Consider the following 55221-nt stretch of genomic DNA (forward strand, 5'->3'; position numbering starts at 1 on the left):
GGGAGAGTAGGACGCCGCCGAACTATTATTAACGGGAAACCCCCGCACCCATGTGGTGCGGGGGTTTTCTGCATTCCAGGCCCCCGCAAGGGGGCCTTTTCTGCGTTCAGGGGCAATTACGCCCCGGGTGGTAGCCGGACTGCACCCGGGGCGACGGTAGCCGGAGCCGGACCCGTCACCACCGTCACGTCGGCCGCGTCAATTTAGTGTCGTACGCCAGAATTACCGCCTGCACCCGGTCCCTGGCCCCCGTCTTCGCGAGAATGCGCCCCACATGCGTCTTCACCGTCGACTCCGCGAGGTGCAGTCGCCCCGCGATCTCCGCATTCGTCCAGCCCTGCCCGATGACCGTCAGGATTTCGAGCTCCCGGTCCGTCAGCGAGGAAAGGCGCGGGTCCCGGGAAGGGGCGGCGTCCTCGCCGGTGCGCGTGGGCAAGTGATCGGCGAACGCGTCCAGGAGGCGGCGGGTCAGGCTCGGGGCCACGACCGCGTCTCCCGTGGCGACAGCGCGGATGCCGGAGAGGAGTTCCTCCGGCAGGGCGTCCTTGATGAGAAACCCCGAGGCCCCCGCACGTAGGCCCGCGTACGCGTATTCGTCCAGGTCGAACGTGGTGAGGATCAGGACCCGTGTGCGGTCGCCGGCCGCCACGATGCGGCGCGTGGCCTCGATGCCGTCAAGGCCGGGCATGCGGATGTCCATCAGAGCGACGTCGGGGTGGAGTTCGGCCGTCATACGGACCGCCTCGCTGCCGTTGCCGGCCTCGCCCACCACCCTCATGTCGTCCTGGCTCTCCAGGAGCATGCGGAAGCCGAAGCGTTGCATCGGCTGGTCGTCGACGATGAGCACGGTGGTCACTGAGCGGATTCCTTGGGGAGGGTGGTCACTGAGCGGATTCCTCGGGGAGATGGAGTTCTACCTGCCAGCCGCCCGGCGGGTGCCGCAGCGGACCTGCCTCAAGTGTCCCGTCGTAGAGGGCCGTTCGCTCGCGCATTCCCGTGAGACCGCGACCGGACGATCCATGGGGGCTGCCCCCGGCGCCCGTGTCCGTCACCGTCACCCGCACCCCGTCATCCCCGTAAACGGCCTCCACGTGAGCCGTCGCCTCCGGGCCTCCGTGCTTGAGGGTGTTCGTGAGGGCCTCCTGGACCACGCGGTAGACCGTGAGCTGGCGTCCTGCCGGGAGGGAGTCCGGTCGGCCCCGGACCGTGCTGCGTACCGGAAGACCCGCGGCCCGTACCCCGGCGATGAGTTGGTCCAGGTCGGTGAGGGCGGGCTGGGGAGCGAGAGCGGCGGCCTCCGGTGCCTCCTCCCGCAGGACCTCCAGGAGGCGGCGCAGTTCCGTCAGGGCCTGGCGGCTGGTGGTGCCGATGGCGGTGAGGGCCTGGGCGGCGCGTTCGGGGGACTTGGCGGCGGCGTACGAACCGCCGTCCGCCAGGGTCGTGATGACGGAGAGATTGTGGCCGATGATGTCGTGCATCTCGCGGGCTATGCGCGTGCGTTCGGCGTTGGTGGCGAGCTGCGCCTGCTGGTCGCGTTCGACTTCGAGCTGCTTGGCGCGCTGCACAAGGGATGCCATGTACTCCTGGCGGGTGCGGACCGCGATGCCGAGGAGGGCGACGATCGCGAAGCTCATCAGCGTCGGAACGATCTGCTGGTCCCAACTGCCCTGCGGATAGCGGAAGCGGCTGACGAGGAGCGGTACGACGGTCAGGCCGTACGCCCAGGCCAGCGCGCGCGGCGGAAGCCGTACCGCGATGTTGAAGACCACGATGAGCAGGGTGAGCGAGCCCTGTAGGACGGCCCCCGTCCAGTTGTTGGCGAGCCCCGCCAGGAACATGAGCGCGTACACCGCGAGCGGATGGCTGCGGCGCCACAGGAGCGGCACGGTGACGGCCGCCGTGATCGCGTACAGGACCCAGGCGGAGACGTCCGTGTTGGGGGCGATGTTCCGCCAGCCCTCGCCCACCAGGTCGACCAGCCCGGCGCACACGAAGAAGCCGGTCAGGAGGGCGTCCCAGACCAGTGGGCGGCGCCGGTCGAAGGAGCGCACCCACTGGACGCCGCGTTCGACGTACCGGGTCAGCGGCTGGGCGCCCGCGGACCAGTCCTGGTGCGACTCCTGGTGCGCCTCCTGTTGCGACTCCTGGTGCGGGGTGCCCTGGCCGCTGCTGGTGCCGCTTCCGTCTCCGCTGCCGGTCACGGCTTCATCCTCGTACGGGAGTCGCTCATACGTCCTGTCGCTTCAGCAGATACGCCGCCGCTGCCAGGGATGCCACCGCCCACGCGCACAGCGTCAGCAGCCCGGCGCCCGGTGAGAGGTCTCCGGATGCGGTGTGTACGGCCGCGAGGGACTCGGAGGCCGGCAGCGGGAAGTAGCCGAGCGCGTCCTGCACGGTGTCGTTCGGGATCATCAGGGCGAGCTGCGGCAGGAGGATCAGGCCGCCGACGTACGCGCCGATCGCGCCCGGAACGCTGCGCAGGGCCGAGCCGAGGCCGAGCACGATGACGCCGATGAGGACGGTTCCGGCGGCCGAGCCAGCCACGGCGCGTGCGATGCCGGGGTCGCCGAGCGACGCCGCCAGGTCCGTGCCGCCGAGGAACAGCTGGGCCAGCGGGAACGTGAGGAAGTCGGTGATCAGGAGCGTCCCGAGCGCGACCGTGCCGAACACGGCGGTCTTCGCCCAGAGCACCGGCAGGCGGCGCGGCACCGCGGCCATCGTGGCCCGCACCATGCCCGTCGAGTACTCGCCCGCGGTGATGAGGATGCCAAGGACCGCGATCGCGACCTGGCCGATCTGGGTACCGAGCAGGGCGTACGTGACCGGGTCGATGTTGTCACCGGGGCTTGGCGTGTAGGTGGCGGCGACGATCATGCCAAGGACGACGGTGAAGACGCCCGCCACGCCGAGCATGATCCAGGTGGAGCGGAGCGTCCACAGCTTGTGCCACTCGGAGCGGAGGATTCCGCGGGAGGTCAGGCGGTAGGGGGAGGCCGGGCGGTAGGGGGAGGCCGGGCGGTAGGGGGAGGTCGGGCGGTCGGACGACGTGAGTGGGGTGGGCGTGGTGCTCATGCCGCTGCTCCTTCCGGCGTTGTGGGCGTTGTCGGCGTTGTCGGCGTTGTGGCGGCGGAGACCGACGCCGCGTACTCGACCGAGCCGCGTGTCAGATCCATGAACGCCTGCTCCAAGGAGGCCGTGTGCGGGGTGAGTTCGAAGACGGGGATGCCGTGCAGCGCCGCCGTGCGGCCGATGTGTTCGCCGTCCGTGCCGCGTACGTCGAGGACGCCCGGCGCGTCACTCGTGATCTGTACGCCCGGTGCGGCGAGCAGCTCGCCGAGCAGGCCCGCCTCGGGGGTGACGACCTTGACGGAGCCTGTGCCCGACTCACGTACGAACGTCTCCACCGTCGTGTCCGCGAGGAGTTTGCCGCGGCCGATGATGATCAGGTGCTCGGCGGTCAGCGCCATCTCGCTCATGAGGTGCGAGGAGACGAAGACCGTACGGCCTTCCGCGGCAAGGGACTTGAGGAGGTTGCGGATCCACAGGACGCCCTCGGGGTCGAGGCCGTTGACCGGCTCGTCGAGGATGATCGTGGCCGGGTCGCCGAGGAGCGCGGCCGCGATGCCCAGGCGCTGGCCCATGCCGAGCGAGAAGCCCTTCACGCGTTTGCGGGCGACTTCGTGGATGCCCACGAGGTCCAGGACCGCCTCGACGCGGTGGCGTGGGATGCCGTGGGTGTGGGCGAGCGCCATGAGGTGGTGGAAGGCGGTGCGGCCGGGATGGACGGACCGGGCCTCAAGGAGTGCGCCCACCTCGTGCAGGGGTGCGGTGTGCGTCGCGTACGTGCGGCCGCCGACCGTGGACCGGCCGCGGGTCGGGGCGTCGAGGCCGAGCAGCATCCGCATGGTGGTGGACTTGCCCGCGCCGTTGGGGCCGAGGAAGCCGGTGACCGTCCCGGGGCGGACGGTGAAGCTCAGGTCTTCCACCACGGTCTTGTCGCCGTAGCGCTTGGTGAGTTCGTATGCCCGAATCATGCTTCTGATGCTGGCGCTCGCGGGGGCGCGTGGCGTCGGACCAGGGGCGGGACGTGGGCGGCGGCGGGTAGTACCGCGGTAGGACGCGGAAGGACGGGGACCCTGAGGGGTGGCCTGGCCCGGGTCAGGGTGCGGCTGGTCCTAGCCGGGGAGTTCGGCGTGGGGCCAGCGGGTGCGGGCCTGTTCGCGGGAGCGCAGGAGGGCGAGGGTGGGCAGGCCGCGGTCGGCTCCTGTGGACAGGAGCTCCGGGAGCTGGGGGAGCGGGGCCACGGCGGCCACGTCGTCGAGGACCAGCGTCATTGGTGGGTCGAGCCGACCGGAGGATGACCGTTCGGCCATGCGCCGGCCGTGCTCGACCACGCTTGAGGCGAGTGCCGTGAGGAGGGGCATCGCGCCCGGCCCCTTGGGCGATTTGGGGTCCTCGATGGCTTCACCCACCACAAACAGCGTGCCCCCTTCATCGATGAAGGAATCCAGAGTGAGGGCATCGGTTCTGTTGGGGGTGCAGGATTCTCGTACGTTCAGAGTGAAAAGGGCGGAGAGAGCGCGTGCCGTCAACTCCTGGGCGATGTCACGGCGTTCCGGGTACGCGGTGAGCGCCGCCTCCAGCTCCCCCGCTGATCCCGATGCCGCCTTCTGGTGGGTGCGAAGGATGCGGACCGCGTCCTGTACGCCCGTTCCCTGGGCCCAGCGGTGTACGTGCTTGACGGGGCGGCCGTCCACCGCTGCCGCGTGGAGGAAGCTGCGGAGGAGGGTTTCCGCGGTCTCGGCGACGGTGCTGTCCAGTTTGGCGCTCGGCCTTATGGCGGCAAGGAGGGCGGTGGCCCGTTCGGCCGCCACTGCCTTGTCCTCGCAGTTGGCGGTTGGGGACCAGTGCATTCTCGCGGGGGTGTCGCAGAGGTGTGAGGGGTCGTAGACCAGGACGGGGCCGAGCTTCGCCCGGGCGTCCTTCGTCTCCTCCCACAGAGTGGGGTCGGAGGTGAGGACGAGCGCTGCGCCCTCCGCGTCTCGGATCGCTTCCGCCGCGAGGGGTCTGCGGGTCTCCTGGGGGCCGAGTACCAGGGGCGTACGGGGCGTGGGGACCGTCAGTTTGTCGGTACTCGGGGTCTCGGTGCGGTGCCCCTCGTCGGGGCCCGCGCTCGTGCCGTCCGCAACCGGCGCTGTGGGCCGCGCCCACTCTTCCCCGGGCTCCCCCGCTGTGGGCCGCGCCCACTCTTCCCCAGGCTCCCCGCTTCGCTCGACCGGGGGAGGCCCCGCTCGCCCCGCGGGACGCCGCCCGCCCGCAGCAGGAGCGGCGGACTCGACGGGTACCGCCTCCACCGGAGCGTGTGTCTGCGGCGCGGGTGAGGGGCGTGGCGCGCGTCTCGCCCTGCGTACCGCCCGCCATCTCGTCACCGTCCCCATGACGAAGATCGTCAGGACGACAAGGACCATCAGCTGGCCGATCAGCAGGCCCCAGAACAGGCCGTAGCCCGTGAGTTGGGCCGCCGGGGTCGCCGGCCACGCGCCCGCGATGTCGTGTGGCTGCTGTACCAGGTGCCGCATCGCCACCGGCGTATTGCCGAAGCTGACGTTCTTGGGCCAGGAGCCGTGCGAGAACGTGCCCGCGAGGCCCGTCGCCGACCAGACGAGGACCGTCAGGCCGAGCACGAAGGCGAGGCCGCCGACCAGCACACCGTCGGGGATTCCCCGCTCACGTGACGCGCGGCGCCCGCCCTGGTCGCGGTACTCGGGCTCAGCCTCCCGGTAGCCCATCCCTCACGCCACCCCGTATCGCGACGACGGCGATGATGGATCGTTCATCTGCTGTTCCATGTACGCCGCTCGCTCCTCCGCCTCCAACTCGGCTGCCCGCAGCGCGTCGTCGGCGAGGAGTTGGTCCGCCGACGACTCCGTCATGGCGCGGTCGGTGAAGACCAGGGGGCGTTCGGTCTCCGTGATCAGGTGTTTGACCACCTGGACGTTGCCGTTCACGTCCCACACGGCGATACCGGGCGTGAGGGTCGGGATGATCTCCACCGCCCAGCGTGGCAGGCCGAGGACCCGTCCTGTCGCTCTCGCCTCGTCGGCCTTCTGGGCGTAGATCGTCCTTGTCGACGCCATCTTCAGGATCGCGGCGGCTTCCTTGGCCGCCGCCCCGTCCACCACGTCGCTCAGGTGGTGGACCACCGCCACGAACGAGAGCCCGAGCCGCCGCCCGAACTTCAGCAGCCGCTGGAAGAGCTGGGCCACGAAGGGGGAGTTGATGATGTGCCACGCCTCCTCCACCAGGAAGATGCGCTTCTTGCGGTCCGGGCGGATCCAGGTGTGTTCGAGCCAGACGCCCACGATCGCCATCAGGATCGGCATCGCGATGGAGTTCCGGTCGATGTGCGAGAGGTCGAAGACGATGAGCGGGGAGTCGAGGTCGATGCCGACCGTCGTCGGGCCGTCGAACATGCCCCGCAGGTCACCGTCGACCAGACGGTCGAGGACGAGCGCGACGTCCAGACCCCACGCCCGTACGTCGTCTATGGCGACGTTCATCGCTTCCGCCGACTCGGGCTCCGGGTGGCGCAGTTGCTCCACGATGTCCGTCAGGACCGGCTGGCGCTCCACGATCGTCTCGTTCACGTACGCGTGGGCGACCTTGAGCGCGAAGCCCGAGCGCTCGTCGAGCCCGTGCCCCATCGCGACTTCGATGATGGTCCGCAGGAGCGCCAGCTGACCGGTCGTGGTGATCGCGGGGTCCAGCGGATTGAGGCGGATGCCCATGTCCAGGGCGGCCGTCGGGTCGAGCCGGATGGGGGTCAGGCCCAGCTCCTGGGCGATGAGGTTCCACTCGCCCACGCCGTCCTCGCCCTGCGCGTCAAGGACGACGACCTGCCGGTCCTTGAACCTCAGCTGCCGCAGGACGTACGTCTTCTCAAGGGCCGACTTGCCGTTGCCCGACTCTCCGAGCACCAGCCAGTGCGGGGCCGGGAGCTGCTGCCCGTACAGCTGGAAAGGGTCGTAGATGTACCCCTTGCCGGAGTACACCTCGCGCCCGATGATCACGCCCGAGTCGCCGAGGCCGGGTGCGGCCGTCGGCAGATAGACCGCCTGGGCCTGCCCCGTCGACGTACGGACCGGGAGTCTGGTCGTCTCCACCTTCCCGAACAGGAAGGACGTGAAGGCGTCCGTGAGGATGGTCAGCGGATCCCGCATGGTGACAGCCCTCGCCTCTAGCGTCGGATGCCGGTCGCGAACGGCAGCGTGTTGACGAAGGACCTGTGGTGCTCGCGGTCGCACCACTCCAGCTTCAGGTACGACTTCCCGGCCGAGGCCCGGATGGTGCGCTTGTCGCGGGCGAGGGCTTCGGGGGAACGGGACGAGACGGTGATGTAGCCGACGAGATTGACCCCGGCCGCGCCGCTCGCCAGGTCCTCGCCGCGCTGGTCCAGACGTGAGTTCGATGCGATGTCGCGGGGGTCGACCGTGCGGTTCAGCTTGGCCTGGCGGCTCGCCTCGGCCTCGTCGTTCGTCTTCTCCGTCAGCATGCGCTCGATGGCGACCTCGGTGGGTTCGAGGTCCATGGTCACCGCGACCGTGCGGATCACGTCCGGGGTGTGGACGAGCAGCGGGGCGAGGAAGTTGACGCCGACGGGCGTCATCGGCCACTCCTTCACCCAGGCCGTGGCGTGGCACCAGGGGGCGCGGGTGGAGGACTCGCGGGTCTTGGCCTGGAGGTAGGTGGGCTCCATGGCGTCGAGCTCGGCGGGCCAGGCGTTGCGCTTCGTCATCGCCTGGATGTGGTCGATGGGGTGGTCCGGGTCGTACATGGAGTGCACGAGCGAGGAGAGCCGCCCCTGCCCGAGCGGCTGCCGTACGCGGATGTCCGCTTCCTGGAGACGCGAGCAGATGTCGGTCAGCTCGCGTGCCATGACGACCGCGAGCCCCGCGTCCCTGTCGAGCTTCCGGCCGCCGTGCGGACGGCTGGCGCGGGCCATCGCCTGGGCCTCGGCGGCCAGATCGCGCGAGTAGTGCATGCAGGCCACGAGATACGCGCGGTGCTGCTCGCTGCTGGTGGAGACCATCGACTGGAGCTGTTCGTACGACTGCTGCAGCCAGGGCAGTGCCCGGTCGTCGCCCCTGATGCTGACGTCCTTGGCGTGGGCGTCGGGGTCGGCGGGGAGCGTGCGCGCGAGCATCTGGAGCCGCGTCACGAAGCCGTCTCCGTTCGCGACGTGCTTGAGCAGCGTCCCGAACCGGTCGACGAGCGCCTCCTGGTCCTCGGAGTCGCGGAGGCCGACGCCGGGGCCCTCGATCTCGATGGCGGCGGTGACCGTACGCCGGTCGGCGTGCAGCAGCACGGCGATCTCATCGGGACCGAAGGGCGCGGCCAGCCAGCTGATGCGGCCGATCCCGGGGGGCGGGCCGACCTCGACCTCCCTGCCGTCGAAGCGGATACCCGCCTCGGGGGTGGCGGAGCGGTAGGCCGTGCCGCGCTTGAGGGAGCGCTTGAAGCTGCGGTTGATCTCGAACCACTTGTAGAACGTGCGGCCCTTGTAGGGGACGTAGACCGCGGCGATCGCCAGCATGGGGAAGCCCATGAGCAGCACGATGCGCAGGGAGAGGACAGGGACGAGGAGTCCGCACATCATCCCCAGGAAGGCTCCCGCGATGATCATCGCGATCTCGCCGGTCTCCCGGTTCTTGCCGACGATCGCGTTCGGCCGCGCGCGGCCGATCAGATATGTGCGGCGGGGCGCGATCGGTTGCGACACGTGGGACTGAGTCGTCAACGCCCTTCACCTCCCGTGCGTTTGGAACTGCCAGTGGAACCGTTTCCTGAGCCGCCCGGGCCGCGGTTGCGCGCGTGCGGTGTGCTGGTCGCGCTGCCCCGGGGCGGGGGCGCGGCGGAGGGGACAGATCCGCCGCCGCTCGATGAGCCGCCCGAGCCGCCCCCGCCGCCACGGGAGCTGTGGGCTGCGACGCCGCCGCTCACGGGGTTGGCGGGCCGCGGCTGGCTGTTGCCGCCTCCGCCGCCGCCACGGGAGCTGTGGGTCTTGATGCCCTGGGAGACGAGGGACGCGGGGGACGAGATGACGGCCGCGGCGCGGTTCTCCGCACCCTGGGAGATGCGGTTGTTCCGGGAGCCCGCGATCTCGTCGCCGAAGCCGGGGACGAAGCGGTAGATCATGGCGCTCGCGAAGATGGCGAGCAGGATGATCGAGAGCCCGGAGACGACCGCCGAGAAGGAGTCGGGCCCGTCACCGGCGGAGAGCGCGCCGGCCAGGCCGAGCACGATGACGATGATGGGTTTCACCAGGATCACCGCGATCATGATCCCCGCCCAGCGGCGGACGTGCGTCCACAGGTTCTTGTCGACGAGACCCGCGTACACGACGGTGCCGAGCAGCGCGCCCACGTAGAGCAGCGCGGCTCTGATGACGAGCTCTAGCCAGAGGACGCCGGCCGCGAGGATCGACACGAGCGAGACGACGATCAGCATGATCGGCCCGCCGCCGATGTCGTCGCCCTTCTTGAGCGCCGCCGAGAACGTCCCGAAGAACGTGTCCGTCTGACCGCCGGTCGCTTTCGCGATGACGTCACTCACGCCGTCGGCCGCCGAGACGACCGTGTAGAGGATCAGCGGCGTGAAGGCGGAGGCGAGGACCGTCAGCCACAGGAACCCGATGGCTTCGGAGAGCGCCGTGGTGAGGGGGACGCCTCGCACCGCGCGCTTGGCGACGGCGAGGAGCCAGAGGAGCAGGGTCAGGATGGTGGACGCGGCGAAGACGACCGCGTACTGCTTGAGGAAGCTGGGGTTCGTGAAGTCGACGGCGGCGGTCTTCTTCACGGCTTCGGACAGCTTGTCGACGGTCCAGGACGCGGCTTCCGCGCAGCCCTTCGCCAGGGAGGAGAGGGGGTCGGCGGTGGAGTCCAGGGGCGGGTCGGTGGGGTACTTGCCGCCGCCGTCGCTGCTGCCTCCGCTGCCTTTTTCGCAGTACTTTTTGGCGGGGCCGCGGATGAGATCGCAGGGGTCGTCGGGCTCGGGCGCGGCGAAGGCATGCGTCGCGAAGAGGACCACCGCGGTCTGCACAGTGGTGACTGCGGCGGCGAGCGTGAGGGTGCGGCGGCGATTGCTAGCGGGCATAAGTGAACCCTCCGTACTCCTCCACAGCCTTCGCCATGTCGTCTGCTGTCGAAGCCCGTTGGTCGCGCCCGACGGGGACGGGGCCGTCCTTCTGCTTGAAGTCGGCGACCTTCCAGTCGCCGCCGATCCACCGGAGCTCGTAGGTATTCGTGTACCAGCTCTCGGAGACGGGGTTCTTGGTGCTCTCTCCGGCGAGGCCGAATAGCGACGAGTACCAGATCTCCACGGTCGCTGAGTTGCCGCTCAGCTTCTTGGTCGTGGTGCCCACGGGGATGATGCGCGAGACGAAGGTCGTGCCCTTCGGCGCGCTGCCGTCGGGGTTCAGCCCGATGCCGGTCAGGAACGCCTTGCCGGAGTACACCTTGTCCAACGTGGGCTGGCGATCGGCGGCCGCTGCCGGGGTGTAGACGGTATTGACGATGCTGTGGCGAAGGGCGGGCTTGAACATGTCCGCCGAGCCGAGTGCCACCGCATAGTTCGCGGTAGCGGACTGCGCACCCTGCTCACTCTTCGCGTACCCGGACGGAATCCCCGACGTCTTACCGTCGACCGGCCGCGCCCCGGACGCGGCCGTCGGGTCCGCCCCCGCCTTCTTGCCGTCCCCGCCGCGCCCGGCAGACTCCTCACCGCCGCCGCCACCACGATTCGCGAAGGCGATAGCCGCGATGAGCACGACCACCACACCGACCACCGTCACGAGGCTCCGTGACGAAGAACGGCTGGATCTGCGCCCTCCGCCATAGACATCCTGGCCGCCCCCCTCGCCCTCGGGGAGCCGCGTCCGGGTCTCGCCCGAGCCGCCGTAGAGGCTGTCGTTCCGCTCGTCGTCGAGACTCATGCCGAGTACGCCCCCTCAACCTTTCGGTGAACCGCCACGTACGACGGTAGCCGTGCTGGTCCCCGCGCGGGCGCGGTGTGGTGACTCGACATCAGGGAGTTGCAACCTCAGCCGGTGGGCGCGACGGATGGGTGGGTCGGAGGGGACAGAGAGAGGAAGCGGCGAGGGGTCAGACCGCCATGCCGTACACGATGGTGAAGACCGTGCCGAGCGATCCGATGATGAAGACGCCGGTCAGGCCCGCGATGATCAGGCCCTTGCCCTGCTCGGCGCTGAAGGTGTCGCGCAGCGCCGTCGCGCCGATGCGCTGCTTCGCCGCGCCCCAGATCGCAATGCCGAGACAGAGGAGGATGGCGATCGCCATCACGACCTCGATCATCACCCGTGCCTCGTTGCCCAGACTCCCGAATGGGCCCCAGTCGGGGGCGATCCCGCCGATGATGGTGGTGATGTCGCCTTTTTCGGCTGCCAAAAGCATGTGTAACTCACCGCCCCTAGTGGGTTGTTCCGTCGCCTCTGCCTACCGCAGCGCAGAGGACAGCTCATTCTCGCCGACAAATGGGCCAGTGCATGTCGACTTGGCGTCATTCGTTGGCTGAAACGTATGGTCACTCTATGTATCACGGTGAGTGACGCCGGGCAATGACGGCCCGGCGAGCCCTCTGACCAGGTCTCATTCTGACCTGACCCCATGATGGACACTCACATCATGGGTCATGGAGGCCTGTCGAGGCCATCCAGGCTGTCCAGGCCGCCGGGACCGTCCCAGCCGTCCCAGCCGTCCTAGCCGTTCAGGCCGTTCAGTCCGTCCAGGCCGTCGAGGTCACCGAGGCCGCCGCCCGTCACGACGTACGAGCAGTCCGTGTAGCGGTAGCCGGGCTGGATCTTGCTGCCCTCGGTGTTGTTGCGGACGCCTCCCACGGCGCTCGCGTCGCGCTTGTAGAGGAAGTGATAGTCGCCCGGGGGCAGGTGGAGCGTCTTGTTCGGATACCCCTTGCCCGCCAGGCAGGCCTTCTTGCCCTGGGCCCGGTTCGTGTACGTCCTGCAGCCGCCGCATGCCGAGAGTTTGAGGGTGCCGGTGGTCGGGCCGGTGTAGAGGACTTCGAGCGGGCCGGGGCCGCCGTTCTCGATGACGTACGTGAGCTTCGCGCCGCCGGGCGACTTGGCGGGCGGCAGGCTGCGGCCCGCCGCCGGGCGGGATTCGGCGATCTCTGCGGCGATGGCGATGTCCTTCGCGCGGTCGCGCTTGCCGTTGCTCTTGTAGGTCCCGGCGAAGTCGTTGAGCGTCTTGGCCGCTTCCTTGAACTTCCCGTCCCTGAACTCGTCCACGCCGCACGCGTACGCCCCCGACTCCACCGCGTTCGCGGCGTCACCGGAGAGTCCGTCGCCCGCGCTGTCGGGGAGGGCCTTGGCGGTGGTGCCGATGCTGCGCAGCTCCTCGGTGGCCTTGCAGGGGTCGGAGCCCTTCAGACCCGATGAGCGAGATGTGATGGCCTCGCGGATGGCGGGCTCGACCTTCCCGGCCTGGTCGGAGTCGGGGAACGTACGCAGGAGCTCGCCGAATTCGTCTCCGCCGGCGGTGGAACCGGCGCCGAGTCCTTGGTTTCCGCACTCGTAGAGGGAGGTGGCCAGGCGGTCGTCGGGCCAGGTGGCGAGCGTGCCGAGGCGGTCCTTGCCGAGGGAGCCGGGGAGGGTGCGCAGGTACTGAAGGGGCGCCAGCGCGGCGCAGTACTCGTGCGCGTCATAGGGGGCGGCGACGGACTTGTAGTACGTGCTGAGGCTGTCCGGTACGCGCTTGGCGGCCTTTGATCCGGGGTGATCGTCGCCGAGGTCGCGGTAGATGGCGAGGGCGGTGCGGTAGTCGTCCTCGGCCGCGTCGAAGTCCCTGCCGTCGGCGGCCGTGACGATCTTGTCGGCCTTGTCGAGCCGGTCGAGCAGCATCTCCTCGACGGCTTCGTCACGCGCGGCGTCGTACGCGATGACGCCGCCGGCGGGAACGGCGAGCAGGACGAGTCCGATCCCGAAGACGAGCGGCGTGCGCAGCGGCCAGTTCTGGGAGGTACGGAGGGCGCGGCGGGCGCCGTCGGCCGCTGCGAGGAGCAGGAAGGCCACGAACCCGATGAGTACGCCGCCGGGGACGCCGTCGACCTCGGCGGGGAGCGCGAGGAGGAGGAGCGCGGCCGTCGCGGCCCAGCAGAGGGCGGCAAGGAGCCACTGCTTCAGGAGTACGTAGCCGAGTCCGAGGCCGGTGAGATTGAGGATCCCGGCGGAGAGGGCGCGCAGGGCGTCGGGGGCGGGTTGGGGTGCGGGTGGGGCGTAAGGGAGTGGGGGTGCTGTGGGTGGGGGCAGGGGTGGGGCGTAGGGGGCGGGTGGTGCCGAGGGGGGTGGTGCCGAGGGGGGTCGTGGCGGTGCGATCGGGGGAGGCGGCCCGAACTGGACGCTGTGGGGGGCTTGGGGCGCCTCGGGCGGGGGAGGGGCGTCGGGGGCTGGGCCTGGGGCTGCCTCGGGGGCTGCCTCGGGCGTGGGTCTCTGGCTTTCGCCGTCCCCGCCCCCGTCCCTGTCCCCGCCCCCGCCCCCGCCCCCGCCCCCGCCCCTACCTCTATCCCTGTCCCCGCCAGGAACCGTGTCTCTGGGCCCGTCGTCAGGCGTGGTGTTCTCGTCCCCGGATTGCATGTTCGGCTCCCCCCAGCCGTTACAACGCGGCGCGTTGATTTGCGCCCAATTCCCCTACGATCAGGGAATGTTGGACACCCGTCAACAGGACGGGCACCCCTCAGTCGCGGCGTCTGAGCGCCTTCGCGCGGGTGTATGACCGCCCGGTCAGGAGCACTCCGACGGCGAGCACCGCGGTGTAGGCGACCAGAACGACATCGAAGCCGCCGGGGAGCCAGCCGAGGAGGCCGGTGCAGTCGTGGTCGATGAGCACTCGAATGAGGCCCTGCGCGGAGAGACACATCGGGACTGCGCCGAGAACCTGCGGGATGTCAGCGACGAGCACCGCCTGGAGGAACTCGTCGCCGGTTTCATCGCCACGGCCCAGGCGAACGGGCAGACGGGCCCCGGCCTGGACGCCCGGCGCGAGGCGGACCTGCTGGTGGCCGTGGCGGTCGGGCTCGGCGGGGATGTGCTGCACGAGCGGCGCGCTCTGGACGACGTACGAGGCGCGCTCGGCTACCACCTGACCAAGCTCTTCAGCCCGACCGGTCCGGCCCAGCCGTAGCCTTGTCGGCTGCTCTGTTGATCGCTTCGGCTTCGAGCAGCGGGTTCTCGAAGCTGACGTTCTCGGCGATCTGGTGAAGCAGGCTTCGGTACTCCGCACGTCGGCTCACGGCGGTGGTGCCCAGCGTAAGGACCACCAGGCGTTTGCCGTCCGGGTGCGGGAGGTGGGCGAAGATCTGGAGAATCGGCTCCTGGGGGAGGCCGGACTCGGCATTCGGGGCGCGTACGAGCTCGCTGAATGACGCCGGTCCGCAGGGCAGTTCGAGGTATTCGATGTCCGTGTGCCCCTCGGCCCCTGCGACGGCCCGGGCGGCGGTGACGGCGGGCGCTGCGGTGGCGATGTCTCGCCAGGACAGGGTGAAGAGGGAGAACAGGTGCGTGGCGATGCTCTCGTCGCTTTTGCTGTCGGATACGTCGTCGCGGTGGAGGCCGATTGAGCAATGGGTAGTGCCAACCTCGACCAGGGCGGCCAACAATTGCTGGCTGAAAGCAATTTGGGTCAGAAACAGCTGGCGTGCGACGTCAGTCGGAGCGGCATCGAGGATCGGATCGATGGCGGTGCGCAACTCGTCCGCTCCGGGGGAGTCGGGCGGATTCAGCAGTGCGCCGATGGGGATCGAGGTGAAGCCCGCTGGGACGGCGAACCAGACATCGCCGCCGGGTTCATTGACGGATTCATCGAGAATAAACTCGGGCGTGCTCAACTGGGTGTCTCCATCTGGCGGCGTTTATCAGCGGTTTGGGGTGACTCCGGCGCGCCGACCACGTTCGAGGTCCTCGGACGTGACCCCCCATTCCGTGAGGCGGCTGCCATCGCCCTTCCCTAGACCTTGGTCGAGAATCTGAAACCGACGGGGCATCTGCCCACTCGGAGTGGGCGCGGCGACGATGCCGATCATGCGTGGATCACCGGCGAACCAGATGGTCTCGATCTGTGCCTTCAGCTGAGGCTTGCCGCGGGGTGCCAGCCGCCGGGTCCACCAGTTCAAGCGGTAGTGCTGGGTGAAGACCAGCGGGAGTTGCTGCTTCGGGTTGGCAGGATTGGGAAGCTCGAACCACCCGTGCTGGGGCCCCACAACCTCTGGGTAGTCCGCTAGGCCACGAGGGACATCGCGTAGCACCTGCCATGGGAAGGTACGCATGATGCGCCGCATCCTCAGTGCCGCAGGAAAGTAGCGCAGTTGAATGTAAGCCCGGTAAAAGCCGTAGATGAAGTACGGCATGAAGATCCACACGACCCAGTTGGGCGTCTCGGTGGAGATCCCGAGTAGTGCGATCCACCCGCCGATCCACCCGATCAGCCCGGCCACGTTCAAGGACATGTGCAGCATCCAGGCGCGACGCGTAGGTGGGTGGTCCCACGCAGTGGGGAATTCAGCAAGGTTCACTTGGACACTCTCTCAGCATGGAAAAGGTCAGAAGGCGGCGCGCAGGAGCCCCGGGAGCGCAGGCAAGTCGACACCGAGCCGTGTGCCATCGATGCCGGTGCCCACCTGTCCCTTGATCTCGTCATCGGATACCAGGCCGTAGCCGGCCGTCACCAGGCCGATGCCGGCTGAACCCTTGCCGATGGAGTCGATCACTACGGCCGGGTTGCTTGTACCTCGAAATACGCGTTCAAGCATAGGATTTGCCACGCCACCCATACCTCGTGCGCTCTCCGCTGTCTTGCTGCCGAAGAGTGACAATTTCTGCCCGAGGCTGAGTGCCGTGCCCCCTGTTCTCACCGATCGCGCGGCTCCGAGACCTCCCTTTACAGCAGCTCCGAGCCCCGGAACCACTCCTAGGCCGTCGGCTCCCACTGAAACCAGATTACTGAAGAAATCGGCATCGAATTCACCCTTGGTGAAGCCATCCTTGAGCGATTCCCGCACCTCCGGATCCGAGAGCCGAGTCGCGAGTGCCCCTGCGCTGAGAACCGCTGCCCCCACCAGAAGAAGAGGCAGCGCAATGGGCCCGGTAAAGATCAGGGCAGCCAGCGCAAGAACCCCAGCAATGGCGCTGAGGATATCCGGAAGATTATCCTTGATCCAGCTCCAGGTGTCCTCGAGCCAACCAGGCTCGTGCGGCGCCAGTTTGTCCGTCGCGTCACGAATCTTTCCCGCGCGATAATTGGACCGCACACTGTGCTCGTGTTCCAGGCTCCGCGCCCTGCCCAGGATCCGGTCGAGTTCCGCTTGCGCGTCCTCGACCTTGCCGTTGGCCAGCTTCAAGGACTTCTTCGCGTCCCCCTGTTTGTCGCCCTTCTTGTCCAGGTCGGGATCAGCGCCGGCGGTGTCGGCGTGCCCCTGCGCCGCCTTCAACACCTCCCGGGCCTCCTTGGCCTTCCCGTCCAGAGCTTTAGCCCGACGCTGGTAATCGTCCAGGTCGCCTTCCCAGCGCTCCAACTGTGTCGCGGCCTTTTCGATGGAGCGTGCGGCGTTCTTCAGGTTGAGAGCCAGCGGCCCGTCTTTGACGGCCTCGCGAAAGGCTACTGCCGCATCGCCTTCCCAGTAGCTGCCGTCCATCAGCTTGGTGACGACCTTGCGGGTGTCGCGGAGGACAGTGACGCAGTTGTCCAGCTTCTTACGCAGCTCTTTTACGGTGTCGCAGTCCCCGGGGGCCGGATCGAAACCGAGATCCGGATAAGTGGAGGAGGCGTCCGTCACTTTGGCACCTCCACGATGTCGTCATTGTTCTTCCCGGGTTTCTCCAACGCCTTCAGAAGTGCATTCTCGACTTCCATGAAGGCGTCTTTGCTCTGCTCGATGATCTTGCTGAGATCCTCGGCCTGCTCACCGATCTGCTCCGCCCCGTACTTCCAGTCCCCTTGGAACTCCTCGCACGCCTTGTCGAGTTCCTCCGTCCCGAGGCCGCCAACGGTCGCACCGGCCAGAGCGCTCCGAAGGCCCTTCAGGGAGGTGACCGATCCATCGAGCAGCTTCATGAATCCTTCGAGCTCGACTGCGTCGAGCCTCAGCCTCTCGGCCATCCCTACCCCCCCGGGGTCTAGTCGCGCGATGTGATCACTGATGGAAACGGTTGTTCGATGGGACGACCGTTGCCGTGAGGTGACTGACGCTATCTATGGGGTGCGTAGTTTCGCTAGTGCGAAGTTTGCGTCATAGGTGCGGGAATATGTATGTTCCGGGCATAGCGGGGCGTTGATCGATTCTCGTAAGAGGAATAGGAGAAAGGGACAGTCATCGCTTGCGGCTCCACCTCCAGCTCCTCGGCCTTCCGGGGTACGTCGACGGGCCGATGCGGCATAGGGCTCCGGCCCGATCTCCTTTGTGGCAGGGCTAGTTAGCGTCCTGGCCATGCGAATCGGATTGATCGGAACTGGAAATGTCGCCCGCGCGCTGGCTGCCGGTTGGCAGGCCGCGGGGCATGACGTCGAGCTGGGGTCGCGTTCACCGAAAGAGCGGGGAGGCGCGGAGGAGCTGACGGGGTTCACCGTCGTCGGTCTCGCCGAGGCTGCCGCGCGTGGCGAGGTATTGGTCAACGCCACGCCCGGTACGGCTTCGATGGGCGTGCTGAACGAGATCGGCGCGGGTGCCCTAGCGGGGAAGGTGCTGGTCGACATCGGTGTCGGCTTCACGGAGGGGATGGAGCTCTCCCATCCCAACTACAGCCTCAGCGAGGAGATTCAGGCGGCGTTTCCCGAGACGCCGGTGGTCAAGACGCTCGCCACTGTCGACTCGGTCGTGATGAAGGACCCGGGGAGCCTGGAGGAGATGGGCACGATCTTCCTCTCCGGTGACGACGCCGCCGCCAAGCGGACGGTGCGGCAGCTGCTCGGCGATCTGGGATGGCCGGATGCCTCCCAGCTCGACCTGGGAGGCATCGGGACCGCGCGCGGTCAGGAGCATTTCGCGCTGCTGTTCATGGGGGTGGCGGAGGCGATCGGGTCGTACGGGTTCGGCATCAAGGTGGTGCGTCCGCGTACCCGTACCGTTTGAGCAGGTGACGGGGGCCGTCGGTGACCGGGAGCGTGCCCGCGGGCCAGTCGATCGAGGGTGGGCATGACCGGCCAGGACGTCACCGGCCAGGACATCAGCAGCCAGGACATCACCAGCGGGGCATGGCCGCCCGGTACGTCGGGTTGACCGTGCGCATGTAACCGGTGTCGTCGCGGTTGCGCAGTCCGCACTTCAAGTACTGCTCGTGGAGAGTCCGCAGGGCGTCGTCGTCGAGCGTGACGCCGAGGCCGGGGGTGCTGGGCGGGACGACCGCGCCGTCCTTGAACTCCAGGGCGCCGGGCTCGATGACGTCCTCGGTCTTCCAGGGCCAGTGGGTGTCGCAGGCGTACGTGAGATTGGGGGTGGCGGCAGCGAGGTGGGTCATGGCCGCGAGGCTGATGCCCAGGTGCGAGTTGGAGTGCATGGACAGGCCCATGCCGAACGTGTCGCAGATCCCGGAGAGCAGCTTGGAGCGACGCAGACCACCCCAGTAGTGGTGGTCGGAGAGCACGACCTGGACAGCGTCGACCGCGACCGAGGGCTTCAGCTCGTCGAAGGCGACGACGCACATGTTCGTCGCCAGCGGCATGCCGACCTCGCGGGCCACTGCGGCCATGCCCTCGATTCCCGGGGTCGGGTCCTCCAGATACTCCAGCACCCCGTCCAGCGCCCGGCCCACCTTGACGGAGGTCGGGACCGACCACACCGCGTTGGGGTCGAGGCGCAACGGGTGCGTGGGAAACGCCGCCCGCAAGGCCCTGATCGCCTCGACCTCCTCCTCGGGCGGCAGCACTCCGCCCTTTAGCTTGATCGCGGTGAACCCGTACTCGTCGATCATCTTCCGGGCCTGGCGCACCAGGCCATCCGGGTCCAGGGCGGCGCCCCATTCGTCCGGTTCGGCGCCGGGGTGAGCGGCCCACTTGTAGAACAGGTAGGCGCTGAACGGCACCGCGTCCCGCACGGCACCACCGAGCAGGTCGGAGACCGGGCGTCCGGCGGCCTGCCCCTGGATGTCCAACAGGGCCACCTCGAACGGGGAGAAGACCCGGTCGACGGTGCTGCTTGTGGTGATCATCCCGGTGAGGCCCGACCCGCCGTCGCCGCCGGTCCGGTTGATGAGGTCGGTGATACGCCGGTGCATCTCCTCGGTGGCGTAGACGTCGAGCCCGACGAGTTCCTTCGCGGCGGCGTTCAGCCGGTCCAGGTGCTTCGCGTCGGCGTAGGTCTCGCCGAGTCCCGTCAGGCCGCCGTCGGTGTGCACCTGTACGACGGCGCGCAGGGCGTACGGCTCGTGGACCCCGACCGAGTTGAGCAGCGGCGGGTCGCGGAAGGCGACAGGGGTGACGACTATCGAGGAGACGCGCAGGCGCTCGGTATTCATGGTCAGGGCCTCCCGGCCGGTTCGGGACCGCGTTGAAGGAACAGCACTCCGTCCAGCATCAAGGCCTGTTCATAGGTCTGATCAGTGTTCATGCTGCTGAGTATTGATCAAGTTAGGACCGGCCGGAACTCCCGTCAACCGTCCGCCCGTCCGCCCAGCTCGCCCAGTTCGCCCGACCCTCACCTGGCCACCAAAAGACCAGACCAACTGCGCCCGAGGCCTCCTCTCGCGGTCACGCCGCGGTCACGTCGCGATCATGTCGCGAGAAATCGTTGACCGGTCGGACGTGCTTTCGTAACGTGATCGCGGACGTGAAGCCAGTTCGCATACATGAACATGAACATCTCTTGGTGCCCCCGTTCCCGGCACCGGGATCGCACCTGCGCCTGCGCGCATTCCGTGAAGGCGCGCCCGCCGCACGGCCGACGGCGTGAGCCCGGCGACGGACGACGCCCTTCCAACCACCGTGGGAGACGAAGATGGTCCCGCAGCTTTTCTCGAGGAAATCGAAGAGTCCGCACAGCGAGGCAGATCCGGAAAGCCGTGCCGTCAGTAAGTTCCTGCGCCGCATGCTGCCTCTTCTGGTGCTGATGCTCCTCGTCAACCAGATGGACCGGACGAACGTCGGGTTCGTGCAGGACGACCTGCGTGTCGACGTCGGCACGAGCGCCGCGGCGTACGGCCTCGGAGCCGGTCTGTTCTTCATCGGCTACGCGATCTTCGAGATCCCCAGCAACATGCTGATGGAACGCTTCGGCGCCCGGACCTGGCTGACCCGCATCATGGTCAGCTGGGGCACCGTGATCCTGGCGATGTGCTTCATCAACGGCACCACCAGCTTCTACATCCTGCGCTTCCTCCTCGGCGCGGCCGAGGCCGGATTCTTCCCCGGCGTCCTCTACTACTTCACCCAATGGCTGCCGAACTCCAGCCGGGGCCGGGCCAGCGCCATCTTCCTGGGCGGCTCCGCCACCGCGTACATCGTGACCGGCCCGATCAGCGGTGCGCTCCTTGAGATGCACGGCATCGGCGGCATCGCCGGCTGGCGCTGGATGTTCGCACTGGAGGGCGTCTTCTCCATCGTCGTCGGCATCGTCGCCGGTTTCTTCCTGGTCTCCCGCATCCGCGAGGCCCGCTGGCTGACCGACGAGGAGAAGGACGCGCTGAGCGCGGCCGTCGAACGCGACCAGGCGTCCCGGAACCGCGAACCGAAGGTGTCCCGGCTCAAGTTGCTGGTCCACCCGCAGGTTGCACTGCTGACGGTCGTCTTCTTCGCCATGGCGCTCACCGGCTACGCGATCACCTTCTGGCTGCCGAGCCTGGTCGCCGACATCGGCGGGCTCTCTCCCTTCCAGATAGGCCTGCTGTCCGCCATCCCCTGGATCTGCGCGGTCGTGGCGATGTACTCGATGGGCAGCGTCACCGACCGGGCGCAGGACCGCCGCCCCTATCTGGCGTCCGCGCTGGTCCTGTCGGCCCTCGGCACGTACCTCGCCACGCTCGGCTCCCCCTGGTTCGGGCTGCTGGCCATCACTCTTGCCGCGGTCGGCGGCAAATGCGCGGCCACACTGTTCTGGCCGATGGCCCAGTCCGGGCTCGACCTCAGGGTCGCCGCGGCGGGGCTGGCCCTGGTGAACTCCCTGGGCAACCTGGGCGGCTTCGTCTCCCCCACGCTCTTCGGCTACCTCAAGGAGCACACCGGCAGCACGACCGGTGGCCTGCTCACCCTGTCCGCCGCCTCGTTGATCGCCGCCGTCGGCGTCTTCTTCATCCGCCGCCCGACCAGCGGGCCGGTCCGGCCCGCTGACGCGGACGCTCCCGCCTCCAGCGAGGGTGCGGCGCCCCGGACCGCCTGAAGCGGCGCTGTCACTCGACGCCCTCCACGAAGTGGTCGAACTCGCCCGCCTGGACGCCGAGTACGAACGCGTCCCACTTCTTCTCGGTCGTCGTCACGACGTTCTCGGGGTCGCTGGTCTCCCGGAGGTACACGGCGTCCCCCGGGCCGTGCGCGATCTCGATCCAGGGGCCCGGCCCTTCCTCCCCTTCGGGGGCGGCGCGGATCCAGTCCAGGTTCGGGGGGATGCCGGGGGTGGGGGTGGAGGCGGGGGTGTCGGTCACTGGGAGGGTCCTTCGTGGGATTTTTTTGGGATGGGTGGGGTGGAGGTGGGTCTCTTGTGGGGCTTTGCCCGTATTTAGGGTGGGGGTTGGGGGTGCGGATTGCAGAGAAGTCCCGTGGCTATCCGTGGGTGGGGGGGCGCGTGGGCTGGTGCGGGTTGGGGACCTGCGGGGCTTTCCCCAACCCCGCCCCTTCCCGGCTGCATCTATTAGCGGCTCCGCCGCGGAGAGGCTCCGCCCCAGACCCCGGTCCTCAAGCGCCGGACGGGCTGACAGGGGCGAGGGCGCGGATGAGGGCGGCGAAGGCTGTGGGTCGTGCGGTGAGTATCGCTGCGGTGGGGTCGGCGCTCTCGGTTAGGTGGACAGTCGGCCCGGTGGGGCTCGCGGCGACGTGTACGCAGGAGTTGCCCTGGGCGCAGTAGGACGACTTCTGCCAAGTGAGCTCGGGCATCTGGGTTCCTTTACAGGTCTCGGATGATGCTGTGGACAAAGTCGCGGGACTGCGCGGCTGGCAGCGCTGTGGCTTCCATGCGGTCGAGCAGTACGCGGTACTTGTTGAGTTGAGCCTCGGCGTCGAGGAACACGGGGCCGTGTGACTGGTCGAGATTCACTGTGTCGAGCTGAGGCACCGGGCCTGCCGAGTAGTAGATCGACTGTCCTGAGCCGGGGAACGTACCAGCGGCGAACGGGATGACGTGGATGGTGATGTGCTCCCGCTCGCTCATGTCGATGAGGTGCTTGAGCTGATCCTTGGTCACGGCGGGGCCACCGAACTGCATCCGGAGAGCGGCCTCGTGGACGATCACCTGGTTCGGCGTTGGCGCGCCGCGGAAGAGCACGGCTTGCCTCTTGATCCGGTACGAGATGCGGTGCTCGATGTCCGGGGGCGACAGCTCGGGTACGTCCTGGCGGAAGATCTCGCGGGCGTAGTCCGTGGTTTGGAAAAGGCCGGGGATATGCACGGTCACGGCGGTTCGCAGCAGCGTGGCGTGGTGTTCGATCTCGGCCAGGTCGAGCAACCCGACAGGGAGGATCTCGCGGTACTCCTCCCACCATCCGCGTGTCCGTTCAGCGGTCATGCCGACCAGCGCTTCGATCAGGGCCTTGTCTGAACAGTCGTAGTGACAGGCCAGAGTGCGCACCCGAGCCGAACTCATGCCGAGCCGACCGGACTCCATGTTGCTGACCTGGTTCTGCTTCACGCCAAGCAGCTTCCCCGCCTCCGTTGACGTGAGGCCAGCACGCTCACGGAGCTTGCGAAGCTCGCTGCCCAGCCGGAGTTGACGTCCCGTCGGGTTGGTTCTCACGGGCGTGCTCGCCTCTCCTCTGTCCAGTCACCCACACGAGTGGTTGTGTAGGGCTTTGCAGGTTTTCGATTAACACCTTAACAAGGTGCAGCTACCTTATGAGTGGCGCCGACACCCTGAAGCACCCCGCTCGACGGAGCGGCAACGTCACTGGGTAGCCCCAGCAACTCCCTGCTCTGAACGGAGACTTCCATGCTGCCCACAACCGTATCCCCGCCCTGGAGCTACACCCTCCAACTCCCGCACGACCCCCGCGCCCCCGGCATCGCCCGCGCCACCCTCCGTGCCGTGCTCGCCGCCTACGGGATCGCCGACCTCGCTCCCACCGCGGAGCCTCTCGCCGCGGAGATGCTCAACAACGCCCACTGCCATACCGAAGGCCCCTACGCCCTCCGCCTCCGCCACTCCTCCCCGAAGGGGATCCGCGTCGCCGTATGGGACTCCAATCCGCGGATCCCGCCTGGATTCGGGCGGCCCGGCAGTCCGGCAGTCCGGCCGTCCCGCCGCCGACGGATGCCGAGAGTGGGCGTGGGTTGCATCTTGTGCGGGCTTGCGCCGACTCCTGGGGTGCCTACCCCCTCCGTGCCGCCCGGGACGGGAAGCTGCTCTGGGCCGAGGTCGGCGGTGATCCCCCTAAGGCACAGGTCCCACCTCTACACTGAGGCGCGGTGGACTCCCGCGGGGTGAGGGGTGGTTGACGGTGCGTAAGACGTGGCTGGTCGCGGCCGTCGGCGCCAGCGGGGCGATGAGCTTCATCGCCCTGCTCGTCGTGGGGACGTACATGGCCGCCGGGAGCATGGAGGGCGGCGGCGGGGGCGGGAGTGTGGCGCTCGCCAAGGGCGCTGTCCCCAGTAGCTATCAGCCCCTCGTGCAGAAGTGGGGCAACCTGTGCAAGGCCATCAATCCCGCCCTGCTCGCCGCGCAGCTGTACCAGGAGAGCGGGTTCAACCCGAACGCCAAGAGCCCGGCCAAGGCCCAGGGGATAGCGCAATTCATCCCGGGGACCTGGGCCACGCACGGGGTCGACGGCAACGGCGACGGTGATCGCGACGTCTGGGACCCGGAGGACGCCATCCCGTCCGCCGCTTCGTACGACTGCAAACTCGCCAGCTATGTGAAGGACGCCCCGGGAAGCCCGACGAAGAACATGCTCGCCGCGTACAACGCGGGGGCGTACGCCGTCATCAAGTACGGCGGCGTACCGCCTTACAGCGAGACCCAGAATTACGTGAAGACCATCACGGACCTGGAGAAGAGCTTCGCCCGGCCCACCAGCAGGGTGCAGCCCTCGCAGCAGGCGGCGGGAGCCATCTACTACGCGCAGAAGAAGCTCGGCACGCTGTATCTGTGGGGCGGCAATGGAACCGCCGAGCAAGGCGGACGGTTCGACTGTTCCGGCCTTACGCTCGCCGCCTATCGCAGCGTGGATATCGATCTGCCGCGCGTCGCGAACGACCAGTACAACGCCGGACCACATCCCAAACGGGACGAACTGCTCCCGGGCGACCTGGTGTTCTTCTCCGACGACCTCACCAATTCCCGCGCCATCCGGCACGTCGGGATCTACGTCGGCGGGGGCTACATGATTAACGCCCCGCGAGCCGGTGCGGTGATCCGGTTCGACCCGATCGATACGCCTGATTACTTCGGCGCGACCCGTGTCACCGAGGACGGCGCGAATGCCGTGCCCGACAAGCCGTCGGCCGCCTGAGGGATAGAGGGGCGGAGGGGCGGAGGGGCAGCGGGCCGAGGGGCTGAAGGTCCCTGGAGGGTTCCGAAATGGGGGCCTCGTGTAGGTGTGTGCGGGGCGTGATGTGGCTTGAACTCTCTGTCAGTACACTTCTCTGAGCTGCGACGATGTATCTCTCTTCGATAACGTCTGCGTGATCATTCGGTAGAGAGTGGAACGTAGTGCGGGGGACTACGCGTTCCCTTGACTGTGTAGGGGCGCGACCACCCAGTAGTAGCGAGCGGCATTGATCACGCGGCAAGCAGCACTGACCACGGGGGTTGATGGAAGGGCGCACGGCAAGGTGCGTCCGAGGCGAGGAGACAAGGGGCCGCAGCACCATGGCTGGACTCGACACAACCGGGTCGAACCCCGACGTCAGCCTGCTCTACGACATCAACGGCCTGGCTGAGGATTCGCCGGACTGGCTGGCAAAGTCGGTGGCATTCGTCGGTGAGTACGGGCTGTTGCTCGCGCTTGTTCTGCTCGTCGTCTGGTGTTGGTGGGGGCAGCGAAAGCGCGGGGCGCTCGATGAGGCCGCCTCCTCTGTCGCCGCTGTTGTCTGGGCGCCGTTGGCGGCCGGGATCGCCGTCCTGGTGAATGTGCCGATCCGCGGATTTGTCGAGCGACGTCATCCTTTCAAGGACCATGACGGCCTTGAGCTCCTTGCGCACGGAAAGACCGACTTCTCGTTCGTGAGCGATCACGCGACGCTCGCGATGGCTCTTGGCGTCGGGCTTTTCGTGGCCAACCGGAAGTTCGGCCTTGTCGGCATAGCTCTCGCCCTGCTCGAAGGCTTCTGCCGGGTCTTTATGGGCGTGCACTATCCGACGGACGTCGTCGGTGGATTCGCGCTCGGAACGGCTGTCGTGTTGCTTCTTTCGCCGCTGGCCATGGCTCTGCTCACGCCTGTCGCGAAGGCTGTTGGGCGGACTGGGCGGGGCGGCTGGCTGGTGTGGGCGAAGCCTCGGGGAGAGGCCGTGGCGGAGTTTCCCCAGCCCTCCGCGTCGGCCTCCGGTCCGGATGAGCGGGATCTCGCGGCGTAGCGGCCGTTCCCGTCCCCCTTCCCCTTCCCCTTCCCCTTCCCCTTCCCCTTCCCGTTCCCGTTCCCGTGTCCGCCTCCGCTCGGCGCCGCTTCAGTAGCCACCAGCCTGTGCCGGCCGCTGCCGCGGTCACTCCTGCGGAGGCGGCCGTGAGGGGGCCTGCGGCCGGGTGGGCGGGTTCCGTGGTGGCGGCTTGGGCCGCGGGGGCCGCCAGGGTCAGGAGGACGGCTGTGGCTGCTGCGGCCTTGGCTATTCGCGGGGTCATGCATCCAGAGCAGCGGGGTCCCGGGGAGTGGGCCACCTGAGGGCGTGTCGGGTGCGCTGTTCGGGTTGCGGGGACGGCCGTACGGGGTACAGGCCTGTCCGCCCCCAGACCCCGAACAAGATGTCCTCAAACGCCGGACGGGCTGGATTTCCAGCCCGTCCGGCGTTTGAGGACGAACTCGGCGGAGCCGGTGAATCAACGGCGTTCAAGGCTCCGGCTGCCGGTCACAGTGCCTGGGGGAAGTCGAAGAAGCGGTTCGGGTCGTACTGCTTCTTCAGGGTCTTCAGGCGGGCCGCCGCCGAACCGTAGTAGGCCTTGCGCCAGTCGCTCAGGGTCGGGTCCGCGTAGTTCTGGTACGCCGCGCCCGACGCGTATCGGGCCATTGCCCCATGGGCGGTTTTGAGCCAGGCCTGGGCCGGCTTGCCGGAGGTGCCCGGGCGCCAGGAGGCGATGTACTGCGCCAGCATCCGCGAGCGGCGGTGGACGAAGGCCGTGGCCGTCGGGTCGACCCGGTTGATCGCGCCGCCGAGCGCGGTCAGCGCGATGCTGCCCCCGCTCGCGCCGGTCACGTTCTCCACCTGGGAGAGGAGCGCGCGGATGCCCGCCGCCGAGAGGGAGCGGTCGAAGAAGTCCGAACTCGCCGCGTACGTCTCGCGGTTCAGCGCGCCCTGCGTGCTCCGCCCCGGCGTCGCGCCCGGCAGATGGCACTGGGCGTCCGACGCGAAGGACGAGCAGCCCGCGTAGACCTCCATCGACTCCTCGTACGAGCGCCGCTTGAGGGAGACACTGCGCGCCGGGGCGCCGATCTTGTCGGCCAGGCGGTCCACCGCGTTCTGCAGTTCGCCGTACGTGCCGAGGGAGAAGCACGCGATGGACACCGTGGGCGTGCCGCCCGGCGTGTTCGCCAGGTGCGCGGACGACCAGATCTCGTCCGGCTGGTCGGGGCCCCACGCCTGCCACGCCTTGATGACCGCCGCCGCCTTCGACCAGGGCCAGGTCATGTACGCCGAGACGCCCTGCGGGGCCGCGTGCGTGCGAAAGCTCAGCTCCGTCACCACGCCGAAGTTCCCGTTCCCGGCGCCGCGCAGCGCCCAGAAGAGGTCCTTGTTCTCGCTCCTGCTCGCCGTCAGCTGCTTGCCGTCCGCCGTGATGAGCGTCGCCGACGTCAGGCTGTCGCAGGTCAGGCCGTACGCCCGTGACACCACTCCGTGGCCGCCACCCAGTGTGAGTCCCGATATGCCTACCGTCGGGCAGGAGCCCGCGGGGATCGTCACGCCCTTCGCGGCGAGCGCGCGGTACACGTCGATCAGCTTCGCGCCCGCGCCGACCGTGGCCGTCGAACCACTGGCGCGTGTCTTGTTCAGCTTCGACACGTCGACTATCAGGCGGCCCGTGCCGGACGACCAACCCCCGTAGGAGTGGCCGCCGTTGCGTATGGAGACCGGGACGTCGTGCGCGCGGGCGTAGGCCAGGGTCGTACGGATGTCGTCGGGGTTGGCGACGTATGCGACCGCCGTCGGCTTCAGCTTGTCGTAGCGGGTGTTGTAGAGCTGCCGGGCCGCCGCCCACTGTGCCTCGCCCGGCTTGACCAGGGTGCCGTCCAGGTCCTTGGCGAGGGCGGTGAGGTTCGACGCGGCGGACGCGGCGGCGCTCGACGTGCGCAGGGGAGTGCCGGAGCGCGAGCCGGCCGCGCCGCGGGAGGTGACGTCACCGCCGCCGCCCCCGCCGGAGCTGCTGCAACCCGCTGCCGCGAAGGCCGTAGCCGCCGTCGCCGCCGCCGTGGTGCTGATGAACGTACGTCGTTCCATGACCCGCCTCCCGTTGCTTCCCACGGAGTACGAGACGGCGTACGGGGCCCGTGGGTTCCGGTGAGCAGGCAGGGGAGTTGGCGGGAAGCGGCCGGGAAGCGGCCGGGGAGCGGCCGGGGAGCAGCCGGGGAGGCTACGCGCCCGACAGGTGGGACTCTGCGTCCGTCCGGGCCTTGCTGCGCGCTCTGCGGGCCGGGCCGCGCCAGCCGCAGCTGCACCGGGCTGCGCAGAAGCGGCCCTGCTCGACCGTCGTCGTGCGGTGCGGTTCGTCCTGTTGCTCCTGGGCCACGACTCCACCGTACCCACGCCGGGTGAACGCCCTTGCGCGTGACGGGTCAACGTACCGGTCGTTACACGGAACGACAGGGGGCTACAGACCTCGCGGGAAAGCTTGGGGGTAGTCGGGCGATGGGTCAGCAGCAAAGGCGCACAGGCGGAGCGGTCCTCACGGCCGCGGCGGTGAGTCTCATGGCCGTCGCCACGGGATGTTCGGGGGGTGGCGCCGTCGCTGACGACGGGCGTGCCGCCGACGCCGTCGACGTGGTGCGGGAATCCGCCGACGCCCTTGCCCGAGCGGGGACTTCCAAGGCGCGTACGTCCATGGAGATGGCCAGCGGGGGCACCCGCGTGACCATCCGTGGGCAGGGATCGTACGACTTCAGGCGGCAGGTGGGGCGGTTCGTGGTCGTTCTTCCGAAAGATCCCGCCGGGGACGACGAGCACCGCCCCATCACCGAGCTGATGGCGAGCGGCGCGCTCTACATGAAGAACCGCGGCGCCGGGGTCCCCGCGGACAAGTGGGTACGGATCGACACGGCGGCGCTCTCGGACGGCAACCTGGTCACGGGCGGGGCCACCGATCCGCTCGCCGCCGCGGAGTTGCTGCGGGGCGTGCATAAGGCGTCGTACGTCGGGGAGACGACGGTGGCGGGCGTGAAGGTGCGGCACTACCGCGGGGTCGCGGACCTGCCGAGCGCCGCGAAGTCCGCTTCCGAGGGGCAGCGGCCGGCCCTGAGGGCGGCGGCGAAAGGGTTCAGCAAGGGCCGTGTGCCGTTCGACGCGTACGTCGACGAGGAAGGGCGGCTGCGGAAGCTGCGGCAGCAGTTCAGTGTCGCGAACGCGGCGGTCGCGTCGACCACGCTGCTCTTCGACTTCGGGGTGCGGGTGGACGTGCGGCTGCCCGCGAGCGAGGACATCTTCGCGGGGAAGATCGCGGAGAAGTAAGGACTCGGCTGGTCGACCCGGCTGGTCGACTCGGCTAGTCGACCCGGCTAGTCGTACCGGTGGCGGAAATGGTCCGTCCGTGCCATGCGCGGTGCGTAGGCCGCTCCCTACTCTAGGAAGTCGGTACCGGCAGGAAGCAAGGTCAGGAAGAGGTGATGAACGTGGCTCTGGTGCGCGGTACGACCGTTCAGGACCACGTTGCCCTTGCCGAGATCGAGCTGTGCGGTGAACTCATCATCGCGGCGTCCGCCGCCGGTGAGGATCGGCTGAGTGCCGACCGCATTGACGAGGTCCTGAAAGTCTCCACCGATGTGGGGCAGCGGGGCGATAACCGGGACTAGTCCCGGAGTGAACCCCGGTCCGCCGGGGTGGGGAAGTGGCCCGGGCCCTGCCGCGTCCCTTCACTTCACTTCACTTCATCTCACTTCGCTTCGAGACCAGGTGCCCGGCTCAAGACCAGGTGCCCGGCTCAAGACCAGGTGCGCGGCTCAAGCTCAGGTGCACGGCTCAAGCTCCGCGGCTCAAGCTCAGGTGCGCATCATGCGCGCGATCGCCTTCGTCGCTTCCTCGACCTTCGCGTCGATCTCGTCGCCGCCCTTGACCGCCGCGTCCGCCACGCAGTGGCGCAGGTGCTCCTCAAGGAGTTGGAGGGCGAAGGACTGCAGGGCCTTGGTGCCCGCCGAGACCTGGGTGAGTATGTCGATGCAGTAGACGTCTTCCTCGACCATCCGCTGCAGGCCACGGACCTGCCCCTCGATGCGCCGCAGCCGTTTGAGGTGCTCGTCCTTCTGCTTGTGGTAGCCGTGGACGCCCTGCTCGTGGCCGCCCTGCTCGTGGCCGCCGGGCTCGGAGGGCGTCTCGGTGTTCATGGCCACACCGGCCGCATCGGTGGTCGTCATCGAGTCCTCCTGCTTGGACAGTCACTCTGCTGGGCAGTCATAGAAAAGCCACTGGCTGAACTGGCATGAACTGGTTTTCTATACCCCTAGTGGGTATAGAATACTCGATTGCTCGGGGGGCGTGCTGATCACTGTGCCTGATGGGCGACACTGGGGTCTGGCCGGTTAGCCGTGGCCGGATGATGCGCCTAGCATCAGCCTGACCGAATCCAAAGCACCCCGAGGACCCCACGTGCGCTTTCGTCTGACCCCCAGGGAGACGAGCTTCTACGACATGTTCGCCGCTTCCGCGGACAACATTGTCACGGGCTCGAAGCTCCTGATGGAACTGCTCGGGGCTGACGCCTCCGCCCGAGCCGAGATCGCAGAGCGTATGCGGGCCGCGGAGCACGCTGGAGATGACGCGACACACGCGATCTTCCACCAGCTGAACTCCTCCTTCATCACGCCGTTCGACCGCGAGGACATCTACAAGCTCGCGTCGTGCCTGGACGACATCATGGACTTCATGGAGGAGGCCGTCGACCTGGTCGTTCTCTACCAGGTCGAGGAACTCCCCAAGGGAGTCGAGCAGCAGATCGAGGTCCTGTCGCGAGCCGCCGAGCTCACGGCGGAGGCCATGCCGAATCTGCGGACGATGGACAACCTCACCGAGTTCTGGATCGAGGTCAACCGTCTGGAGAACCAGGCCGACCAGATTCACCGCAAGCTCCTCGCCCAGCTCTTCAACGGCAAGTACGACGCCATAGAGGTGCTGAAGCTCAAGCAGATCGTCGACGTGCTTGAAGAGGCGGCCGACGCGTTCGAGCACGTCGCCAACACGGTGGAGACCATCGCGGTCAAGGAGTCCTGAGGCCTCTCCATGGACACCTTTGCTTTGATCGTGACCATTGGCGTCGCGCTCGGATTTACGTACACGAATGGCTTTCACGACTCTGCGAACGCCATCGCCACTTCCGTCTCCACCCGTGCGCTGACGCCCCGTGCGGCACTCGCGATGGCCGCCGTCATGAACCTCGCGGGCGCCTTCATGGGCAGTGGGGTCGCCAAGACGGTCAGTAAGGGTCTGATCGAGACGCCCGAAGGCAACAAGGGAATGTGGATCCTCTTTGCCGCCCTGGTGGGCGCCATTGTCTGGAACCTCATCACCTGGTACTTCGGGCTTCCTTCCTCCTCCTCCCACGCGCTTTTCGGTGGAATGGTCGGAGCCGCGCTCGCCGGTGGAATCGGGGTGATCTGGTCCGGAGTCCTCGACAAGGTCGTGATTCCGATGTTCCTTTCGCCCGTGGTCGGCCTCGTCGTCGGTTATCTGGTGATGTGCGCGATCATGTGGATGTTCCGGAAGTCCAACCCGCACAAGGCCAAGCGTGGATTCCGTATCGCACAGACGGTGTCCGCGGCCGGTATGGCGCTCGGGCACGGTCTGCAGGACGCGCAGAAGACCATGGGCATCGTGGTGATGGCCCTGGTCATCTCCGATGTGCAGAGCGCCGACGCGCCGATTCCGATCTGGGTCAAGATCTCCTGTGCGCTGATGCTCTCGCTCGGTACCTACGCGGGTGGCTGGCGCATCATGCGTACGCTCGGCCGCAAGATCATCGAGCTGGACCCGCCGCAGGGATTCGCCGCCGAGACCACCGGCGCGGGCATCATGTTCACCACCGCGTTCATGTTCCACGCGCCGATCTCCACCACCCACGTGATCACTTCCGCGATCATGGGTGTGGGCGCCACGAAGCGCGTGAACGCGGTGCGCTGGGGTGTCGCGAAGAACATCATCCTGGGGTGGTTCATCACGATGCCCGCGGCTGCGATCGTCGCCGCTGTCAGTTTCTGGATCGTGAACCTGGCGTTCTTGTAAGTCTTCGGCTGCGAGCAGTTTGTGGCTGGTCGCGCAGTTCCCCGCGCCCCTTCGGGGCACGGCCCGAACACAGGAAAGGCCCGCCCCCGGGAGCCAGGGGCGGGCCTTTCTTTGTTGCCCTCGCGGTGGCACCGCCATGCAGCACCGCAAGGAGTCAGGAGAGCCGGAGTACGGCCTAGCCGAAGCGGCCCGAGATGTAGTCCTCGGTCGCCTGCACGGACGGGTTGGAGAAGATCCGCTCCGTGTCGTCGATCTCGACGAGCTTGCCGGGCTGGCCGACCGCCGAGAGGTTGAAGAACGCCGTACGGTCCGAGACGCGCGCCGCCTGCTGCATGTTGTGCGTCACGATGACGATCGTGAAGCGCTCCTTCAGCTCGCCTATCAGGTCCTCGATGGCGAGCGTGGAGATCGGGTCCAGGGCCGAGCAGGGCTCGTCCATCAGGAGCACCTGGGGCTCGACCGCGATGGCCCGCGCGATGCACAGACGCTGCTGCTGGCCGCCGGAGAGGCCGGAGCCGGGCTTGTTCAGGCGGTCCTTGACCTCGTTCCAGAGGTTGGCGCCCTTGAGGGACTTCTCGACGATCGCGTTCAGCTCGCTCTTCTTGTACGAGCCGTTGAGCCGCAGGCCCGCCGCCACGTTGTCGAAGATCGACATCGTCGGGAACGGGTTGGGGCGCTGGAACACCATGCCGATCGTGCGGCGCACGGCGACCGGGTCGACGCCGGGACCGTAGAGGTCCTCGTCGTCCAGAAGCACCTTGCCCTCGACGCGGCCACCCGTGGTGACCTCGTGCATCCGGTTGAGGGTGCGCAGGAAGGTGGACTTGCCGCAGCCGGAGGGGCCGATGAAGGCCGTCACGGAGCGGGGCTCCACGGTCATCGAGATGTCCTCGATGGCCTTGTGGGAGCTGTAGTACGCGGTCAGGCCCGATACGTCGATTCGCTTGGCCATGGAAATCACTGCTTTCGAAGGGGTACGAGAGGGTCGCTGATGGCCGCGGTCAGCGGCCCGTCTTGGGGGCCTTCCAGCGGGCTACGCCGCGGGCCGCCAGGTTGAGGATCATGATGAAGCCGATGAGGGCGAGGGCCGCCGCCCAGGCGCGGTCGTAACCGGCCTGGTTGCCCGCCGCGTACTGCTGGTAGATGTACAGCGGCAGCGAGGCCTGCGAGCCTTCGAACGGGTTCGTGTTGATCATGGGGTTGACCCAGACCAGGAGCAGGACCGGTGCGGTCTCGCCCGCGATACGGGCGACCGCGAGCATGACGCCGGTCGTGATGCCGCCGATCGCGGTGGGCAGGACCACCTTGAGGATGGTCCGCCACTTCGGGATGCCGAGGGCCAGTGAGGCCTCCCGCAGCTCGTTCGGGACGAGCTTGAGCATCTCCTCGGTGGAGCGCACGATCACCGGCATCATCAGGATGGCGAGCGCCATGGCGCCGGCCCAGCCGGAGAAGTCGAAGCCCAGGATCAGGATCCAGAAGCTGAGGACGAACAGGCCCGCGACGATCGACGGGATGCCCGTCATGACGTCCACGAAGAACGTGACGACCTTGGAGAGCTTCCCGCGTCCGTACTCGACGAGGTAGATCGCGGTGAGCAGGCCGATCGGCACGGCGATGACGGAGGCCAGGAGCACCTGCTCCAGGCTGCCGATGATCGCGTGGTAGATGCCGCCGCCGGGCTCGTCGTCCGCGACCACGCCCATGGAGTGGGTCAGGAAGTAGCCGTTGAAGACGGTCGAGCCGCGCTGCACGGTCTCGTAGATCAGCGAGGCCAGCGGGACGACGGCCAGGAGGAACATCACCCACACCATCGAGGTGGCGAGGCGGTCCTTGGCCTGGCGTCCGCCCTCGACGGCGACCGCGGCGGCGTACGAGACGACGATGAAGAGGATGGCCGCGATGAGGCCCCACTGGATGCGGCTGTCCAGGCCCGCGCCCATCCCGATGCCGATGCCGACGGCGGCGGAGCCGAGTGCGACGACGGCCGGTGTCCAGCGCGGGAGCCGTGCGCCCTGCAGGCTCGTGGGCTTGACGATGGTGGCGCTCATGCGTTGGCCCCCGAGTACTCCTTGCGGCGCGCGATGATCATGCGGGCCGCGCCGTTGACCAGCAGCGTGATGATGAAGAGGACCAGGCCGGATGCGATGAGCGCGTCACGGCCGTACTCGGTGGCCTCGTTGAACTTGCTCGCGATGTTCTGCGCGAAGGTGCCGCCGCCGGGGTCGAGCACGGACGCGCTGATGAGGAAGGTCGGGGAGAGCACGGTGGCGACGGCGATGGTCTCGCCGAGCGCGCGGCCAAGGCCGAGCATCGAGGCGGAGATGACGCCGGAGCGGGCGAAGGGGAGCACCGACATGCGGATGGTCTCCCAGCGCGTGGCGCCGAGCGCGAGCGCGGCCTCCTCGTGCATCTTCGGGACCTGGAGGAAGACCTCACGGCTGACGTTCGTGATGATCGGCAGGATCATGATGGCGAGCAGGATGCCGACCGTCATCAGGGAGCGCGGGGCGCCGCCCTGGTACTCGAAGACGCCGGTCCAGCCGAAGTAGTCGTCGAGCCAGCTGTAGAGGCCGGTCAGATTGGGCGCGACCACGAGGGCGCCCCAGAGGCCGTAGACGATCGACGGCACGGCGGCCAGGAGGTCGATCACGAAGGCGATGGGGGTCGCCAGCTTGCGCGGCGCGTAGTGCGAGATGAACAGCGCGATGCCGATGGCCACGGGGACGGCGATCACGAGGGCGATCACCGAGCTCACCACGGTGCCGAAGACCAGGACCGCGATGCCGAAGTACGGCTTGCCGCCGGTGGTGCCACCGGCCGGGTCCCACTCGAAGGTGGTGAGGAAGTTGCCCGTGTTGTCCGAGAGGGCGAGGGTCGCGCGGTAGGTCAGGAAGGCCGCGATGGCGGCCATGATCACGAGCAGCGCGATGCCGGAGCCGCGCGAGAGACCGAGGAAGATCCGGTCGCCGGGGCGGGTGGCGCTGCGGCGCGGACGCTTGGGTGTGATGCCCGACGGCTGTACGTCGTTGCGTCGGGGGGGTGGGGGTGCGGTCGTACTGCTTGGTATATCCATAAGATTCTCCGGTCTGCGGAGCCGATCACCGCTTCTTCAGCGGGCGTTGCTCCTGGCGGCGGTGCACCGGACGGTGCGGCCGGCCCTGGTTCACGGGGCCGGCCGCACTCGGTTCAGCTAGCTCAGGCCCGCGACGGTCTTGCGGACCTTGGTGATGATCTCGGCCGGGATCGGCGCGTAGTCGTTCTCCTTGAGGACGTTCTGGCCGTCCTCGCTGGCGATGTAGGTCAGGAAGGACTTGGTCGCGGCCAGGGACTCGGCCTTGTTGCCCTTCTCGCAGAGGACCTCGTACGTCACCAGGGTGATCGGGTAGGCGCCCTCGGCGGTGGGCTTGTAGTTCAGCTCCAGGGCGAGGTCGTTGCCCTTGCCGACGACCTTGGCCTCGGAGATCGCCTTGGAGGCGTTGTCGACGGTGGCCTTCACCGGCTCCTTGGCGTCGGTCTTCAGGTCGACGGTGTTGATGCCGTCGGCGGCGTAGGAGAGCTCGAAGTAGGAGATGGCGCCCTCGGTCTGCTTGACCTGGCCCGCGACACCGGAGGAGCCGTTGGCGGACTGGCCGCCCTTGGCCTCCCAGGACTTGCCGGGCTCGTGCGACCAGGCGGACGGGGCCGCGCCCTTGAGGTACTTGGTGAAGTTGTCCGTGGTGCCGGACTCGTCCGAGCGGTGGAACGCCTGGATCTTGGTGCTGGGCAGCTTGGCGTCGGGGTTCAGCTTCTCGATCGCCTTGTCGTCCCAGGTCTTGATCTTGTCGTCGAAGATCTTCGCGAGGGTCTCGGCGTCCAGGACGAGGTTGTCCACTCCGGGCACGTTGTAGCCGACGGCGATCGGGCCGCCGACCATCGGCAGGTCGATGGCCTGGCTGTTCTTGCAGACCTTCTTCGACGCCGCGATCTCCTCGGGCTTCAGCGCCGAGTCGGAGCCCGCGAAGGCGGTCTGGCCCTGCATGAACGCGGTGATGCCGGCGCCGGAACCCGTCGGGTTGTAGTTCAGCTGAACGTCCTTGCAGGTGGTCGAGTAGACCTTCCGCCAGGCGTCGATCGCGTTCTTCTGCGCGGACGAACCGGAGGCCGCGAGCTGGCCCTTGGCGTCATCACACTTGATATTGGCGTTGGCGCTCGTCTTCTCGCCGCTGCCGCCGCTGCCGCCGCTCGTGTCGTCGGAGCCGCACGCCGTGAGGGCCAGGGCGCCGGAGACGGCGATGGCGCCGAGGGAGAGGGCGCGGAGCCGGTTCTTGCGCTGAAGCTTCACTTTCGGGTCTTCCTTCCGGGAGCCGCCGGCCCTTTGCTGGCGGCGTGCGAGGTCTTCGTCGTGCGGTTCTGCGGTCCTGCGGTTCTGCCGTGCTGCGGTTCTGCGGTCTTACGTTGTGTTGTAAGGCTGAAATTAGGCAGGGCAGGTGAAGCGGCCGATGGGCATGAGTGAACGGGGGGTGAACCTCGGCGGTCGGCCTGGTTAGGCGATGCGCTACTGAAAGTAGCCGATCGTTTACGCCGGGTTGAGGACGCCGAGAAGGGCGTCGACAAGCTCCTGGTCACGGCGTTGGGTGAGGCGGTTGCGGGCCGCCGCCGGCGAGAGCCAGAGGATGCGGTCGACCTCGTTGTTGGGTGAGAAGCGGCCGTCGGCCACCTCCGCCGCCCAGTAGCTGACCTCTTTGGGGCGGCCTTGGGCGATATAGCGGACCGTGGGGAGGCGGGTGCCGGGGATGCAGCGGTGGCCCGTCTCCTCCTCGACCTCGCGCAGGGCGCCGTCCAGGGGCGTCTCGGCCCGCTTCAGCTTGCCTTTCGGATGCGACCAGTCGTCGTACTTCGGCCTGTGGACCAGGCAGATCTCCAGCTCGCCGTCGTACGGGGAGCGGCGCCACAGGACGCAGCCCGCGGCCCGTACGACATCTCCGTCGCCGTTCGTCATGGGGTACTCACCGTTTCCGTCTCGCGGAGCCAGGCCTGGTGGAACGCGAAACGGGCCGCTTCCACCTCATGACGCTGGTCGGCGTGCAGGACGCCGAGTGCGTACGCCGTCGCCGGGGCGATGCGCGGGGTGCGGGCGGCCGACGCCGCCGCCGACGCGGCGTCCGCCGCCTCGCGGTGGCGGTCGAGGGCGTGGCCCGCGTCCACGAGGCGGAGGTCGTCGCCGGGGCTGCCGGTGAGGACCTCCTGGGCGTACCTGTGCAGGCGCAGGAGGGCGCGGGTCTTGAGCCAGGGAGCGTCCTGGGCCTCGGGCGCGGCGTCGGCCTCGGCGGCGAGACCGTACGTCAGGGCTTCCGCGTTGTACGGATGGCCCGCCTGTCCGAGGGGGAGCGCGGCGATCGCCTCCGCGAGGTCGCCCTCGGCCCTTGCCGCCAGTGGTTTCAGGTCCTCCTGCGCCCGGACGAGCGGCACCTCGCTGGCCAGTACGGCCACGTTGTCCGCGACCGCGTGGAAGCGGGAGGAGCCGAAGGCCTGGAGGGCCGCTGAGTGGGCCCGCGTGCGGGCGAGGGTGAGCTGGCGCTCCAGCAGCGCCGCTGCTTTGGCCGCGCCCACCGTCAGGCCTCTTGGAGCGCCGCCCTGTTCACCCGCACCCTGCGCTGTGGGCTGTGCCGACCCGTTCCGCCTCGCGGAACGCCTGCCCACAGGGGGAGCGATGTCGACGCGGTCCGTGGGTGCCGGAACCGTCGGCGTGCCCGACAGGCGGTGCAGCGCGTCAAGGAGCCGCTCAAGGCGGGCCGCGTACGCGTGCTCGTGGGCCAATGTGCCGGAGAGCCAGCCCAGTTCGGGTCGCAGCCCGGACGCCCATTCCTGGTCGAGGAGCGGGCGGAACGTGTGCAGGGTGCCGCCGATGCGGCGGGCCGCGCGGCGCAGGGCCCTGGCCGCCTCCAGGGACTCCTCCGCGCCCTGCGCGTCCGTCGTCGACTCGCGGTGCAGCCGCAGCGAGCGCAGGAACTCCGTGGCCTGGCCCTGAAGATAGGCCGACAGGACGTCGCCTGTCGTCGTCTCATGGTTTAGCTGTGCCACGCCGGCGCCTCCGGGCGTCAATGAGCGTCTCCTGTACGTTCCGCAGGGGCTGGCCCTCCGGATCCAGCGCGTGCCGGGTCCAGTTGCCGTCAGCGCCCAGGTGCCAGGAGGCGGTGTTGTCCGACATGCCGGTCTCCAGGAGCCGGTTCAGCGTCGCCCGGTGTGCCGGGTCGGTGACCCTCACCAGTGCTTCGATACGTCGGTCGAGGTTGCGGTGCATCATGTCGGCGCTGCCGATCCACACCTCGGGCTCGCCCGCGTTGCCGAAGGCGAAGACGCGGGAGTGCTCCAGGAAGCGGCCGAGCACGGAACGGACCCGGATCGTCTCCGAGAGCCCCGCGACACCTGGCCGCACCGCGCAGATCCCGCGCACCCACACGTCCACCGGCACACCCGCCTGCGAGGCGCGGTAGAGCGTGTCCACGACGGCCTCGTCGACCATCGAGTTGCACTTGATGCGCACATAGGAGGGGCGGCCCGCGCGGTGGTGCTGGATCTCCTTGTCGATGCGTGAGATGAGCCCGTCACGCAGGGACTTGGGGGCGACGAGGAGACGGCGGTAGGTCTCGCGGCGCGAGTAGCCGGAGAGCCGGTTGAAGAGGTCGGACAGGTCGGCGCCCACCTCCTGCTTGGCGGTGAGCAGCCCCAGGTCCTCGTAGAGCCTGGCCGTCTTGGGGTGGTAGTTGCCCGTACCCACGTGCGAGTAGCGGACCAGGGTGTCGCCCTCCTGGCGGACGACGAGCGACAGCTTGCAGTGCGTCTTCAGGCCGACGAGGCCGTAGACGACATGGCAGCCCGCCTCCTCCAGCTTGCGCGCCCACTTGATGTTCGCCTGCTCGTCGAAGCGCGCCTTGATCTCGACGAGTACGAGCACCTGCTTGCCCGACTCGGCGGCGTCGATCAGCGCGTCGACTATCGGGGAGTCGCCCGACGTCCGGTACAGCGTCTGCTTGATCGCCAGGACGTTCGGGTCGGCGGCCGCCTGCTCCAGGAAGGCCTGCACGGACGTGGAGAACGAGTCGTACGGGTGGTGCAGGAGTACGTCGCGCTCGCGAAGGGCGGCGAAGATGTCGGGCGCGGAAGCCGACTCCACCTCGGCGAGGTCGCGGTGCGTGCCCGCGATGAACTTCGGGTACTTCAGCTCGGGCCGGTCGAGGGCCGCGATACCGAAGAGCCCGGTCAGGTCGAGCGGGCCCGGCAGCGGATAGATCTCGGCCTCGCTGATCTTCAGCTCGCGCACGAGGAGGTCGAGGACGTTCCGGTCGATGGACTCCTCGACCTCAAGGCGCACCGGAGGCCCGAAGCGGCGCCGCATGAGCTCTTTCTCCAGGGCCTTGAGGAGGTTCTCGGCGTCGTCCTCCTCGACCTCTAGGTCCTCGTTCCGGGTGAGCCGGAACATGTGGTGCTCCTGGATCTCCATGCCCGGGAACAGCTCCGCGAGGTGCGCGGGAGCCGCTATGACGTCCTCGATGGGCACGTACCGCTGGGGGGAGGCCTCAAGGAAGCGGGAGAGGAGGGGCGGGACCTTCACGCGGGCGAAGTGGGTGTGTCCCGAGACCGGGTTGCGCACGACCACGGCGAGGTTGAGCGAGAGCCCCGAGATGTACGGGAAGGGGTGCGCGGGGTCGACCGCGAGAGGGGTCAGTACGGGGAAGATCTGCTGCCGGAAGAGCGTGAAGAGGCGGGACTGCTCCTTCTCGGTCAGCTCGTTCCAGCGGACCAGGTGGATGCCCTCGTCGGCGAGGCCGGGGGCGACGTCCTCCTGGTAGCAGGCGGCGTGCCGGGCCATGAGCTCGCGGGAGCGGTTCCAGATCAGCTCCAGGACCTCACGGGGCTGCAGGCCCGAGGCCGAACGGGTGGCGACGCCGGTCGCGATGCGCCGCTTGAGGCCCGCCACCCGGACCATGAAGAACTCGTCCAGGTTCGAGGCGAAGATCGCCAGGAAATTAGCCCGTTCGAGTAGCGGGGTGTTCGGGTCCTCGGCGAGCTCCAGGACGCGCTCGTTGAAGGCCAGCCAGCTGCGCTCCCGGTCCAGGAACCGGCCCTGCGGAAGCTCCTGGCCGTCGTGTCCTATCTGGCCGTCCTCGTCGTACGCGTCGAGATCCGCGTCGATGTCGGGGTCGAGGTCGGACACCGCGGCCGACAGCGTGTGCGGGCGGTGAGCGGCGATGGAGCCTACGGAGGGCTGGGCGTGTGTGACGGTGCCGTGGCTCGAAGGGTCTCCGTCATGGCCGGTGGTGGGCGACGGGTGGGACTGACCTTGCGTGCTGGGCTGGCTCATGGCCCCATTCTTCCGCGCGGGGACTCCGATAGGCGCGTCGGAGAGTGCCGGGGTGAGGAAGAGCTTCCCGTTCATGGGGGGAGGGTCGGGCACGGCGGGCTGCATTGAGTGAGGGTCGCAAGCCAGTCTGAATCACTGGTTACGGCGACATGACGTGCGGGACATGTGCCGGGGTCCCCCGGACGTCTACACGTCCGGGGGACTGTTCATTCCGGGCCCGGACTTCAGGCCGTACGGCGCCTGAGCACGCGGAACGCGGCGTAGGCGGCTGCGGCGGTGAGGGCGAGGACGATGCCGGTCTCGATGAACTGGACGTACCAGAAGTGGGAATGGGGGTGGACGTCGGCGTACCAGCGGGTGACTTTGGTGTCACCGGTGGCGTTGCGGACCCCCATGTTCACGATGATGGAGTCCATGGGGGTTTCATGCATCGTGTAGCTCGTGCTCGTGCCCGAGGCGGGCCCCGAGACCGTGGTCGCCGGGAACAGGTGCCAGCGCACGCTTCCCATGATCAGCAGCACGACGCCGGTGACGAGGCCGCCGATGGCAAGGGCCACCAGGGTGCGGCGCACCAGCAGGCCGACGAGCGCGCCGACCATGACGCCGAGAAGGCAGTACGCGACGAAGACCGGGCCGATTGCCTCGTAGACGCCGCGGTCGGCCCAACTCAGATTCCACATGTTCTCGACACCGGACCGGCCGCCCCAGAAGACCGCCATCAGCGCGAGCCCGCCGGCCACGCTCGTCACGGCGAACACCGCCAGCTTCGACATCAGCCAGCGTGCGGGCGACACCGACTGCGTCCAGGCGAGCTTGTGGGTCCCCGACTCCAGCTCGCGGGCGATGACCGGGCCCGCGACGAAGGCGCCTATCAGGACGGGGATGAGGAGCATCCCCAGGGAGTAGCTCTGCACGAACTGGTACAGCAGATCCCGTGCGCTGGCGAAGCCGAGGAATGTGTTCTCACAGGGGCCGGTGCTGGTGCCGCATCCGTCGCTCGTCGCGGGGTAGGTCGCCGCGGCCCAACGGAAGTAGCCGGTCAGGACGGCCGCGAGCACGATGAGGCCGAGCACCGTCCACAGCGTGGTGCGGTGCAGCCGGACGTCCACCCAGCGCGGACCGCGAAGGAGAGGAGAACTCATACCGTCACCTCGTGTTCGGCGGGAGCCGTGCTCGGCGTCAGCAACGCCGGGGCTTCGGGAGAGCGCAGATGGGCGAGCAACAGTTCCTCCAGGGAGGGCTCTTCGACGTCCCAGCCTTCGCCGAGCGGCCCGTCGGGCCGGATCAGCGCGGTCAGGCCGCGCCCGGTCGCGCGGGATTCGACGACGGTGTGCGGGGCGAGGTCCTCGACGGGGCGGCGCCCGGTGACCAGGGCGTGCGCGCCGACGAGGTCGTCGATGCCGCCGCCGAGCCGGACCCGGCCGCCGGACACGAGCAGCAAGTGGTCGCATGAGTCGGCCAGTTCACCGACGATGTGCGAGGACATCACCACGGTGGTGCCGTGCTCGGCGGCCTGTGACATCAGCGTCCCCATCAGCTGATGCCGGGCGAGCGGGTCGAGGTCGGCCATCGGCTCGTCCAGGAGCAGGAGTTCGGCCCGCTTGCCCAGCGCGAGGGCGAGTGCGACGCGGGTGCGCTGACCGCCGGAGAGCGTGCGCACGCGCAGCTCCGGGTCCAAGTCTCCTTCGCCTACGACACGTTCGGCGAGGGCGGCGTCCCAGCGCCCGTGGTTCAGCTCGGCGCCGAGCCGCAGCGTGTCGGCGATGCTGAGCTGCGGGTAGAGCGGCTTGTCCTGGGCGACGTAGGCGACGTGCTCGCGTGCGGTGGCCGGGTCGGCGCCGAGCACGGTGAGCGCGCCCTCGGTGGGCCTGAGCAGCCCGGCCGCGAGGGCGAGCAGCGTCGACTTTCCCGCGCCGTTGGGTCCCACTACCGCGCAGATCCGTCCGGCGGGCAGCCGGAAGGAGCAGTCGCGCAGGGCATGGCCCCGCCGCCCGTAACTCTTGGCAAGCGCGGCCGCCTCGATGGCGGTGTCGGTCATGCGTGGTCCCCCTTGGTCACGTGCTGCTTCGGCTGCGTCTGCTCTGACTGTGTGAACTGCTCTTCGAGTACGGCGCTGAACAGTGCCGCGACGTCGTCCCTCTCCAGACCGGAGGCGCGGGCGCGGGCGGCCCACTGGCTCAGCTCGCCGCGCAGCGGGGAGTCGGTGGGCGTGGAGCCCAGCGACTTCCGCACGAAGGTGCCGAGCCCCCGGCGGGCCTCGACCAGGCCTTCGCGTTCCAGCTCGCGGTAGGCCTTCAGGACCGTGTTCGGGTTGATGGCCGTCGACTCGACGACCTCACGGGCCGTGGGCAGCTTGTCGCCCGGCTCCAGCAGGCCCAGGCGCAGTGCCTGCTGGGTCTGCTGGACGATCTGGAGGTAGGTGGCGACGCCGCTGCGCCGGTCGATACGGAACTCGACCATGCCCTTGCACCACCCTTTCACTAATTGAGTAGTGAAAGGGTGGTGCAAGGGGGTGCGTTCCGTCAAGGGGGAGGCGATCTTGTACTGTCTGCCGCTCAGCATTGACGTGAACATGTATGGAAAGTCGGGGGACTTACCTTGTCCATGCCACCGCCGCCTCAGGGCGGCTATCAGCAGCCTCAGCAGCCGTACGGCCAGCAGCCTCAGCCGCCGTATCAGGGCCAGCCGCCGTATCAGGGTCAGCCGCAGTACCAGGGTCAGCCGCAGTACCAGGGGCCGCCGCCGCCCCAGTACGGCCAGCAGCAGTTCGCCCCCCAGCAGCCCCAGCAGCCCCAGCAGCCCCAGCGCCCGCGCGGCGGTGGCGGCGGTGGCGGCGGCTCGTTCAACCGGCAGTCACCCCTGATGAAGGTGGTGGTCCTGCTCATCGCCGGTGTCATCGCGGGCGTCTGGTGGTATTCGAGCCGGGGCAACACCACGGGCCCCGGCAGCGAGGCCGCCAAGGCGCCCACGGCCGCGGAGGTCGGCGACTGCGTACAGAACAAGGGATCGGGCGGCAGCCCGGACATGGAGGTCGTCGACTGCTCCGGCACGGCGGCCGAGTACAAGGTGACGAGCAAGCACGAGACCGAGTGCGAGCCGGGGGAGTCCCGCTATGAGCAGACCCGGCGCGGCCGGGTGCAGTACAGCATGTGCCTGAAGCCGGTCGAGCCGAAGTAGGCGAGAGAGGCCGAAGACGCGCGAAGGGCGCGGTGTTCCCCCGGGGAACACCGCGCCCTTCGCGTATCTCCCGCGTCGCCCTGAACCTCGGGACCTCGGGACCTCGGGACCTCAGGACCTCATGGCCTCGGGACCTCAGGACCTCAGGACTCGGTCCGGTACATCAGATCCGTCTCGTGCGTGACGAACCCGAGCCGTTCGTAGACGCTCACCGCCGCCTTGTTGTCCGCGTCCACGTACAGCATCGCCGTCGGAAGACCCGCCGCCGCGAGGTGGTTCAGGCCGATGGTCGTCAGCGCCTTGCCGAGGCCGCCGCCCTGTGCGCCGGACCGCACCCCGAGGACGTACACCTCGCCGAGGCCCTCGTCCGCGTGCACCTTGGTCCAGTGGAAGCCGACGAGTTCGCCGTCCTTCTCGGCCAGGAAGAAGCCCGCGGGGTCGAACCACGGCTCCGCCTCACGGTCGTCCAGGTCGCGCTGGGTGAGGGAGCCCTGCTCGGGGTGGTGGGCGAAGGCGTCGGCGTTCACCGCGAGCCACGCCGCGTCGTCCTGGCCGGGCACGAAGGCGCGTACGACGACGCCTGCGGGAAGCACCGGCTCGGGCAGGTCGAGGCCCGCCAACGGCCGCCGCATCTGCCGCAGTTCGCGGAAGAGGGTGAGCCCGAGCACCTGCGCCAGGTGCCGCGCCGCCGAGTGGCCGCCGTGCGCCCAGATCCGCAGCCGCCGGCCGGACTCGGCGAGCAGCGCGGTGCCAAGGGCACGGCCGTGCCCGCGCCCGCGGTAGGAGGGGTGCACGACGAGCTCGGCGGCGGGGGCCTCGATGGGGTCGGTGTCCTCCAGCTGCGCGTACCCGACGAGGTCGTCGCCGACGCCGAGCAGCAGATGCCGCACCCCCGCCCGCGCGCCTCCCCGCAGTTGCAGCCGCCCCTGCTCGGACACGGCCTGCTGGCCGTCCGTGCGGGCCGCTTCCGCGATGAGGCCGAGCACGGCGTCGGCCTGGTCGGAGGTGAGGGCGGCGACCGTGTCGATCTGCCGCAGGGTGGCGGGAGGCTGCTGCTCGTCAGTCATGGAGTCGAGGGTACGGCGGCGGCCGGTCGGGGAGCAGATCACGGGCCTGCTCACGGCTTGGGGGGAGTGCACGACGGCGTACGCGCCTCTGTCGCCGCGCCTGGTCGCCCTCGGCCGCACTGGCTCCCGTACGCCGTCACTCCTGTCCTGCGCGTCGTCCCGAGCGTCCCAAGTGTCCGAAGTGCCCTCGACGGCAACCACCTCGTAACCCGTAACCCCCTGTCGCGCTACGCGCGTTGACTCTAGGCTGCGCGGAGTTTCACACCCTCAGCCGCTCTATACCCTCCCAGGGGGACACGTGCCAGCCACTCCTCAGCCACGTCGGCCCAGACGCCGGGCCGCCCGCGTGCTCGCCGCCGCGGCCGGTCTCGCCACGCTCGGCGCGCTGGCCGCCGCACTGCCCGCGAGCGCCGGACAGGACCACGCCGGAGCGTCGGGCGCGGCGGACGCGGCGGGCAAGAAGCGCACCGTCGACGTGCAGCTGCTGTCCTTCAACGACTTCCACGGCAATCTTCAGCCGCCCGCGGGGTCGTCGGGCCAGGTGACAGAGAAGCAGCCGGACGGGACCGAGAAGAAGATCGACGCGGGCGGTGCCGAGTACCTCGCCACGTCTCTTCGTACGGCCCGCAAGGGCAACCCCTACAGCGTCACGGCGGCGGCGGGCGACCTCATCGGCGCGAGCCCGCTCCTGTCGGGTCTCTTCCACGACGAGCCGACCGTCGAGGCGATGAACAAGCTCGGCCTCGACGTCACCAGCGTGGGGAACCACGAGTTCGACGAGGGGGCCAAGGAGCTGGCCCGCATGCAGAAGGGCGGCTGTCACCCCAAGGACGGCTGCTTCGAGAAGGGCAAGAAGTTCAAGGGGGCCGACTACCCCTACCTCGCGGCCAACGTGACCGACGAGAAGTCGGGCAAGCCCGTCCTCAAGCCGTACTGGGTCTGGAAGCACAAGGGCGTCAAGGTCGGCTTCATCGGCGTGACGCTGGAGGGCACGCCGGACATCGTCTCCGCCGACGGCGTCAAGGGGCTCAAGTTCCACGACGAGATCGAGACGGTCAACAAGTACGCCAAGATCCTCGACAAGCAGGGCGTGAAGTCGATCGTCACCCTGATCCACGAGGGCGGCGTCCCCGCGTCGGGGGCCTACAACTACAACTGTGACTCCCCGGGCGCGGGCGACGGCATCTCGGGCCCCATCACCACCATCGCCAAGGGCATCACGCCCAAGGTCGACGCCCTGGTCACCGGGCACACGCACAACGCGTACGTCTGCACGATCCCCGACCCGTCGGGCAAGCCCCGCATGGTCACGTCCGCCTCCTCCTTCGGGAAGCTCTACACGGACACGACGCTCACGTACGACCGCAGGACGAAGGACATCGTCCGTACGAGCGTGAAGTCCGCGAACCACGTCGTCAGCCGGGAGCAGGCGAAGGCGCCCGACATGACCTCGCTCATCTCCCGCTGGGACAAGCTGGCGGCCCCGGTGGCCAACCAGCCCGTCGGCTTCATCTCCGGCGACATACCCGGCCGCGGCGCCACCGCGCAGGAGGCGCCGCTCGGCGACCTGATCGCGGACGCGCAGCTCGCGCACGGCAAGTCGCTCGACCCGGAGACGGACCTGGCGCTCATGAACCCGGGCGGCATCCGCTCCGACCTCGTGCACAAGCCGAGCGGGAACGAGGGTGACGGCGTCGTGACGTACGGCGAGGGCTTCACCGTGCAGCCGTTCAGCAACACGGTCAATCTCGTCGACCTGACCGGCGCGCAGCTGATCACCGGCCTCAAGCAGCAGGTGAGCGGGTCGAACGAGGCGTCCCCGAAGATCCTTCAGGTGTCGGACGGCCTGACGTACACGCTCGACATGACGAAGTCCGGCGCCGACCGCGTCGTGACGGACTCGATCAAGCTGGGCGGCAAGGCGATAGATCCGGCCACCACCTATCGTGTGGCGATGAACTCCTTCCTCGCGGGCGGCGGCGACGGCTTCGCCGAGCTCGGCAAGGGCGCGAAGCCGCTGGTCGGCAGCGATGACCTGAAGGCGTTCAACGACTACCTGACCGCCAACTCCTCGGCGGACAAGCCGATCGCCCCGCCCAAGGCGGACAGGATCACCGTCGTGAAGTGAATGAGGCGTTAACAGTCGCACTCAGTAAGTGGCCAAAATCGGTCGTTACTGGGCGTGAGGCTTGGGGTGGGGTGTGAACGTATGGTGAACTCAGCTGATGCGTTCCCCCCACCGCATAGCCACGCTTCCGCCCGATCACGACCAGGCTTATCCGTCTGATGGTTGGCACGCCGAATCGGTTTCCCCAGAAGCACCCCCCGAGGCGGCAGAGACCACCGCTCCGCTCAATCCGTACGACGAGCTGGGCGCCCTCGCGACCCCGAACCCGCTGGAGCGTTTCCTCCACGAGGCGGACGAAGAGGACGAAGCCGACAAGTCGGACGCCCCGTGGCAGCCTCCGAACCACCGCCGAGGCGGGCGGGGCGGCCGGGGCCGCAGCCGCCGCCGCACCCGGTTCGCCGGACTCCCGCTCGCGGCGAAGGCCGTCGTCGCCCTCGTCGTACTCGCCGCCTTCCTCGCGCTGGGCGACCGCTGGGCCCTGCTCTACGCCGAGCACGAGGCCGCGGACAAGCTCAAGGACTCGATGCACCTGAGCGCGGCGCCCGAGGTCGAGATCGAGGGCTTCCCCTTCCTGACCCAGGTGCTCGACAAGCGCGTGGACAAGGTCAAGGTCACCGTGCCGGACGTCGCGGCCGACCGGATCTCGCTCGCCCAGGTCTCCGCCACCGGGACGAACGTGAAGATCACCGGCGACGGCCCCACCGACATCAAGGGCGCCCTCATCCAGGAGATGAACGGCGAGGTGATGCTCTCCTTCGACGACCTCAACCGCGAACTGGGAGCGTCGCAGGTCACCTTCAGCGGCCACGGCCGCGACCAGGTGCTCGCGCGCGGCACGCTGCCCGTCGCGGGCCACGACCTGAAGCTGCGCGCCGACGCCCGCATCGAGCGCAACGGCGACCGCGGCATCTCCACCGACATCGGCAGGATGAGCCTGCAGATCGGGGACCTGGCGACCTACCGGCCCGGCACCCGCGACTCCGAGGGCCTGCACCTCAGCAAGAAGTCCGCGGACCGCCTCGCCGAGGAGACCGCCAAGGCGAAGGCGCTGCTCTCCGTGCCGTCGATCGTCCAGCGGCTCGGCGTCTCGGAGTCGGTGGTCAGCGGCGCCCTCAAGAGCGACACCAAGCTGCACGACCTCGTCGGCTCACCGCGCTTCATCAACGATGTGATGGGCCTCAACCTCATCGACGTCGCGATGGGCCACCCCGAGCTCCTGAAGAAGCTGGGCCTTGACCCGGCGCTCCTGAAGGGCCTGGCCCAGCTCACCCGGCCCGTGCTCGCCGACCGCCTGACGCTCGCCTTCCAGCTGCCGAAGCTGCCCGGGGACGGGCACGTGTGGCTGAAGGACGTGAACGTGCAGAAGGACGGGATCAGGGTGCGGCTCACGGGCACGGGGCTGAGCATCGGCAAGTAGGGCCTAGGGCTGGCCGGTGTAGGGCCTAGGGCTGGCCGGTCGGGGGCGGGGTGGGCGCGCCCGGCAGGCTGACCGTCGCCACCGTCCCGCCGCCCTCCGCGTGCCGGAGCGCCACCTCGCCGCCCGACTGGTGCACGGTGCGGGCCACGATGGACAGGCCGAGGCCAGATCCGGGGAGGCTGCGGGCCGACGGGGAACGCCAGAAGCGGTCGAAGACGTGCGGGAGTTCGTCGTCGGGGATGCCGGGGCCGTGATCGCGGACGGTCAGCGAGCCGCCCTTGAGGGCCACTTCCACGGTGGAGCCCGGGGGCCCGAACTTCACCGCGTTGTCCAGGATGTTCACGATGGCCCGCTCCAGGGCCGCCGACTCGGCACGTACGTACCAGGGGGCGAGGTCCGCGGCGAACGTCAGCTCGGGGCCACGGAGGCGGGCCCGCTCCAGGGCGGCCTGCACGATGCCGTGCAGGGCCACGACCTGCACCTTCCCGCCCTGTCCGCTGTCCGTGCGCGAAAGCTCCTGCAAGTCGCCGATCAGCGCCGCCAGCTCCGTCATCTGCGCCGTGACCGAGGCGAGCAGGGCCTTGCGGTCGTCGGGCGGGATGGCCCGCCCGGTGTCCTCGCTGCGGGCGAGCAGCTCGATGTTCGTACGCAGCGAGGTGAGGGGGGTGCGCAGCTCGTGCCCCGCGTCGGCGATGAGCTGCTGTTGCAGGTCGCGCGAGGAGGCGAGGGACGCGGTCATGGAGTTGAACGAGCGCGAGAGGCGCGCGATCTCGTCGTCGCCCTCGGCGGGGATCCGCAGGTTCAGGTCCTCCGTGCGGGCCACGTGCTCCACGGCCGCCGTCAGCTCGTCGACGGGCCGCAGGCCTGTGCGGGCCACCCAGAGGCCCGCGGCGCCTGCGCCGAGTACGCCGATGCCGGCTGCCGCCGTGAGCAGCAGGGCGAGCTTGTTCAGGGGGGTGTCGATCTCGGAGAGCGGGCGGGACAGGGACACCGTGAGGTTGCCCTGGACCTGCGTCAGGACACGCACCGACTCACCGTCGTCGGTCTGGCCGTCGTGCAGGGTCTGCTCCCGAAAGCCCTGGGCCACCTGCAGATCGTCCCCCTCCACCACGACGGGTGTGGAGCCGCGTCCCACGCAGCGCGTGCCGTCCGTCTGGACGACCTGCACGAAGACCGTCGTGGTGCCGGGCGCCGTCTCGTCGTTGGGGGAGCTGTGCGTGTCGCGACAGGGGGCGACCGTGTCCGCGAGGTAGGGGCCACCGACGTTGAGGCTGCGCAGCGAGTCGTCCATCTGGTCCCGCAGCTGCGAGCGGGTGAGGAGCCAGCACGACACCGCGACGGCGGCCACCGCCAGTGCCACCACACACGCCACCAGCAGTGCGAGCCGCGAGCGCAACGGCATCGTGCGGTACCGGTGGAAGAACCCGCTCACTCGGCGCCCCCGCCGGAACCCGGCCGCAACACATACCCCACACCCCGCACCGTATGGACAAGCCGGGGCTCGCCCCCCGCCTCGGTCTTGCGGCGCAGGTACATGACGTACACGTCCAGGGAGTTGGAGGAGGGCTCGAAGTCGAAGCCCCAGACCGCCTTCAGGATCTGCTCCCGCGTGAGGACCTGGCGCGGATGTGCGAGGAACATCTCAAGGAGGGTGAATTCCGTGCGGGTCAGTTCCACCGTGCGCATTCCGCGCGTGACCTCACGGGTCGCGAGGTCCATCCGCAGGTCCGCGAAGGCGAGCGTGTCGCCCTCCTCGGCCTGCCCCGCGCCGGCGGCGTACGAACTGCGCCGAAGCAGGGCCCGGATCCGGGCGAAGAGCTCGTCGAGTTCGAACGGCTTGACCAGGTAGTCGTCGGCGCCCGCGTCGAGCCCGGTGACGCGGTCGCCGACCGTGTCACGCGCGGTGAGCATCAGGATGGGTGTCAGAGCGCCGGTCGAGCGCAGTCGGCGCGCGGCGGTGAGGCCGTCCATGCGGGGCATCTGGATGTCGAGGACGACGAGGTCGGGGCGGTAGGCCGCGGCCTTCTCCAGGGCGTCGGCGCCGTCGACGGCGACCTCCGTGCCGTACCCCTCGAAGGCGAGGCTGCGCTGTAGCGCCTCCCGTACGGCGGGCTCGTCGTCGACGATCAGGATGCGCTGCTGCTGCTCGCCTTCGGCGGGGCTCATCGGCTGGTGACTTCCTTGAGTACGGGTCCGTGTGCGCGTCGGAGTGCGGGTCGGACGGGGCCGGTATCAGCCTCGCACGCGTGCGCGGGGCTTGCGGCGTGCGGCGGGCCGGGACTGCGCCGTGACCGCCTTGGCCGCCGTGGCCACTTCCGGGGCGCGGGCAGCGGAGGAGCCGTGGAGTTCCCCGGCCACGGCGAGGGGGAGGCCGAGCCCCGCCGGGTCGGTGTCGGGGTGTCCCCAGCCGATGGTGGCGGCGAGCGCGTGCCGGGCGCGGTTGACGGTGATCAGGGTGGTGGTGGGCATGGCGGCCTCCAGAGGAGCGTTCGGGGTCAGTTGGTGGAGCCGGCCCGCAGGGTGTCGAGGTCGGCCTTGACCGTGTTGATCGGGATGGCGAAGCCGAGGCCGACGCTGCCCGAGCTCGACTCGGTGCCGCTCTGCGACGAACTGGGCGAGTACATCGCGGAGTTGATCCCGATGATGTTGCCGTTCATGTCTATGAGGGCGCCGCCGGAGTTGCCCGGGTTGAGCGAGGCGTCGGTCTGCAGGGCCTTGTACGTGGTCTTCGACGACCCGGTGTCGCCGTTGAACTGCTCACCGCCGTACTCGAACGGCCAGTTGCCGCCGCCCTGCTGTTGCTGCTGCTGCTGTCCCTGGCCCTCGTCCGTCGAGACGGTGACGTCCCGGTCGAGGGCGGAGACGATTCCGCTGGTGACGGTGCCGGTCAGGCCCTCGGGGGAGCCGATCGCCACGACGTCGTCGCCGATCTTCACGTTGTCGGAGTCGCCGAGGCTCGCGGGCTTCAGGTCGGGAGCGCCCTCGGCCTTGATCAGCGCCAGGTCCTTCTTGCTGTCGGTGCCGACGACCTTGGCGTCGTACGACTTGCCGTCGGCCGTCGTCACCTTGACCGACGTGGCGCCGGAGATCACGTGGTTGTTGGTGACGATCTCGCCGTCCTTCGTGACGATCACGCCGGATCCGGTGGCCTCACCCGCGTTCGACTTCGCGCTGACCTCCACGATGCTGGGGCTGACCGCCTCGGCGACGCCGGAGACGGTGCCCTTCTGGCTCGTGGGCACGACGTTCGTGTTGGTGGCGCTGCTCGACGCGGTGTCGTTGCCGGTCAGCTCCTGGAAGGCGTAGGCGGTGCCGCCGCCTACCGCCGCTGCCGCGATGGCGACGGCGGCGAGGAGGGCCAGGGGGCCCCGGGCCCGCTTGCGCGGGGGCTTCGGGGGCTCTTCCGGTGCCTGCCCGTGCTGCTGTGTCGGGGCTTCCGGCGCGAAAGCGGGCGGGGGCGGGTAGGCGCCCTCCGTACCGCCATGGTGCACAGGCGCTGACGACTGGTGCTGCTGGGGGTACTCGCCGCTCTGGCGGAAGTTGTCGGTCATGGGTTCTAGGCTGGTCCGCCTTCATGAGAGGCGGCTGAGTACGTCCTGAGAACGCCAATAGAAGTGCGTATGCCCCTTATAAAGGCGTCAGCTCGTCAAGGCGTCGGCGCCGAACCCTGAGCTTCAGGCGCACCCGCACGACTGCCGGACGACCAGACGTGACGGGAACAGCTTCAGCCGCTCCCGGCGCGACCCGGCGACCCGGAGGCCGTCGTCCAGGACGAGATCGACCGCGGCCCGCGCCATGGCGGGCCTGTCCGATGCCACGGTCGTCAGCGGCGGGTCCGTCAGACCCGCTTCCTTGACGTCGTCGAACCCGGCGACGGCCAGCTGTTCCGGCACGTCGATCCGCAGCTCCCGCGCGGCACGCAGGATGCCGATCGCCTGGTCGTCGGTGGAGCAGAAGATCGCCGTCGGCCGATCAGGGCGGGCAAGGAGCTCAAGCGCCATCTGATACGCGTCGTAGCGGTTGTACGGCGCCTCGAAGAGCCGCCCCTCCACCGAGCGCCCGGCCTCCTGCATGGCCCGCCGCCACCCCTCGACGTGGTCGGAGACGGGGTCGCCGACGGTCGGGGTCTCGGCGGTGCCGCCGACGCAGGCCACGTACTCATGCCCGTGTTCGAGGAGGTGCCGGGTGGCCAGCTGCGCGCCGCCGAGGTCGTCCGTGACCACGGCGACGTCGTCGATCGCCTCGGGCCGCTCGTGAAGGAGGACGACCCGCGCGTCCCACGCGTCGATCTCGGCGGCGGCCTGGTCCGTCAGACCGTGGCTGACGAGGATGAGCCCGGAGACCCGCATGCCGAGGAACGCCCGCAGATAGTGGGCCTCGCGCTCGTCCACGTAGTCCGTGTTGCCGACGAGCACCATTTTTCCGCGCTCGGAGGCGGCCTGCTCCACCGCGTGCGTCATCTCCGCGAAGAACGGCTGGCGCGCGTCGGGCACGATCATGCCTATGAGGTCGGTCCGACGCGACGCCATGGCCTGGGCGACCCGGTCGGGCCGGTACCCCAGCTCTTTGATCGCGGCGAGTACACGCTCGCGCGTGGCCGGGGCAACCGGCCTAGGTCCGTTGTTGATGACGTAGCTGACGACGGCGGTGGAAGTACCCGCAAGTCGCGCAACGTCATCCCGAGTCACCTTGGCCACGCGCGGAGTCTACGCGGATGGAACTACCGCTGGGCAGGGCGTACGTCAGCTTCCTTCGGCGTGATTTCGGCGGGGGCCGCCTTCTCGACGGGAGGCGCGACGGGGGAGCCGACGGGGTTGCTGTCGCGCTCGCCCTCGGGCCGCGGAGTCGCCGCCTTCGCCTTGGCCCCGTCGGCCGCGCGTTCGACCTTTTCCGGCGTCACGAAGCGGTAGCCGACATTCCGGACGGTGCCGATGAGCGACTCGTGCTCGACGCCGAGCTTCGCGCGCAGGCGCCGTACGTGGACGTCGACCGTCCGCGTGCCGCCGAAGTAGTCGTAGCCCCAGACCTCCTGGAGCAGCTGGGCCCGCGTGAACACGCGCCCGGGGTGCTGCGCCAGGTACTTGATCAGCTCGAACTCCTTGAAGGTCAGGTCGAGGACCCGGCCCTTCAGCTTCGCGCTGTACGTCGCCTCGTCCACGGAGAGATCGCCGTTGCGGATCTCCATGGGGGAGTCGTCGGAGGTGATCTGCTGGCGGCCCATCGCGAGCCGCAGACGCGCCTCGACCTCGGCGGGCCCTGCCGTGTCGAGGAGTACGTCGTCGATGCCCCAGTCGGCGGTGACGGCCGCGAGGCCGCCCTCCGTGACGACGAGGACCAGCGGACAGCCGGGTCCCGTGGAGCGCAGAAGCTGGCAGAGGCTGCGGACCTGCGGCAGGTCACGGCGGCCGTCGATCAGTATGACGTCGGCACCTGGGGTGTCGACGAGGGCCGGGCCTTCGGCGGGGGCCACCCGCACGTTGTGCAGCAGCAGGCCGAGAGCGGGAAGCACCTCCGTCGACGGCTGAAGGGCATTGGTAAGGAGCAGCAGAGAACTCATCGCTGCTCACCCGCCTGGGTCGTCCTACGGTTGTGCACGGTTCGCTCGCCCATAACGTCGGTTCCTCCTCGGTCCCTGCGAGGACGTTTACGGCACTGCTTCGTACTGATTACTGCGGCGGAGGGCCCGCGCCCCGGGCTCTCCACGTGCGGATCCTTCGGCTTCGTATACGAACCCTCAGAAAGCACGAAAGGACCCGGGGGCTTCGCTGCCCGGATCCTCTGCCAAGGAGAATAACCCACATGACTTCCGGTTCGGCAGGCCAAGCGGCGGGATCTTCTGTGCGGCCGATCACTCGCACTCCGCCGCGCGTTCAACAGCGCGCAACGCTGCGTACACAGGACGGAGTCGCCATCGAGGCCGTCTACGAGCCAGGACCCGACCCGGCGGGGCAGCTCGCGATCGTGCTCGCGCACGGCTTCACGGGCGGCGTCGACCGGCCGCACGTGCGCCGCGCGGCGGGCGTTTTCGCCCAGCGTGCGGCCGTGATCACGTTCTCCTTCCGGGGGCACGGGGCGTCCGGCGGGCTCTCCACGGTCGGCGACCGCGAGGTGCTCGATCTGGCGGCCGCCGTGGAGTGGGCCCGGTCCTTCGGTCATCCGCGGGTGGTGACCGTGGGTTTCTCGATGGGCGGTTCCGTGGTGCTCCGGCACGCGGCGCTCGCCGGTGCCGCGCATGGGGGGCGCACGGAAGCGCGGGTTGACGCGGTGATCGCGGTGAGCGCCCCGGCCCGTTGGTTCTACCGGGGAACGGCGCCGATGCGGCGGCTGCACTGGCTGGTGACGCGGCCCATGGGGCGGGTCGTGGGCCGCGTCGGCCTGCGCACGCGGATCCACCCGCACGAGTGGGACCCCGTCCCGCTGTCCCCGGTGGAATCGGTCCCGCTGATCGCGCCGACACCGCTCCTCATCGTGCACGGGGACCAGGACCCGTACTTCCCGGTGGACCACCCCCGGATGCTGGCCGCCGCCGCGGAGGGCGGGGCGGAGCTGTGGATGGAGGCGGGGATGGGCCACGCGGAGAACGCGGCGGACGACGCGCTGCTCGGTCGGATCGCCGAGTGGGCCACGGCATCATGGACGTCGGCAATCGCCGAAGGAACGTCGGCAACCGCCGAAGGAGAGGAGCTGCCGTGGTGAACGGCACCATTCGTTACTGGGCCGCGGCCAAAGCGGCCGCGGGCGTCGCGGAGGAGCCGTACGCTGCGGCGACGCTCGCCGAGGCGCTGGACGCGGCACGCGAGCGACACCCCGGCGAGCTGGTCCGTGTACTGCGGCGATGCTCGTTCCTCATCGACGGCGACCCCGTGGGTACCCGCGGGCATGAGACGGTACGGCTGGCCGAGGGCGGCACGGTCGAGGTGCTCCCGCCGTTCGCAGGAGGGTGAGCAGCGCTATGAGTGATCCACGGTACGAGGGGTCGGGGTACGGGGACTATGACCCCTACCGCCAGGAATATCCCCCTGCTCCCGAGCAGCAGCAGCCTTACGCTCCCGAGCAGCAGCCATACGCCCAGCAGGCGTATCCGCAGCAGCAGCCTCCGCAGGCGTATCCGCAACAGCAGCCTCCGCAGGCGTACCCGCAACAGCAGCCTCCGCAGGCGTACCCGCAGCAGCAGCCGTACGGGCAGCAGCAGCCCTACGCCCAGGACGCTTACACCCAGGACGCCTACACCCAGCAGTGGGAGGGGCAGACCTGGGACACGCAGGTCCAGCCCTCACCCGTGGTGGACGTGGCGGAGACGGCCTAT

General features: G+C 68.9%; 55 protein-coding genes (1 of these 55 only partly in view). 15 read left to right on the forward strand and 40 right to left on the reverse strand.

Going from position 1 to position 55221, the window contains the following annotated elements; genetic code table 11:
- Positions 1-184 precede the first annotated feature (184 nt).
- The 12 genes from ACFVXC_RS38650 to ACFVXC_RS38705 all read right to left on the reverse strand — a co-directional run bounded on the left by ACFVXC_RS38650 (position 185) and on the right by ACFVXC_RS38705 (position 13916).
- The gene (locus ACFVXC_RS38650) at positions 185-856 is read right to left on the reverse strand and encodes a response regulator (RefSeq protein ID WP_389915699.1); all 672 of its coding nucleotides are present in this window, start codon (positions 854-856) and stop codon (positions 185-187) included.
- A 25-nt stretch (positions 857-881) separates the two neighbouring features.
- The gene (locus ACFVXC_RS38655; RefSeq protein ID WP_389915992.1) at positions 882-2084 is read right to left on the reverse strand and encodes a sensor histidine kinase; all 1203 of its coding nucleotides are present in this window, start codon (positions 2082-2084) and stop codon (positions 882-884) included.
- Between the two features lie 142 nt (positions 2085-2226).
- A complete protein-coding gene (locus ACFVXC_RS38660; RefSeq protein ID WP_389915702.1) occupies positions 2227-3072 on the reverse strand; it encodes an ABC transporter permease in 846 nt (281 codons plus the stop codon).
- Entirely contained in the window at positions 3069-4034 is a 966-nt protein-coding gene (locus ACFVXC_RS38665; protein WP_389915704.1) for an ATP-binding cassette domain-containing protein, read from the reverse strand. Before ACFVXC_RS38665 ends, ACFVXC_RS38660 begins: the two co-directional genes overlap by 4 nt.
- A gap of 141 nt (positions 4035-4175) precedes the next feature.
- Positions 4176-5789 (reverse strand): type VI secretion protein, encoded by a 1614-nt coding sequence (locus ACFVXC_RS38670; RefSeq protein ID WP_389915707.1) that lies wholly within the window; start codon positions 5787-5789, stop codon positions 4176-4178.
- Positions 5790-5792: 3 nt separating this feature from the next.
- On the reverse strand, positions 5793-7220 hold the full coding sequence (locus ACFVXC_RS38675; RefSeq protein WP_389915710.1) for an ATP-binding protein: 1428 nt from the start codon (positions 7218-7220) through the stop codon (positions 5793-5795).
- Positions 7221-7237: 17 nt separating this feature from the next.
- Positions 7238-8797 (reverse strand): SCO6880 family protein, encoded by a 1560-nt coding sequence (locus ACFVXC_RS38680; RefSeq protein ID WP_389915713.1) that lies wholly within the window; start codon positions 8795-8797, stop codon positions 7238-7240.
- The gene (locus ACFVXC_RS38685; RefSeq protein WP_389915715.1) at positions 8794-10152 is read right to left on the reverse strand and encodes a hypothetical protein; all 1359 of its coding nucleotides are present in this window, start codon (positions 10150-10152) and stop codon (positions 8794-8796) included. The genes ACFVXC_RS38680 and ACFVXC_RS38685 overlap by 4 nt, the downstream gene beginning before the upstream one ends.
- Positions 10142-10990: a hypothetical protein gene (locus ACFVXC_RS38690; protein ID WP_389915718.1), complete on the reverse strand. Its 849-nt coding sequence runs from the start codon at positions 10988-10990 to the stop codon at positions 10142-10144. The genes ACFVXC_RS38685 and ACFVXC_RS38690 overlap by 11 nt, the downstream gene beginning before the upstream one ends.
- 169 nt (positions 10991-11159) lie before the next feature.
- Positions 11160-11468 carry a hypothetical protein gene (locus tag ACFVXC_RS38695; protein ID WP_190083671.1) on the reverse strand — a complete coding sequence of 103 codons (309 nt, stop codon included), beginning with the start codon at positions 11466-11468 and terminating at the stop codon, positions 11160-11162.
- A 305-nt stretch (positions 11469-11773) separates the two neighbouring features.
- Positions 11774-13102, reverse strand: a complete 1329-nt coding sequence (locus ACFVXC_RS38700; RefSeq protein WP_389915721.1) for a hypothetical protein — start codon at positions 13100-13102, stop codon at positions 11774-11776.
- Between the two features lie 661 nt (positions 13103-13763).
- Entirely contained in the window at positions 13764-13916 is a 153-nt protein-coding gene (locus ACFVXC_RS38705; RefSeq protein WP_389915723.1) for a hypothetical protein, read from the reverse strand.
- On the opposite strand from ACFVXC_RS38705, the gene ACFVXC_RS38710 reads away from it, so the two are divergent.
- Entirely contained in the window at positions 13902-14210 is a 309-nt protein-coding gene (locus ACFVXC_RS38710; protein ID WP_389915726.1) for a hypothetical protein, read from the forward strand. The two genes, ACFVXC_RS38705 and ACFVXC_RS38710, sit on opposite strands and share 15 nt — an antisense overlap.
- On the opposite strand, the gene ACFVXC_RS38715 is transcribed toward ACFVXC_RS38710, so the two are convergent.
- The 4 genes from ACFVXC_RS38715 to ACFVXC_RS38730 all read right to left on the reverse strand — a co-directional run bounded on the left by ACFVXC_RS38715 (position 14182) and on the right by ACFVXC_RS38730 (position 17180).
- On the reverse strand, positions 14182-14913 hold the full coding sequence (locus ACFVXC_RS38715; RefSeq protein WP_389915729.1) for a hypothetical protein: 732 nt from the start codon (positions 14911-14913) through the stop codon (positions 14182-14184). The two genes, ACFVXC_RS38710 and ACFVXC_RS38715, sit on opposite strands and share 29 nt — an antisense overlap.
- Positions 14914-14940: 27 nt before the next feature.
- Complete coding sequence (locus ACFVXC_RS38720; RefSeq protein WP_389915732.1) at positions 14941-15531, reverse strand: hypothetical protein; 591 nt, start codon at positions 15529-15531, stop codon at positions 14941-14943.
- A 93-nt stretch (positions 15532-15624) separates the two neighbouring features.
- Positions 15625-16857 (reverse strand): putative T7SS-secreted protein, encoded by a 1233-nt coding sequence (locus ACFVXC_RS38725; protein ID WP_389915735.1) that lies wholly within the window; start codon positions 16855-16857, stop codon positions 15625-15627.
- Positions 16854-17180: a hypothetical protein gene (locus ACFVXC_RS38730; RefSeq protein WP_389915738.1), complete on the reverse strand. Its 327-nt coding sequence runs from the start codon at positions 17178-17180 to the stop codon at positions 16854-16856. Before ACFVXC_RS38730 ends, ACFVXC_RS38725 begins: the two co-directional genes overlap by 4 nt.
- A 328-nt stretch (positions 17181-17508) precedes the next feature.
- Between ACFVXC_RS38730 and ACFVXC_RS38735 the strand changes: the two genes are divergently transcribed.
- A complete protein-coding gene (locus ACFVXC_RS38735; protein WP_389915740.1) occupies positions 17509-18150 on the forward strand; it encodes an NADPH-dependent F420 reductase in 642 nt (213 codons plus the stop codon).
- A gap of 109 nt (positions 18151-18259) precedes the next feature.
- On the opposite strand, the gene ACFVXC_RS38740 is transcribed toward ACFVXC_RS38735, so the two are convergent.
- Entirely contained in the window at positions 18260-19531 is a 1272-nt protein-coding gene (locus ACFVXC_RS38740; protein ID WP_389915742.1) for a glucarate dehydratase family protein, read from the reverse strand.
- Positions 19532-20100: 569 nt separating this feature from the next.
- Here ACFVXC_RS38740 and ACFVXC_RS38745 point away from each other — a divergent pair.
- A complete protein-coding gene (locus tag ACFVXC_RS38745) occupies positions 20101-21387 on the forward strand; it encodes an MFS transporter (protein WP_389915744.1) in 1287 nt (428 codons plus the stop codon).
- 10 nt (positions 21388-21397) lie between these two features.
- Here ACFVXC_RS38745 and ACFVXC_RS38750 read toward each other — a convergent pair whose 3' ends face one another.
- From ACFVXC_RS38750 to ACFVXC_RS38760, 3 genes are all read right to left on the reverse strand, one after another.
- The gene (locus ACFVXC_RS38750) at positions 21398-21649 is read right to left on the reverse strand and encodes a DUF397 domain-containing protein (RefSeq protein WP_389915746.1); all 252 of its coding nucleotides are present in this window, start codon (positions 21647-21649) and stop codon (positions 21398-21400) included.
- A gap of 250 nt (positions 21650-21899) precedes the next feature.
- The gene (locus tag ACFVXC_RS38755; RefSeq protein ID WP_389915748.1) at positions 21900-22097 is read right to left on the reverse strand and encodes a DUF397 domain-containing protein; all 198 of its coding nucleotides are present in this window, start codon (positions 22095-22097) and stop codon (positions 21900-21902) included.
- 10 nt (positions 22098-22107) lie between these two features.
- On the reverse strand, positions 22108-22953 hold the full coding sequence (locus ACFVXC_RS38760) for a helix-turn-helix domain-containing protein (protein ID WP_389915750.1): 846 nt from the start codon (positions 22951-22953) through the stop codon (positions 22108-22110).
- Positions 22954-23653: 700 nt separating this feature from the next.
- Here ACFVXC_RS38760 and ACFVXC_RS38765 point away from each other — a divergent pair.
- Together ACFVXC_RS38765 and ACFVXC_RS38770 are read left to right on the forward strand one after the other, a co-directional pair.
- Positions 23654-24664, forward strand: coding sequence for an NlpC/P60 family protein (locus ACFVXC_RS38765; RefSeq protein ID WP_389915752.1), 1011 nt, complete (start codon positions 23654-23656; stop codon positions 24662-24664).
- Between the two features lie 359 nt (positions 24665-25023).
- Complete coding sequence (locus ACFVXC_RS38770) at positions 25024-25728, forward strand: phosphatase PAP2 family protein (protein WP_389915755.1); 705 nt, start codon at positions 25024-25026, stop codon at positions 25726-25728.
- Between the two features lie 486 nt (positions 25729-26214).
- On the opposite strand, the gene ACFVXC_RS38775 is transcribed toward ACFVXC_RS38770, so the two are convergent.
- Both ACFVXC_RS38775 and ACFVXC_RS38780 read right to left on the reverse strand, forming a co-directional pair.
- The gene (locus ACFVXC_RS38775; RefSeq protein ID WP_389915757.1) at positions 26215-27798 is read right to left on the reverse strand and encodes an FAD-binding oxidoreductase; all 1584 of its coding nucleotides are present in this window, start codon (positions 27796-27798) and stop codon (positions 26215-26217) included.
- Between the two features lie 133 nt (positions 27799-27931).
- Complete coding sequence (locus ACFVXC_RS38780; protein WP_389915759.1) at positions 27932-28087, reverse strand: hypothetical protein; 156 nt, start codon at positions 28085-28087, stop codon at positions 27932-27934.
- 119 nt (positions 28088-28206) lie between these two features.
- On the opposite strand from ACFVXC_RS38780, the gene ACFVXC_RS38785 reads away from it, so the two are divergent.
- Together ACFVXC_RS38785 and ACFVXC_RS38790 are read left to right on the forward strand one after the other, a co-directional pair.
- Positions 28207-29022, forward strand: a complete 816-nt coding sequence (locus tag ACFVXC_RS38785; RefSeq protein ID WP_389915761.1) for a hypothetical protein — start codon at positions 28207-28209, stop codon at positions 29020-29022.
- A gap of 155 nt (positions 29023-29177) precedes the next feature.
- Positions 29178-29363 carry a hypothetical protein gene (locus ACFVXC_RS38790; protein ID WP_389915762.1) on the forward strand — a complete coding sequence of 62 codons (186 nt, stop codon included), beginning with the start codon at positions 29178-29180 and terminating at the stop codon, positions 29361-29363.
- A 186-nt stretch (positions 29364-29549) separates the two neighbouring features.
- Here the strand turns inward: ACFVXC_RS38790 and ACFVXC_RS38795 are convergent, their stop codons facing one another.
- The gene (locus tag ACFVXC_RS38795; RefSeq protein WP_389915765.1) at positions 29550-29921 is read right to left on the reverse strand and encodes a metal-sensitive transcriptional regulator; all 372 of its coding nucleotides are present in this window, start codon (positions 29919-29921) and stop codon (positions 29550-29552) included.
- Between the two features lie 232 nt (positions 29922-30153).
- On the opposite strand from ACFVXC_RS38795, the gene ACFVXC_RS38800 reads away from it, so the two are divergent.
- Both ACFVXC_RS38800 and ACFVXC_RS38805 read left to right on the forward strand, forming a co-directional pair.
- Positions 30154-30774, forward strand: a complete 621-nt coding sequence (locus ACFVXC_RS38800; RefSeq protein ID WP_389915768.1) for a DUF47 domain-containing protein — start codon at positions 30154-30156, stop codon at positions 30772-30774.
- A gap of 9 nt (positions 30775-30783) precedes the next feature.
- The gene (locus ACFVXC_RS38805) at positions 30784-31782 is read left to right on the forward strand and encodes an anion permease (RefSeq protein ID WP_389915771.1); all 999 of its coding nucleotides are present in this window, start codon (positions 30784-30786) and stop codon (positions 31780-31782) included.
- A gap of 175 nt (positions 31783-31957) precedes the next feature.
- On the opposite strand, the gene pstB is transcribed toward ACFVXC_RS38805, so the two are convergent.
- The 10 genes from pstB to ACFVXC_RS38855 all read right to left on the reverse strand — a co-directional run bounded on the left by pstB (position 31958) and on the right by ACFVXC_RS38855 (position 42586).
- On the reverse strand, positions 31958-32734 hold the full coding sequence (pstB, locus tag ACFVXC_RS38810) for a phosphate ABC transporter ATP-binding protein PstB (protein WP_389915774.1): 777 nt from the start codon (positions 32732-32734) through the stop codon (positions 31958-31960).
- A 49-nt stretch (positions 32735-32783) separates the two neighbouring features.
- Entirely contained in the window at positions 32784-33833 is a 1050-nt protein-coding gene (gene pstA / locus ACFVXC_RS38815) for a phosphate ABC transporter permease PstA (RefSeq protein ID WP_389915777.1), read from the reverse strand.
- Positions 33830-34858, reverse strand: coding sequence for a phosphate ABC transporter permease subunit PstC (gene pstC, locus ACFVXC_RS38820; RefSeq protein ID WP_389915780.1), 1029 nt, complete (start codon positions 34856-34858; stop codon positions 33830-33832). Before pstC ends, pstA begins: the two co-directional genes overlap by 4 nt.
- 117 nt (positions 34859-34975) lie before the next feature.
- On the reverse strand, positions 34976-36106 hold the full coding sequence (pstS, locus tag ACFVXC_RS38825) for a phosphate ABC transporter substrate-binding protein PstS (protein ID WP_389915783.1): 1131 nt from the start codon (positions 36104-36106) through the stop codon (positions 34976-34978).
- 234 nt (positions 36107-36340) lie between these two features.
- Positions 36341-36763: an NUDIX hydrolase gene (locus ACFVXC_RS38830; protein ID WP_389915786.1), complete on the reverse strand. Its 423-nt coding sequence runs from the start codon at positions 36761-36763 to the stop codon at positions 36341-36343.
- Positions 36760-37845, reverse strand: coding sequence for a CHAD domain-containing protein (locus tag ACFVXC_RS38835; protein ID WP_389915788.1), 1086 nt, complete (start codon positions 37843-37845; stop codon positions 36760-36762). The genes ACFVXC_RS38830 and ACFVXC_RS38835 overlap by 4 nt, the downstream gene beginning before the upstream one ends.
- Positions 37826-40231, reverse strand: coding sequence for an RNA degradosome polyphosphate kinase (locus ACFVXC_RS38840; protein WP_389915790.1), 2406 nt, complete (start codon positions 40229-40231; stop codon positions 37826-37828). The genes ACFVXC_RS38835 and ACFVXC_RS38840 overlap by 20 nt, the downstream gene beginning before the upstream one ends.
- Before the next feature lie 119 nt (positions 40232-40350).
- Positions 40351-41268: an ABC transporter permease gene (locus ACFVXC_RS38845; protein WP_389915793.1), complete on the reverse strand. Its 918-nt coding sequence runs from the start codon at positions 41266-41268 to the stop codon at positions 40351-40353.
- Positions 41265-42164 (reverse strand): ABC transporter ATP-binding protein, encoded by a 900-nt coding sequence (locus tag ACFVXC_RS38850; protein WP_389915796.1) that lies wholly within the window; start codon positions 42162-42164, stop codon positions 41265-41267. The genes ACFVXC_RS38845 and ACFVXC_RS38850 overlap by 4 nt, the downstream gene beginning before the upstream one ends.
- Positions 42161-42586: a GntR family transcriptional regulator gene (locus ACFVXC_RS38855; protein ID WP_389915799.1), complete on the reverse strand. Its 426-nt coding sequence runs from the start codon at positions 42584-42586 to the stop codon at positions 42161-42163. Before ACFVXC_RS38855 ends, ACFVXC_RS38850 begins: the two co-directional genes overlap by 4 nt.
- 144 nt (positions 42587-42730) lie before the next feature.
- Between ACFVXC_RS38855 and ACFVXC_RS38860 the strand changes: the two genes are divergently transcribed.
- Positions 42731-43303: a hypothetical protein gene (locus ACFVXC_RS38860; protein WP_389915801.1), complete on the forward strand. Its 573-nt coding sequence runs from the start codon at positions 42731-42733 to the stop codon at positions 43301-43303.
- 143 nt (positions 43304-43446) lie between these two features.
- On the opposite strand, the gene mshD is transcribed toward ACFVXC_RS38860, so the two are convergent.
- Positions 43447-44370: a mycothiol synthase gene (mshD, locus tag ACFVXC_RS38865; protein ID WP_389915804.1), complete on the reverse strand. Its 924-nt coding sequence runs from the start codon at positions 44368-44370 to the stop codon at positions 43447-43449.
- A 298-nt stretch (positions 44371-44668) separates the two neighbouring features.
- On the opposite strand from mshD, the gene ACFVXC_RS38870 reads away from it, so the two are divergent.
- Both ACFVXC_RS38870 and ACFVXC_RS38875 read left to right on the forward strand, forming a co-directional pair.
- Positions 44669-46498 carry a bifunctional metallophosphatase/5'-nucleotidase gene (locus tag ACFVXC_RS38870; RefSeq protein ID WP_389915806.1) on the forward strand — a complete coding sequence of 610 codons (1830 nt, stop codon included), beginning with the start codon at positions 44669-44671 and terminating at the stop codon, positions 46496-46498.
- A gap of 97 nt (positions 46499-46595) precedes the next feature.
- On the forward strand, positions 46596-47915 hold the full coding sequence (locus ACFVXC_RS38875; protein WP_389915809.1) for a DUF2993 domain-containing protein: 1320 nt from the start codon (positions 46596-46598) through the stop codon (positions 47913-47915).
- A 25-nt stretch (positions 47916-47940) separates the two neighbouring features.
- Here ACFVXC_RS38875 and ACFVXC_RS38880 read toward each other — a convergent pair whose 3' ends face one another.
- From ACFVXC_RS38880 to ACFVXC_RS38905, 6 genes are all read right to left on the reverse strand, one after another.
- Entirely contained in the window at positions 47941-49317 is a 1377-nt protein-coding gene (locus ACFVXC_RS38880) for a sensor histidine kinase (protein ID WP_389915995.1), read from the reverse strand.
- A 26-nt stretch (positions 49318-49343) separates the two neighbouring features.
- Positions 49344-50081 (reverse strand): response regulator transcription factor, encoded by a 738-nt coding sequence (locus ACFVXC_RS38885; RefSeq protein ID WP_389915812.1) that lies wholly within the window; start codon positions 50079-50081, stop codon positions 49344-49346.
- A 66-nt stretch (positions 50082-50147) separates the two neighbouring features.
- A complete protein-coding gene (locus tag ACFVXC_RS38890) occupies positions 50148-50384 on the reverse strand; it encodes a hypothetical protein (protein ID WP_389915814.1) in 237 nt (78 codons plus the stop codon).
- Positions 50385-50410: 26 nt separating this feature from the next.
- A complete protein-coding gene (locus ACFVXC_RS38895) occupies positions 50411-51466 on the reverse strand; it encodes a S1C family serine protease (RefSeq protein ID WP_389915817.1) in 1056 nt (351 codons plus the stop codon).
- A gap of 123 nt (positions 51467-51589) precedes the next feature.
- A complete protein-coding gene (locus ACFVXC_RS38900; RefSeq protein WP_389915819.1) occupies positions 51590-52612 on the reverse strand; it encodes a LacI family DNA-binding transcriptional regulator in 1023 nt (340 codons plus the stop codon).
- A gap of 23 nt (positions 52613-52635) precedes the next feature.
- Entirely contained in the window at positions 52636-53472 is an 837-nt protein-coding gene (locus ACFVXC_RS38905; RefSeq protein ID WP_389915822.1) for a winged helix-turn-helix domain-containing protein, read from the reverse strand.
- Between the two features lie 242 nt (positions 53473-53714).
- Between ACFVXC_RS38905 and ACFVXC_RS38910 the strand changes: the two genes are divergently transcribed.
- The 3 genes in view from ACFVXC_RS38910 to ACFVXC_RS38920 are tightly spaced (at most 8 nt apart) and all read left to right on the forward strand, a layout consistent with a single transcriptional unit that may run on beyond the window.
- A complete protein-coding gene (locus tag ACFVXC_RS38910) occupies positions 53715-54611 on the forward strand; it encodes an alpha/beta hydrolase (protein WP_389915825.1) in 897 nt (298 codons plus the stop codon).
- Positions 54605-54859, forward strand: coding sequence for a MoaD/ThiS family protein (locus ACFVXC_RS38915; RefSeq protein WP_383276195.1), 255 nt, complete (start codon positions 54605-54607; stop codon positions 54857-54859). Before ACFVXC_RS38910 ends, ACFVXC_RS38915 begins: the two co-directional genes overlap by 7 nt.
- An 8-nt stretch (positions 54860-54867) precedes the next feature.
- On the forward strand, positions 54868-55221 hold the start of the coding sequence (locus tag ACFVXC_RS38920; protein ID WP_389915828.1) for a hypothetical protein. It continues 885 nt past the right edge of the window; 354 of the gene's 1239 nt are visible here — the first part of the coding sequence; the start codon lies at positions 54868-54870; the stop codon falls past the right edge of the window.

Source organism: Streptomyces sp. NPDC058257, from assembly GCF_042881845.1.
Lineage (GTDB): Bacteria > Actinomycetota > Actinomycetes > Streptomycetales > Streptomycetaceae > Streptomyces.

What these genes read in the sequence shown, in the direction of transcription:
- ACFVXC_RS38665 (WP_389915704.1), bottom strand. Translation starts at nt 4,034, where the DNA reads ATGATTCGGGCATACGAACTCACCAAGCGCTACGGCGACAAGACCGTG.
- ACFVXC_RS38685 (WP_389915715.1), bottom strand. Translation starts at nt 10,152, where the DNA reads ATGCCCGCTAGCAATCGCCGCCGCACCCTCACGCTCGCCGCCGCAGTC.
- ACFVXC_RS38790 (WP_389915762.1), top strand. Translation starts at nt 29,178, where the DNA reads ATGAACGTGGCTCTGGTGCGCGGTACGACCGTTCAGGACCACGTTGCC.
- ACFVXC_RS38855 (WP_389915799.1), bottom strand. Translation starts at nt 42,586, where the DNA reads ATGGTCGAGTTCCGTATCGACCGGCGCAGCGGCGTCGCCACCTACCTC.
- ACFVXC_RS38860 (WP_389915801.1), top strand. Translation starts at nt 42,731, where the DNA reads ATGCCACCGCCGCCTCAGGGCGGCTATCAGCAGCCTCAGCAGCCGTAC.
- ACFVXC_RS38785 (WP_389915761.1), top strand. Translation starts at nt 28,207, where the DNA reads ATGGGTCAGCAGCAAAGGCGCACAGGCGGAGCGGTCCTCACGGCCGCG.
- pstC (WP_389915780.1), bottom strand. Translation starts at nt 34,858, where the DNA reads ATGGATATACCAAGCAGTACGACCGCACCCCCACCCCCCCGACGCAAC.
- pstA (WP_389915777.1), bottom strand. Translation starts at nt 33,833, where the DNA reads ATGAGCGCCACCATCGTCAAGCCCACGAGCCTGCAGGGCGCACGGCTC.
- ACFVXC_RS38830 (WP_389915786.1), bottom strand. Translation starts at nt 36,763, where the DNA reads ATGACGAACGGCGACGGAGATGTCGTACGGGCCGCGGGCTGCGTCCTG.
- ACFVXC_RS38745 (WP_389915744.1), top strand. Translation starts at nt 20,101, where the DNA reads ATGCTGCCTCTTCTGGTGCTGATGCTCCTCGTCAACCAGATGGACCGG.
- ACFVXC_RS38875 (WP_389915809.1), top strand. Translation starts at nt 46,596, where the DNA reads ATGCGTTCCCCCCACCGCATAGCCACGCTTCCGCCCGATCACGACCAG.
- ACFVXC_RS38805 (WP_389915771.1), top strand. Translation starts at nt 30,784, where the DNA reads ATGGACACCTTTGCTTTGATCGTGACCATTGGCGTCGCGCTCGGATTT.
- ACFVXC_RS38660 (WP_389915702.1), bottom strand. Translation starts at nt 3,072, where the DNA reads ATGAGCACCACGCCCACCCCACTCACGTCGTCCGACCGCCCGACCTCC.
- ACFVXC_RS38735 (WP_389915740.1), top strand. Translation starts at nt 17,509, where the DNA reads ATGCGAATCGGATTGATCGGAACTGGAAATGTCGCCCGCGCGCTGGCT.
- ACFVXC_RS38895 (WP_389915817.1), bottom strand. Translation starts at nt 51,466, where the DNA reads ATGACCGACAACTTCCGCCAGAGCGGCGAGTACCCCCAGCAGCACCAG.
- ACFVXC_RS38880 (WP_389915995.1), bottom strand. Translation starts at nt 49,317, where the DNA reads ATGCCGTTGCGCTCGCGGCTCGCACTGCTGGTGGCGTGTGTGGTGGCA.
- ACFVXC_RS38910 (WP_389915825.1), top strand. Translation starts at nt 53,715, where the DNA reads ATGACTTCCGGTTCGGCAGGCCAAGCGGCGGGATCTTCTGTGCGGCCG.
- ACFVXC_RS38775 (WP_389915757.1), bottom strand. Translation starts at nt 27,798, where the DNA reads ATGGAACGACGTACGTTCATCAGCACCACGGCGGCGGCGACGGCGGCT.
- ACFVXC_RS38840 (WP_389915790.1), bottom strand. Translation starts at nt 40,231, where the DNA reads ATGCAGCCCGCCGTGCCCGACCCTCCCCCCATGAACGGGAAGCTCTTC.
- ACFVXC_RS38720 (WP_389915732.1), bottom strand. Translation starts at nt 15,531, where the DNA reads ATGTCCTTGAACGTGGCCGGGCTGATCGGGTGGATCGGCGGGTGGATC.
- ACFVXC_RS38770 (WP_389915755.1), top strand. Translation starts at nt 25,024, where the DNA reads ATGGCTGGACTCGACACAACCGGGTCGAACCCCGACGTCAGCCTGCTC.
- ACFVXC_RS38695 (WP_190083671.1), bottom strand. Translation starts at nt 11,468, where the DNA reads ATGCTTTTGGCAGCCGAAAAAGGCGACATCACCACCATCATCGGCGGG.
- ACFVXC_RS38740 (WP_389915742.1), bottom strand. Translation starts at nt 19,531, where the DNA reads ATGAATACCGAGCGCCTGCGCGTCTCCTCGATAGTCGTCACCCCTGTC.
- ACFVXC_RS38905 (WP_389915822.1), bottom strand. Translation starts at nt 53,472, where the DNA reads ATGAGTTCTCTGCTGCTCCTTACCAATGCCCTTCAGCCGTCGACGGAG.
- ACFVXC_RS38690 (WP_389915718.1), bottom strand. Translation starts at nt 10,990, where the DNA reads ATGAGTCTCGACGACGAGCGGAACGACAGCCTCTACGGCGGCTCGGGC.
- ACFVXC_RS38890 (WP_389915814.1), bottom strand. Translation starts at nt 50,384, where the DNA reads ATGCCCACCACCACCCTGATCACCGTCAACCGCGCCCGGCACGCGCTC.
- ACFVXC_RS38675 (WP_389915710.1), bottom strand. Translation starts at nt 7,220, where the DNA reads ATGCGGGATCCGCTGACCATCCTCACGGACGCCTTCACGTCCTTCCTG.
- ACFVXC_RS38755 (WP_389915748.1), bottom strand. Translation starts at nt 22,097, where the DNA reads ATGCCCGAGCTCACTTGGCAGAAGTCGTCCTACTGCGCCCAGGGCAAC.
- pstB (WP_389915774.1), bottom strand. Translation starts at nt 32,734, where the DNA reads ATGGCCAAGCGAATCGACGTATCGGGCCTGACCGCGTACTACAGCTCC.
- ACFVXC_RS38845 (WP_389915793.1), bottom strand. Translation starts at nt 41,268, where the DNA reads ATGAGTTCTCCTCTCCTTCGCGGTCCGCGCTGGGTGGACGTCCGGCTG.
- ACFVXC_RS38885 (WP_389915812.1), bottom strand. Translation starts at nt 50,081, where the DNA reads ATGAGCCCCGCCGAAGGCGAGCAGCAGCAGCGCATCCTGATCGTCGAC.
- ACFVXC_RS38795 (WP_389915765.1), bottom strand. Translation starts at nt 29,921, where the DNA reads ATGACGACCACCGATGCGGCCGGTGTGGCCATGAACACCGAGACGCCC.
- mshD (WP_389915804.1), bottom strand. Translation starts at nt 44,370, where the DNA reads ATGACTGACGAGCAGCAGCCTCCCGCCACCCTGCGGCAGATCGACACG.
- ACFVXC_RS38730 (WP_389915738.1), bottom strand. Translation starts at nt 17,180, where the DNA reads ATGGCCGAGAGGCTGAGGCTCGACGCAGTCGAGCTCGAAGGATTCATG.
- ACFVXC_RS38670 (WP_389915707.1), bottom strand. Translation starts at nt 5,789, where the DNA reads ATGGGCTACCGGGAGGCTGAGCCCGAGTACCGCGACCAGGGCGGGCGC.
- ACFVXC_RS38850 (WP_389915796.1), bottom strand. Translation starts at nt 42,164, where the DNA reads ATGACCGACACCGCCATCGAGGCGGCCGCGCTTGCCAAGAGTTACGGG.